This window comes from Agrococcus sp. SGAir0287 (genome assembly GCF_005484985.1).
GTDB lineage: Bacteria > Actinomycetota > Actinomycetes > Actinomycetales > Microbacteriaceae > Agrococcus.
This window is the reverse complement of sequence record NZ_CP027942.1, coordinates 1232714-1286136: the sequence shown is the minus strand read 5'-3', so window position 1 is coordinate 1286136 and position 53423 is coordinate 1232714. Positions and strand designations below refer to the sequence as shown.

Annotated in this window: 59 protein-coding genes, 4 tRNA genes and 1 riboswitch (2 of these 64 running past the window's edge); of the genes, 27 read left to right on the top strand and 36 right to left on the bottom strand. The window is 73.3% G+C overall.

The window, feature by feature from the left end; translation table 11 throughout:
* Positions 1 to 861, bottom strand: partial view of an ATP-dependent Clp protease ATP-binding subunit ClpX gene (gene clpX, locus C1N71_RS06115; RefSeq protein ID WP_137755590.1) — the 5' portion only. Its footprint begins 417 nt before the window's first position; 861 of the gene's 1278 nt are visible here — the first part of the coding sequence; the start codon lies at positions 859 to 861; its stop codon lies off the left edge, out of view.
* A gap of 115 nt (positions 862 to 976) precedes the next feature.
* Here clpX and C1N71_RS06110 point away from each other — a divergent pair, with 115 nt between their 5' ends.
* Positions 977 to 1672: a copper resistance CopC family protein gene (locus tag C1N71_RS06110; RefSeq protein ID WP_137755589.1), complete on the top strand. Its 696-nt coding sequence runs from the start codon at positions 977 to 979 to the stop codon at positions 1670 to 1672.
* Between the two features lie 69 nt (positions 1673 to 1741).
* Here the strand turns inward: C1N71_RS06110 and C1N71_RS06105 are convergent, their stop codons facing one another.
* The 4 genes from C1N71_RS06105 to C1N71_RS06090 form a co-directional block, all read right to left on the bottom strand.
* The gene (locus C1N71_RS06105; protein WP_137755588.1) at positions 1742 to 2404 is read right to left on the bottom strand and encodes an ATP-dependent Clp protease proteolytic subunit; all 663 of its coding nucleotides are present in this window, start codon (positions 2402 to 2404) and stop codon (positions 1742 to 1744) included.
* Positions 2401 to 2997 (bottom strand): ATP-dependent Clp protease proteolytic subunit, encoded by a 597-nt coding sequence (locus C1N71_RS06100; protein ID WP_137755587.1) that lies wholly within the window; start codon positions 2995 to 2997, stop codon positions 2401 to 2403. The genes C1N71_RS06105 and C1N71_RS06100 overlap by 4 nt, the downstream gene beginning before the upstream one ends.
* Before the next feature lie 123 nt (positions 2998 to 3120).
* Positions 3121 to 4473 (bottom strand): trigger factor, encoded by a 1353-nt coding sequence (gene tig, locus C1N71_RS06095; RefSeq protein WP_175414124.1) that lies wholly within the window; start codon positions 4471 to 4473, stop codon positions 3121 to 3123.
* A gap of 46 nt (positions 4474 to 4519) precedes the next feature.
* Positions 4520 to 4594: transfer RNA gene (locus tag C1N71_RS06090), tRNA-Pro, on the bottom strand.
* Positions 4595 to 4768: 174 nt separating this feature from the next.
* Between C1N71_RS06090 and sigK the strand changes: the two genes are divergently transcribed.
* From sigK to C1N71_RS06070, 4 genes are all read left to right on the top strand, one after another.
* Positions 4769 to 5356 (top strand): ECF RNA polymerase sigma factor SigK, encoded by a 588-nt coding sequence (gene sigK / locus C1N71_RS06085; protein ID WP_175414123.1) that lies wholly within the window; start codon positions 4769 to 4771, stop codon positions 5354 to 5356.
* On the top strand, positions 5356 to 6165 hold the full coding sequence (locus tag C1N71_RS06080; protein WP_137755585.1) for an anti-sigma factor: 810 nt from the start codon (positions 5356 to 5358) through the stop codon (positions 6163 to 6165). Before sigK ends, C1N71_RS06080 begins: the two co-directional genes overlap by 1 nt.
* Positions 6166 to 6252: 87 nt before the next feature.
* Positions 6253 to 6897 carry a DUF6226 family protein gene (locus tag C1N71_RS06075; RefSeq protein ID WP_137755584.1) on the top strand — a complete coding sequence of 215 codons (645 nt, stop codon included), beginning with the start codon at positions 6253 to 6255 and terminating at the stop codon, positions 6895 to 6897.
* A gap of 203 nt (positions 6898 to 7100) precedes the next feature.
* Complete coding sequence (locus C1N71_RS06070; RefSeq protein WP_137755583.1) at positions 7101 to 7778, top strand: fasciclin domain-containing protein; 678 nt, start codon at positions 7101 to 7103, stop codon at positions 7776 to 7778.
* An 86-nt stretch (positions 7779 to 7864) separates the two neighbouring features.
* Here the strand turns inward: C1N71_RS06070 and moaA are convergent, their stop codons facing one another.
* From moaA to C1N71_RS06045, 5 genes are all read right to left on the bottom strand, one after another.
* Positions 7865 to 8947: a GTP 3',8-cyclase MoaA gene (gene moaA / locus C1N71_RS06065; protein ID WP_137755582.1), complete on the bottom strand. Its 1083-nt coding sequence runs from the start codon at positions 8945 to 8947 to the stop codon at positions 7865 to 7867.
* A gap of 138 nt (positions 8948 to 9085) precedes the next feature.
* Positions 9086 to 10207 carry an ABC transporter ATP-binding protein gene (locus C1N71_RS06060; protein ID WP_254678120.1) on the bottom strand — a complete coding sequence of 374 codons (1122 nt, stop codon included), beginning with the start codon at positions 10205 to 10207 and terminating at the stop codon, positions 9086 to 9088.
* Positions 10183 to 11001, bottom strand: coding sequence for an ABC transporter permease (locus tag C1N71_RS06055; protein ID WP_175414122.1), 819 nt, complete (start codon positions 10999 to 11001; stop codon positions 10183 to 10185). Before C1N71_RS06055 ends, C1N71_RS06060 begins: the two co-directional genes overlap by 25 nt.
* Positions 10998 to 11804, bottom strand: coding sequence for a molybdate ABC transporter substrate-binding protein (gene modA, locus C1N71_RS06050; RefSeq protein ID WP_137755581.1), 807 nt, complete (start codon positions 11802 to 11804; stop codon positions 10998 to 11000). The genes C1N71_RS06055 and modA overlap by 4 nt, the downstream gene beginning before the upstream one ends.
* Positions 11801 to 12193, bottom strand: a complete 393-nt coding sequence (locus C1N71_RS06045) for a TOBE domain-containing protein (RefSeq protein WP_137755580.1) — start codon at positions 12191 to 12193, stop codon at positions 11801 to 11803. Before C1N71_RS06045 ends, modA begins: the two co-directional genes overlap by 4 nt.
* 108 nt (positions 12194 to 12301) lie before the next feature.
* Between C1N71_RS06045 and C1N71_RS06040 the strand changes: the two genes are divergently transcribed.
* The 4 genes from C1N71_RS06040 to C1N71_RS06025 are packed head-to-tail and all read left to right on the top strand — an operon-like array spanning position 12302 to position 15340.
* On the top strand, positions 12302 to 13402 hold the full coding sequence (locus C1N71_RS06040) for a ThiF family adenylyltransferase (RefSeq protein ID WP_137755579.1): 1101 nt from the start codon (positions 12302 to 12304) through the stop codon (positions 13400 to 13402).
* The gene (locus C1N71_RS06035) at positions 13399 to 14631 is read left to right on the top strand and encodes a molybdopterin molybdotransferase MoeA (protein WP_137755578.1); all 1233 of its coding nucleotides are present in this window, start codon (positions 13399 to 13401) and stop codon (positions 14629 to 14631) included. Before C1N71_RS06040 ends, C1N71_RS06035 begins: the two co-directional genes overlap by 4 nt.
* The gene (gene moaC / locus C1N71_RS06030; protein WP_137755577.1) at positions 14628 to 15110 is read left to right on the top strand and encodes a cyclic pyranopterin monophosphate synthase MoaC; all 483 of its coding nucleotides are present in this window, start codon (positions 14628 to 14630) and stop codon (positions 15108 to 15110) included. Before C1N71_RS06035 ends, moaC begins: the two co-directional genes overlap by 4 nt.
* Positions 15107 to 15340, top strand: a complete 234-nt coding sequence (locus C1N71_RS06025) for a MoaD/ThiS family protein (protein WP_137755576.1) — start codon at positions 15107 to 15109, stop codon at positions 15338 to 15340. The genes moaC and C1N71_RS06025 overlap by 4 nt, the downstream gene beginning before the upstream one ends.
* A 23-nt stretch (positions 15341 to 15363) precedes the next feature.
* Here the strand turns inward: C1N71_RS06025 and C1N71_RS06020 are convergent, their stop codons facing one another.
* From C1N71_RS06020 to C1N71_RS06010, 3 genes are read right to left on the bottom strand one after another with little or no spacing between them, the layout of a single operon-like run.
* Complete coding sequence (locus C1N71_RS06020; RefSeq protein ID WP_137755575.1) at positions 15364 to 15789, bottom strand: molybdenum cofactor biosynthesis protein MoaE; 426 nt, start codon at positions 15787 to 15789, stop codon at positions 15364 to 15366.
* Positions 15786 to 16265 carry a MogA/MoaB family molybdenum cofactor biosynthesis protein gene (locus tag C1N71_RS06015; protein ID WP_137755574.1) on the bottom strand — a complete coding sequence of 160 codons (480 nt, stop codon included), beginning with the start codon at positions 16263 to 16265 and terminating at the stop codon, positions 15786 to 15788. The genes C1N71_RS06020 and C1N71_RS06015 overlap by 4 nt, the downstream gene beginning before the upstream one ends.
* 41 nt (positions 16266 to 16306) lie before the next feature.
* Positions 16307 to 17890 (bottom strand): molybdopterin-dependent oxidoreductase, encoded by a 1584-nt coding sequence (locus tag C1N71_RS06010; RefSeq protein ID WP_137757221.1) that lies wholly within the window; start codon positions 17888 to 17890, stop codon positions 16307 to 16309.
* Between the two features lie 128 nt (positions 17891 to 18018).
* Here C1N71_RS06010 and C1N71_RS06005 point away from each other — a divergent pair.
* A tRNA-Gly gene (locus C1N71_RS06005) sits at positions 18019 to 18092 on the top strand.
* Positions 18093 to 18112: 20 nt separating this feature from the next.
* Here C1N71_RS06005 and C1N71_RS06000 read toward each other — a convergent pair.
* The 3 genes from C1N71_RS06000 to C1N71_RS05990 form a co-directional block, all read right to left on the bottom strand.
* Complete coding sequence (locus C1N71_RS06000) at positions 18113 to 18781, bottom strand: Pr6Pr family membrane protein (RefSeq protein WP_137755573.1); 669 nt, start codon at positions 18779 to 18781, stop codon at positions 18113 to 18115.
* Positions 18778 to 19467 (bottom strand): Pr6Pr family membrane protein, encoded by a 690-nt coding sequence (locus C1N71_RS05995; protein ID WP_175414121.1) that lies wholly within the window; start codon positions 19465 to 19467, stop codon positions 18778 to 18780. The genes C1N71_RS06000 and C1N71_RS05995 overlap by 4 nt, the downstream gene beginning before the upstream one ends.
* A gap of 74 nt (positions 19468 to 19541) precedes the next feature.
* On the bottom strand, positions 19542 to 20939 hold the full coding sequence (locus C1N71_RS05990) for a GH1 family beta-glucosidase (RefSeq protein ID WP_137755572.1): 1398 nt from the start codon (positions 20937 to 20939) through the stop codon (positions 19542 to 19544).
* 81 nt (positions 20940 to 21020) lie between these two features.
* Between C1N71_RS05990 and C1N71_RS05985 the strand changes: the two genes are divergently transcribed.
* Positions 21021 to 21641: a hypothetical protein gene (locus tag C1N71_RS05985; RefSeq protein ID WP_137755571.1), complete on the top strand. Its 621-nt coding sequence runs from the start codon at positions 21021 to 21023 to the stop codon at positions 21639 to 21641.
* Between the two features lie 19 nt (positions 21642 to 21660).
* Here the strand turns inward: C1N71_RS05985 and C1N71_RS05980 are convergent, their stop codons facing one another.
* From C1N71_RS05980 to C1N71_RS05970, 3 genes are read right to left on the bottom strand one after another with little or no spacing between them, the layout of a single operon-like run.
* Positions 21661 to 22635, bottom strand: coding sequence for an Fpg/Nei family DNA glycosylase (locus tag C1N71_RS05980; protein WP_137755570.1), 975 nt, complete (start codon positions 22633 to 22635; stop codon positions 21661 to 21663).
* A gap of 18 nt (positions 22636 to 22653) precedes the next feature.
* The gene (locus C1N71_RS05975; RefSeq protein WP_137755569.1) at positions 22654 to 23136 is read right to left on the bottom strand and encodes a ribose-5-phosphate isomerase; all 483 of its coding nucleotides are present in this window, start codon (positions 23134 to 23136) and stop codon (positions 22654 to 22656) included.
* Positions 23133 to 23723 carry a mycothiol-dependent nitroreductase Rv2466c family protein gene (locus tag C1N71_RS05970; RefSeq protein ID WP_137757220.1) on the bottom strand — a complete coding sequence of 197 codons (591 nt, stop codon included), beginning with the start codon at positions 23721 to 23723 and terminating at the stop codon, positions 23133 to 23135. The genes C1N71_RS05975 and C1N71_RS05970 overlap by 4 nt, the downstream gene beginning before the upstream one ends.
* 80 nt (positions 23724 to 23803) lie before the next feature.
* Between C1N71_RS05970 and pepN the strand changes: the two genes are divergently transcribed.
* Genes pepN through C1N71_RS05950 form a run of 4 tightly spaced genes read left to right on the top strand, consistent with a single transcriptional unit; the run spans position 23804 to position 29368 of the window.
* The gene (pepN, locus tag C1N71_RS05965) at positions 23804 to 26350 is read left to right on the top strand and encodes an aminopeptidase N (protein ID WP_137755568.1); all 2547 of its coding nucleotides are present in this window, start codon (positions 23804 to 23806) and stop codon (positions 26348 to 26350) included.
* Positions 26350 to 27315 carry a mechanosensitive ion channel family protein gene (locus C1N71_RS05960; protein ID WP_137755567.1) on the top strand — a complete coding sequence of 322 codons (966 nt, stop codon included), beginning with the start codon at positions 26350 to 26352 and terminating at the stop codon, positions 27313 to 27315. The genes pepN and C1N71_RS05960 overlap by 1 nt, the downstream gene beginning before the upstream one ends.
* A 1-nt stretch (position 27316) precedes the next feature.
* The gene (locus C1N71_RS05955; protein WP_217496041.1) at positions 27317 to 27718 is read left to right on the top strand and encodes a globin; all 402 of its coding nucleotides are present in this window, start codon (positions 27317 to 27319) and stop codon (positions 27716 to 27718) included.
* A 9-nt stretch (positions 27719 to 27727) separates the two neighbouring features.
* Positions 27728 to 29368 carry an FAD-binding dehydrogenase gene (locus C1N71_RS05950; protein ID WP_137755565.1) on the top strand — a complete coding sequence of 547 codons (1641 nt, stop codon included), beginning with the start codon at positions 27728 to 27730 and terminating at the stop codon, positions 29366 to 29368.
* 16 nt (positions 29369 to 29384) lie between these two features.
* On the opposite strand, the gene C1N71_RS05945 is transcribed toward C1N71_RS05950, so the two are convergent.
* Positions 29385 to 29999: a hypothetical protein gene (locus C1N71_RS05945; RefSeq protein ID WP_137755564.1), complete on the bottom strand. Its 615-nt coding sequence runs from the start codon at positions 29997 to 29999 to the stop codon at positions 29385 to 29387.
* Between the two features lie 105 nt (positions 30000 to 30104).
* On the opposite strand from C1N71_RS05945, the gene C1N71_RS05940 reads away from it, so the two are divergent.
* On the top strand, positions 30105 to 30968 hold the full coding sequence (locus C1N71_RS05940) for an acyl-CoA thioesterase (protein WP_137757219.1): 864 nt from the start codon (positions 30105 to 30107) through the stop codon (positions 30966 to 30968).
* 2 nt (positions 30969 to 30970) lie between these two features.
* Entirely contained in the window at positions 30971 to 31546 is a 576-nt protein-coding gene (locus C1N71_RS05935) for a GNAT family N-acetyltransferase (protein ID WP_217496040.1), read from the top strand.
* 27 nt (positions 31547 to 31573) lie between these two features.
* On the opposite strand, the gene C1N71_RS05930 is transcribed toward C1N71_RS05935, so the two are convergent.
* The 5 genes from C1N71_RS05930 to C1N71_RS05910 form a co-directional block, all read right to left on the bottom strand.
* Complete coding sequence (locus C1N71_RS05930; RefSeq protein ID WP_137755563.1) at positions 31574 to 33100, bottom strand: CoA-acylating methylmalonate-semialdehyde dehydrogenase; 1527 nt, start codon at positions 33098 to 33100, stop codon at positions 31574 to 31576.
* A gap of 60 nt (positions 33101 to 33160) precedes the next feature.
* Positions 33161 to 33631 (bottom strand): acyl-CoA thioesterase, encoded by a 471-nt coding sequence (locus tag C1N71_RS05925; RefSeq protein WP_137755562.1) that lies wholly within the window; start codon positions 33629 to 33631, stop codon positions 33161 to 33163.
* A 1-nt stretch (position 33632) separates the two neighbouring features.
* The gene (ettA, locus tag C1N71_RS05920; RefSeq protein WP_137755561.1) at positions 33633 to 35315 is read right to left on the bottom strand and encodes an energy-dependent translational throttle protein EttA; all 1683 of its coding nucleotides are present in this window, start codon (positions 35313 to 35315) and stop codon (positions 33633 to 33635) included.
* 45 nt (positions 35316 to 35360) lie between these two features.
* Positions 35361 to 35807 (bottom strand): DUF6993 domain-containing protein, encoded by a 447-nt coding sequence (locus C1N71_RS05915; RefSeq protein WP_137755560.1) that lies wholly within the window; start codon positions 35805 to 35807, stop codon positions 35361 to 35363.
* Positions 35808 to 35939: 132 nt separating this feature from the next.
* Positions 35940 to 36455, bottom strand: coding sequence for a single-stranded DNA-binding protein (locus tag C1N71_RS05910; protein WP_137755559.1), 516 nt, complete (start codon positions 36453 to 36455; stop codon positions 35940 to 35942).
* Positions 36456 to 36677: 222 nt separating this feature from the next.
* Here C1N71_RS05910 and C1N71_RS05905 point away from each other — a divergent pair, with 222 nt between their 5' ends.
* On the top strand, positions 36678 to 36920 hold the full coding sequence (locus C1N71_RS05905; RefSeq protein WP_137755558.1) for a hypothetical protein: 243 nt from the start codon (positions 36678 to 36680) through the stop codon (positions 36918 to 36920).
* A 3-nt stretch (positions 36921 to 36923) separates the two neighbouring features.
* On the opposite strand, the gene C1N71_RS05900 is transcribed toward C1N71_RS05905, so the two are convergent.
* The gene (locus C1N71_RS05900; RefSeq protein ID WP_175414120.1) at positions 36924 to 37481 is read right to left on the bottom strand and encodes a YceI family protein; all 558 of its coding nucleotides are present in this window, start codon (positions 37479 to 37481) and stop codon (positions 36924 to 36926) included.
* Positions 37482 to 37625: 144 nt separating this feature from the next.
* Positions 37626 to 38321 carry a DedA family protein gene (locus C1N71_RS05895; RefSeq protein ID WP_254678119.1) on the bottom strand — a complete coding sequence of 232 codons (696 nt, stop codon included), beginning with the start codon at positions 38319 to 38321 and terminating at the stop codon, positions 37626 to 37628.
* Between the two features lie 77 nt (positions 38322 to 38398).
* Here C1N71_RS05895 and C1N71_RS05890 point away from each other — a divergent pair.
* The 4 genes from C1N71_RS05890 to C1N71_RS05875 all read left to right on the top strand — a co-directional run bounded on the left by C1N71_RS05890 (position 38399) and on the right by C1N71_RS05875 (position 40129).
* A tRNA-Arg gene (locus C1N71_RS05890) sits at positions 38399 to 38474 on the top strand.
* 360 nt (positions 38475 to 38834) lie between these two features.
* Entirely contained in the window at positions 38835 to 39374 is a 540-nt protein-coding gene (locus tag C1N71_RS05885) for a pyridoxamine 5'-phosphate oxidase family protein (RefSeq protein WP_137755556.1), read from the top strand.
* A gap of 49 nt (positions 39375 to 39423) precedes the next feature.
* A complete protein-coding gene (gene orn / locus C1N71_RS05880) occupies positions 39424 to 40023 on the top strand; it encodes an oligoribonuclease (protein ID WP_254678151.1) in 600 nt (199 codons plus the stop codon).
* Positions 40024 to 40056: 33 nt separating this feature from the next.
* A tRNA-His gene (locus C1N71_RS05875) sits at positions 40057 to 40129 on the top strand.
* Here C1N71_RS05875 and C1N71_RS05870 read toward each other — a convergent pair.
* Entirely contained in the window at positions 40111 to 41448 is a 1338-nt protein-coding gene (locus C1N71_RS05870; RefSeq protein WP_137755554.1) for a hypothetical protein, read from the bottom strand. The genes C1N71_RS05875 and C1N71_RS05870 overlap by 19 nt on opposite strands.
* A gap of 262 nt (positions 41449 to 41710) precedes the next feature.
* Between C1N71_RS05870 and C1N71_RS05865 the strand changes: the two genes are divergently transcribed.
* Complete coding sequence (locus C1N71_RS05865; protein WP_137755553.1) at positions 41711 to 42805, top strand: fatty acid desaturase family protein; 1095 nt, start codon at positions 41711 to 41713, stop codon at positions 42803 to 42805.
* A 36-nt stretch (positions 42806 to 42841) separates the two neighbouring features.
* Complete coding sequence (locus C1N71_RS05860; protein WP_441297169.1) at positions 42842 to 43195, top strand: metallopeptidase family protein; 354 nt, start codon at positions 42842 to 42844, stop codon at positions 43193 to 43195.
* Between the two features lie 12 nt (positions 43196 to 43207).
* Here C1N71_RS05860 and C1N71_RS05855 read toward each other — a convergent pair whose 3' ends face one another.
* Genes C1N71_RS05855 through C1N71_RS15295 form a run of 5 tightly spaced genes read right to left on the bottom strand, consistent with a single transcriptional unit; the run spans position 43208 to position 47583 of the window.
* Positions 43208 to 44233: a Gfo/Idh/MocA family protein gene (locus C1N71_RS05855; protein ID WP_137755552.1), complete on the bottom strand. Its 1026-nt coding sequence runs from the start codon at positions 44231 to 44233 to the stop codon at positions 43208 to 43210.
* Positions 44234 to 44268: 35 nt separating this feature from the next.
* Positions 44269 to 44745: a hypothetical protein gene (locus C1N71_RS05850; protein ID WP_137755551.1), complete on the bottom strand. Its 477-nt coding sequence runs from the start codon at positions 44743 to 44745 to the stop codon at positions 44269 to 44271.
* On the bottom strand, positions 44742 to 45518 hold the full coding sequence (locus tag C1N71_RS05845; protein WP_137755550.1) for an energy-coupling factor transporter transmembrane component T family protein: 777 nt from the start codon (positions 45516 to 45518) through the stop codon (positions 44742 to 44744). Before C1N71_RS05845 ends, C1N71_RS05850 begins: the two co-directional genes overlap by 4 nt.
* A complete protein-coding gene (locus C1N71_RS05840; protein ID WP_254678118.1) occupies positions 45515 to 46963 on the bottom strand; it encodes an ABC transporter ATP-binding protein in 1449 nt (482 codons plus the stop codon). The genes C1N71_RS05845 and C1N71_RS05840 overlap by 4 nt, the downstream gene beginning before the upstream one ends.
* Entirely contained in the window at positions 46960 to 47583 is a 624-nt protein-coding gene (locus C1N71_RS15295) for an ECF transporter S component (RefSeq protein WP_137755549.1), read from the bottom strand. Before C1N71_RS15295 ends, C1N71_RS05840 begins: the two co-directional genes overlap by 4 nt.
* Positions 47584 to 47603: 20 nt before the next feature.
* Positions 47604 to 47712: riboswitch (TPP riboswitch) on the bottom strand.
* Between the two features lie 28 nt (positions 47713 to 47740).
* Between C1N71_RS15295 and C1N71_RS05830 the strand changes: the two genes are divergently transcribed.
* Positions 47741 to 48502, top strand: coding sequence for an SGNH/GDSL hydrolase family protein (locus C1N71_RS05830; RefSeq protein ID WP_137755548.1), 762 nt, complete (start codon positions 47741 to 47743; stop codon positions 48500 to 48502).
* Positions 48503 to 48568: 66 nt separating this feature from the next.
* On the top strand, positions 48569 to 49480 hold the full coding sequence (locus C1N71_RS05825) for a cation diffusion facilitator family transporter (RefSeq protein WP_137755547.1): 912 nt from the start codon (positions 48569 to 48571) through the stop codon (positions 49478 to 49480).
* Here the strand turns inward: C1N71_RS05825 and C1N71_RS05820 are convergent.
* From C1N71_RS05820 to C1N71_RS05810, 3 genes are read right to left on the bottom strand one after another with little or no spacing between them, the layout of a single operon-like run.
* A complete protein-coding gene (locus tag C1N71_RS05820; RefSeq protein ID WP_137755546.1) occupies positions 49477 to 50754 on the bottom strand; it encodes an MFS transporter in 1278 nt (425 codons plus the stop codon). The genes C1N71_RS05825 and C1N71_RS05820 overlap by 4 nt on opposite strands.
* Before the next feature lie 45 nt (positions 50755 to 50799).
* Entirely contained in the window at positions 50800 to 51645 is an 846-nt protein-coding gene (locus C1N71_RS05815) for a DUF3097 domain-containing protein (protein ID WP_137755545.1), read from the bottom strand.
* Between the two features lie 2 nt (positions 51646 to 51647).
* Positions 51648 to 52682 carry an LLM class F420-dependent oxidoreductase gene (locus C1N71_RS05810; protein ID WP_137755544.1) on the bottom strand — a complete coding sequence of 345 codons (1035 nt, stop codon included), beginning with the start codon at positions 52680 to 52682 and terminating at the stop codon, positions 51648 to 51650.
* Between the two features lie 67 nt (positions 52683 to 52749).
* Here C1N71_RS05810 and C1N71_RS05805 point away from each other — a divergent pair, with 67 nt between their 5' ends.
* Positions 52750 to 53423, top strand: the 5' portion of a protein-coding gene (locus tag C1N71_RS05805) for an LLM class F420-dependent oxidoreductase (protein WP_137755543.1). It continues 232 nt past the right edge of the window; 674 of the gene's 906 nt are visible here — the first part of the coding sequence; its start codon is at positions 52750 to 52752; its stop codon lies beyond the right edge, outside the window.

Genomic DNA, 53423 nt, shown 5'->3' with positions numbered 1-53423 from the left:
GAGGTCCGCCTTCGCCGACGAGATCTCGGCGCCGAAGCCGATGCCGCGCTTGCCCGCGCGCCCCGCGATGATGTCCTCGAGGCCCGCGAAGGCGCCGGCGACGATGAACAGCACGTTCGACGTGTCGATCTGGATGAACTCGGAGTTCGGGTGCTTGCGACCGCCCTGCGGCGGCACCGACGCGACGGTGCCCTCGAGGATCTTGAGCAGCGCCTGCTGCACGCCCTCGCCGGAGACGTCGCGGGTGATCGACGGGTTCTCGGCCTTGCGCGCGACCTTGTCGATCTCGTCGATGAAGATGATGCCGGTCTCGGCGCGCTTGACGTCGAAGTCGGCGGCCTGGATGAGCTTCAGCAGGATGTTCTCGACGTCCTCGCCGACGTAGCCCGCCTCCGTGAGCGCCGTCGCGTCGGCGACGGCGAACGGCACGTCGAGGCGCCTCGCGAGCGTCGAGGCGAGGTAGGACTTGCCGCAGCCGGTCGGCCCCACCATGAGGATGTTGGACTTCTGCAGCTCGACCTGCTCGCGCGCCGCCTCGGCGCTCGAGAGGGACTGCATCGCCTGCACGCGCTTGTAGTGGTTGTAGACGGCGACCGACAGCGAGCGCTTCGCGGGACGCTGCCCGACGACGTACTCCTCGAGGAAGTCGAAGATCTCCTTCGGCTTCGGCAGCGGCACGTCGGCGTCCGGCGTCGTCTCGCCCGCCTCCGCGAGCCGCTCCTCGATGATCTCGTTGCAGAGCTCGACGCACTCGTCGCAGATGTAGACCGCGGGGCCGGCGATGAGCTGCTGCACCTGCTTCTGGCTCTTGCCGCAGAAGGAGCACTTCAGCAGGTCGCCGCTCTCTCCGAGTCGTGCCATGGCACCGCTCCTTCCCCGTCGGTGAGTGAGAGCCTAGCGCCGCGCGCCGACAGGATCGTGCAGCATGACGCGTGGCGTCGGTTCGCGCCGGCACGCGCGCGGCTAGCGTGGATGCGTGATCCCGACCCTCGCCCTCGCCGCCGCCGCGGCGCTCGTCCTGCCCCTGCCTGCCCACGCGACGATCGTCGACACGAACCCGCAGGACGGCGCGACGATCACGTCGGTCCCCGCGGCCTTCACCGTGACGGCGAGCGAGGACGTGCTCGCGATCGACGGCTCCACGTCGAACGTCATCCTCATCACCGACCAGGCCGGCCTGTACTACGGCGACGGCTGCACGAGCGCGCAGGGCCCCACGCTCTCGACGACCGCGGCGCTCGGCGAGGCCGGCCTCTACACGATGCGCTACGGGCTCGTCTCGGCCGACGGCCACCCGATCGAGGGCGTCGTGACGTTCGCGTGGCAGCCCGGACCCGACGCCGTCGAGGTGCCCGGCACCGCCGGCGCGCCCGTCTGCGGTGCCGCCGCGCCGACGCCGAGCGCGTCGCCCAGCGCGGAGCCGAGCGCGTCGCCCGAGCCCTCCGCATCCGCCTCGGCCGAGCCGTCGACGACGAGCGAGCCGCCGTCGTCGAGCACGGCGCCGTCGACGCCGCCCACCGGCGGCGACGACGAGGGCGGCCTCTCCCCCTTCGCGTGGATCGGCATCGGCCTCGCGCTCGTCGCGGGCGTCGTCGGCGTGCTCGTCGCGACCCTCCGGGGCCGCCGCGGCAGGGATGCGGGCTCCGACGACGGCGGGACCGACGCACCCTGACGACGTCCGCACCGGCGCACGACGAAGGCCCCCGCGTCGCGGGGGCCTTCGTGCGTGGTCGGGAGGGTCTCAGCCCAGCAGCGCCGGCTGGGTCTTCCGCGACGTGAGCACCTGGTCGATGATGCCGTACTCGCGCGCCTCCTCCGCAGAGAGGAAGGTGTCGCGCTCGATGTCCTTCGACACCTTCGCGACCTCCTGCTTGGTGTGCGACGCGAGCGTCTCCTCGAGCCACTCGCGCATCCGCAGCACCTCGCGCGCCTGGATCTCGATGTCCGAGGCCTGGCCGCGCGACGCGTCGGACGTCGCGGGCTGGTGGATGAGGATGCGGGCGTTCGGCAGCGCCAGGCGCTTGCCGGGCTCGCCGGCGGCGAGCAGCACCGCCGCGGCCGACGCGGCCTGGCCGAGGCACACCGTCTGCACCTGCGGACGGATGTACTGCATCGTGTCGTAGATCGCCGTCATGGCGGTGAACGAGCCGCCGGGCGAGTTGATGTACATGACGATGTCGCGCTCGGGGTCCTGCGACTCGAGGACGAGCAGCTGGGCCATGATGTCGTCGGCCGACGCGTCGTCGACCTGCACGCCGAGGAAGATGATGCGGTCCTCGAAGAGCTTGTTGTACGGGTCCTGGCGCTTGAAGCCGTAGGGCGTGCGCTCCTCGAACTGCGGCAGGATGTAGCGCGACTGCGGCAGGGCGAGCGACTGGCCGCCGGCCTGGAACGTGGGGGTCATCGGTTCTCCTCCTGGTCGGTGCCGCCACCGCCGGACACGTCGGACGCCGACGCGCGGAGGTGGTCGACGAAGCCGTACTCGAGCGCCTCCTGCGCCGTGAACCAGCGGTCGCGGTCGCCGTCGGCGTTGACCTGCTCGACGGTCTTGCCCGTGCGCTCGGCCGTGATCTCGGCGAGGCGGCGCTTCATGTCGAGGATGAGCTGCGCCTGGGTCTGGATGTCGCTCGACGTGCCGCCGAAGCCGCCGTGCGGCTGGTGCAGGAGCACGCGGGCGTTGGGCGTGATGTAGCGCTTGCCGATCGTGCCGGACGTGAGGAGCAGCTGCCCCATGGACGCCGCCATGCCGATGCCGACCGTGACGATGTCGTTCGGCACGAACTGCATGGTGTCGTAGATCGCCATGCCCGCCGTGACCGAGCCGCCGGGCGAGTTGATGTAGAGGTAGATGTCCTTGTTGGGATCCTCGGCCGCGAGCAGCAGGATCTTCGCGCAGATCTCGTTCGCGTTGTCGTCGCGCACGTCCTCGCCGAGCCAGATGATGCGGTCTCGCAGCAGCCTGTCGAAGACGGTGGGCGGGAAGGCGGTTTCAGCCACGTCATGCTCCTTCGTTCGGTGCAACCCTATGGGGGTGGAACGCGCCGCCCGGGCGCTGTTCGCCGCAGGCGTGCGGGGACGACGAAGGGGCCCGACCGCGAGCGGTCGGGCCCCTTCGGCCGGTCAGTCCTGCGCGTCGGCGGCGATGCGCGCCTCGGCCTGGCGGATGGCCGCCTCGACGTCGCTCTCGGTCGTCTCGGGCTCCGTCTGCGTGAACTCCGACAGGTCGATCGTCTCGCCGTTCGCGTCCTTGACCTCGACCTGGCCGAGCGCCCACGTGAGCGCCTTGCCGCGGAGCAGGTCCGCGAGGATCGTGGGCAGCTGGCCGTTCTGCTGGAGGATCTCGACGAGCTCCTGCGGCGGCATCTGGTACTGGGCCGCCATCTGCATGACGTACTGCGACAGCTCGGTCTGCGAGACCTGCAGGTCCTGCTCCTCGGCGATGCGATCGAAGAGGATGCCGGAGCGGATCTGCTTCTGCGTCTCCTCCTGCACCTCGGCGCGATGGACGTCGTCCTCGAGGCGGTTCTCGCTCTCGAGGTGACGGTGCACCTCGTCCTCGACGGCCTGCGTCGGCACGGGGATGTCGGCGTCGGCGACGAGCGCCTCCTGCAGCGCCTGGCGGGCGTCCTGCGCCTGGCGCAGCGTCTCGCGGCGCGCCACGGTCGACGCGAGGTCCTCGCGGAGCTCGGCGATCGTGTCGAACTGGCTCGCCATCTGCGCGAAGTCGTCGTCCGCCTCCGGCAGCTCGCGCTCCTTCACGGCGGTGACCGTGACGGCCACCTCGGCGTCCGCCCCGGCGTGCTCGCCGCCGACGAGCGTCGACGTGAAGGTGGTCTCCTCGCCGGCCGTCAGCGTCTCGACCGCGTCGTCGATGCCGTCGAGCAGCTCGCCCGAGCCGACCTCGTAGGAGACGCCCGAGGCGCGATCGACCTCGGCGCCGTCGATCGTGGCGACGAGGTCGAGGGTCACGAAGTCGCCCTTGGCGGCCGGGCGGTCGACGGTGACGAGCGTGCCGAAGCGCGAGCGCAGCGTGTCGAGCTCGGCGTCGACGGCCTCGTCGCCGATGGCGACGGGGGCGACCTCGATGACGCGACCCTCGAGGGTCGGCATCTCGAAGTCGGGGCGGACGTCGACCTCGATCTCGAGCACGAGGTCGCCGGAGTAGTCCTTCACCTCGGGCCACGTGGCGATGTCGGCGCTCGGGCGTCCGAGGGGCTTGATGCCGGACTCGGCCACGCCGGCGCGGTAGTGCTCGTCGATCGACTCCGACACGGCCTGGCTCAGCACCTGGTCGCGCCCGATGCGCTGGTCGATGATGGCGGCAGGGACCTTGCCCTTGCGGAAGCCGGGGATCTGGATCTGCTCCGCGATCTCCTTGTAGGCAGCGTCGATGGCGGGACGCAGCTCCTCGGGCGTCACCGCGATGGTGAGCTTCGCGCGCGTCGGCTCGAGCTGCTCGACCGTGGTCTTCACGTGGGTCGTCTCCTGATGATCGGATTCGGGTGGTCGTCGTGCGGGGTCGGGGCGGCGGGATTCGAACCCGCGGCCTCCCGCTCCCAAAGCGGGTGCTCTAGCCAGGCTGAGCTACGCCCCGTGGGCGCCTGGCTCCAGGCAGGAGCCGCACCGAGCGATCCTATCCCACCGCCCGCCGGCGTCGGTCGACCCTGGCAATCCGCCATGCGAGCCGCTCCGAACACGCTGCGTGACGACGATCCCGGCCTCCTGGCAATCCCAGGGCGCTGGAGGACGGCGTGGGATGCTGGTGCGCGTGCAGTCCGTGCCCGAGCCCAGCCCCGTGACGTCGTCGCGGCGGGCGACCGACGTCGACGAGGCGCTCGTGCGCGTCGCCGGCGGCGATCGCGAGGCGTTCGCGGTCGTCTACGACGCGCTGTCGGCCCGGGTCTTCGGACTCGTGCTGCGCGTGCTCGTCGATCGCTCGCAGGCGGAGGAGGTGACCCAGGAGGTGTTCGTGGACATGTGGCGCAAGGCGCGGTCCTTCGACCCCTCCCGCGGCTCCGCCGTCGGCTGGTCGCTCGCGCTCGCGCACTCGAAGGCCGTCGATCGCGTGCGGTCGTCGCAGGCGCAGCGCGATCGCGACGAGCGCATCGGCATCCGCGACTCCGCGGCGCCGTTCGACGTCGTGAGCGAGACCGTCGACGTGAAGGTCGAGGGCGACCGCGTCCGCGCGGCCCTCGCGACGCTCACGGACGCGCACCGCGAGGCCATCGTGCTCGCCTACTTCGGCGGGCTGACGCAGACGGAGATCGCCGAGCGGCTGGACGCGCCGCTCGGCACGGTGAAGACGAGGCTGCGGGACGGCATGATCCGTCTGCGCGCCGCATTGGGGGTGTCGTGATGACCGATCGCGACGACGACATCGCGGCCCGGGCGCTCGACGCGCTCGGCCCGCAGGAGCGGCGGCGCTTCGACGCCGCCGCGGACGACCAGGCGCTCGCCGAGCTCGCGAGCATGCAGGAGGCGGCCGCCGCGCTCTCGGAGCCCATCGCCGCGGAGCCGCCCGCCGCGCTGCGTGCGAGCATCCTCGCGCAGATCGCGTCGACCGAGCAGCTCTCGCCCGAGCAGATCGCCGCCGAGGAGGCGCCGAACGTCACGCGCATGGAGCGTCGGCGCTCGCAGGAGGCGGCGGAGGACGGCGACCGCGAGCCCGAGCTGGTCGGCGGCGGCTCGACGATCGAGGGTCCGCGCTCGCTCGAGGCGCGCCGCCGCTGGTTCCGGCGGCCGGCGTCGCTGCTCGCGGCTGCCGCTGCCGCCGTCGTGCTGCTCGTGGGCGGCATCGGCATCGGGCAGGCCATCCGCACGCCCGATCCCGTGTCGACGCTCGTGCACGCAGCCGACGTCCGCACCCAGACCGCATCGCTGCCGGACGGTGCGCGCGCGACGCTGCTCTGGTCGCTCGAGCAGGGCGATGCCGCGCTCGTCGTCGAGGGCCTGGCGGCGCTCGACGCCGACGAGACCTACCAGGCGTGGTTCATGCCCGCCGAGGGCGACCCGATCCCCGCGGGCACCTTCGCGGGCGGCGACGGCAGCGTCGTGCACGCCCTCGACGGCGAGATGCACGAGGGCGAGGGCGTCGCGGTGACCGTCGAGCCCGAGGGCGGCTCCGAGCAGCCCACGTCGCAGCCGATCCTCGTCATGACCACGTAGGTCCCAGGCCCGCACGACGACGCCCCCGGCTCGATGGAGCCGGGGGCGTTCGTCGTGCGCGCGGCAGACCGGTGGGAGGATGCGGCCGTGCCGCCGTATGCCCGCCCCGCGATCGCCGCGCCGCCGGTCCTCGACCACGACGGCGCGCCGATCCCATACGGCGAGCGGTGGGGGTGGGACGGACCTCCGGAGGAGGCGTACTCGGTCGACGCCCATCCCGAGCGCTTCGCACCGCTCCATGCCGTCGCTGACGCACTCGTCGCCCACCTCCTCTCGACGTACGACGTGTTCGCCGAGTCCGTCGACGGCGCCACGCTCCTGCCGGGCTCGGCGCGGGTGGTGCTGCGAGCCGTGCGGCTGCGTCCCGCCTGCGACGACGCGGCAGGGCTCACGATCGGTTGGACCGTCTACCCGAGCGTGATCGTGCGCGCCGGCGCCGACGCCCGCGCGGTGGCACCCGTCTGCGGATGCGAGGCGTGCGACGAGACGTGGGATCGGGCGGCCGACGAGCTCGAGCGATTCGTGCTCGCGGTGGCTGACGGCCGACTCCAGGAGTCGCTCGACGACGATCGCGTCGGCGTCGCCGTCGAGGCACCGGAGGGCTCGTCGAGCGGGTGGACGATCGAGCACGACGCAGCACGACGCGCCGAGATCGGCGCGATCCTGGACGCCCGCCAAGGTGTCCGATGGCGGTCGTGGCCGCTGCGGGGCGAGGAGCGCTCCGGGGGGTGAGGCACGGCGGAGGTGCGAGGACAGGAGGCACCTCCGCCGTGCGTGCGTGCTTCGGAGCCGACCTCCCTCGCGGATGGAGGGGCTCCTCATCCGATGCCATCCGACCGACTTCCAATCCATCCCGACCGGTGCTCCGAAGCAATGACATGCCCGGCGTTCGCCGGGAACCCGTTCCAGCGATGGACAGTGGAAGGAGAGCTGTGATGCTCACCCGGAAGAACCCGCTCACCGCGGGACTCGTCATGGCAGGCGTCGCGACGTTCGCCCTCGTCGGCTGCTCGACCGGCTCGGACTCGGGCTCCGGCTCGGGCGAGTCCGAGGCCCCGGAGTCGTCGGCCTCGTCGTCGCCGATGGAGTCCGACTCGTCGATGGACCCGGCTGCGAACCTCGTCGGCTCGGGTTGCGCCGCCTACGCGGAGCAGGTGCCCGACGGCGCCGGCTCGGTCGAGGGCATGTCGCAGGACCCCGTCGCCACGGCGGCCTCGAACAACCCGCTCCTCACGCAGCTCACGGCTGCCGTGTCGGGCCAGCTGAACCCCGACGTCGACCTCGTCGACACGCTGAACAGCGGCGAGTACACGGTCTTCGCGCCGGTCGACGACGCGTTCGCCGCCCTGCCGGCCGACACCGTCGCCACGCTGCAGACGCCCGAGGGTGCTGCCACGCTGACCTCGGTGCTGACGTACCACGTCATCGAGGGCCAGATCGCTCCCGACGACATCGACGGCGAGCACACCACGCTCAACGGCGCCACGCTGACCGTCACGGGCTCGGGCGACGACATCATGGTCAACGACACCGCGACCGTCATCTGCGGTGGCGTCCAGACGGCGAACGCGACCGTCTACCTCATCGACCAGGTGCTGATGCCCCCGATGTGATGATGCGCTCGCGCATCCTCTGATCGACACGGGATGGGACGGGGTCGGCCTTCGGGCCGGCCCCGTCTCGCGTGCGCGGTGAGGACTCAGCCGCCGATGGCGTTCATCCCGCGCGACGGCTGCAGGAAGCCAGGATCGTCGATGGCATGGCCGGGCAGCTTGCCGCGGATGCACGCGCGCAGCACGGCGTCGATCGCCGCGTCGCTCGGGTCGGCGCCGCGCAGCACGGGCAGCAGGTCGTACTCGCTCGTCGAGAACAGGCAGTTGCGCAGCTGCCCGTCGGCGGTGAGCCGCAGACGGTCGCAGTCGCCGCAGAAGGGTGCGGTCACCGAGGCGATGACGCCCACGGTGTACGGGCGGCCATCGCCGTCCGCCGTGCCGGCGAGCGTCCAGCGCTCGGCCGGCGCGCCGCCCCGTCCGGGCACGGGGACGAGCTCCCACCGTGCCGAGAGCGCCGTCAGGATCTCCTCGCGCGTGACCATCGACGCGCGATCCCACGTGTGGCCGGCATCCAGCGGCATCTGCTCGATGAAGCGCAGCTGCGCGTCGTGCGCGATCGCGAACGCCACGAGGTCGACGAGCTCGTCGTCGTTGACGCCGCGCATCGCGACGGCGTTGAGCTTCAGCGGCCGCAGGCGCGACGCGCGCGCCGCCTCGATGCCCTCGAGCACGTCGGCGAGGCGGTCGCGGCGGGTGAGCGCGGCGAAGCGCTCGCGGTCGATCGTGTCGATCGAGACGTTGAGGCGTGACAGTCCCGCATCCACGAGCGCGGGCAGCAGCGCCGCGAGCCGGATGCCGTTCGTCGTCATCGCGACGTGCAGCCGCTCGCCGTCGACGCCGACGATGCGCGAGAGCCGGGCGACGACCTCGACGATGTCGGGACGCAGCAGCGGCTCGCCACCGGTGAGCCGGAGGGTCGTGATGCCGGACGCCGCGGCGACGCGCGCGACGCGCTCGATCTCGTCGAGCGTGAGGATGCTCGACCGGGCGAGCCACTCCATCCCCTGCTCGGGCATGCAGTACGTGCAGCGCAGCGAGCACCGGTCGGTGAGCGAGATGCGCAGGTCGCGGTGCACGCGGCCGAAGCCGTCGACGAGCGGGCCCGAGCCGGTCTCGGCCGACTCGACGTCCGGCCGGCGACGACCGATCGAGACGGGCGTCGCGGTCATGCGCGCGCCTCGCCCCGCGTCGTGCGCGCCGGCTCCATGCCCCGACGCTACCGGCATCGACGGGCGCGCGGGGTTCGACGATCCCGCGTCCGCCCGTGGCGCAACGACCCATCCGGTGGGCCGTCCGCTCCGTACCGGTCAGCGCTGCACGAGGCGCACGGCATCGCGCGGCACGTGCAGCTCGACCTCGTCGCCGGGCGCGACCGCGAGCGCGGCGGCCTGCGCGATCGGCACCTCCGCCGCGACCGTCTGGCCGCCGGCACGCGTCGCGGTCACGATCCGCACGCCGCCGAGCGTCGCCTCGATGCGCACGATGCGCGCGCGCCACGCGTCGACCGATCCGTGGTCGGCCGCACCGACGGCGTCGCCGGGTGCGCGCACGGCCACGGCGGACGGCGGGAACACGGCGGCCGACGCACGTGGCGTCGCCCCGCGTGCGTCGCGCTGGGACGCCGGACGCAGCACGACATCGCCGTCGTCCGACGTCCACACGCCGCCGTCCTGCGTGCCCGTGAGCCGCACGAGCCCCGCGATCGCCGCGGCGAAGCGGCTCGCCGGCGCCTCGAGCACGCGGCGGACGGCGTCGTGCTGCACGATGCGGCCCTGCTCGAGGATCGCGAGGTCGTCGGCCACGGCGACGGCGTCGATGACGTCGTGGGTCACGAGCACCGTCGTCGTGCGCGTCGCGGCGACCTGCTCGGCGAGCACCGCCCGCACGTCGGCCGCCGTCTCGGCGTCGAGCGACGTCAGGGGCTCGTCGAGCAGCAGGAGGCGGGGGGCGGCTGCGAGGGCGCGCGCGAGCGCGACGCGCTGCTGCTGCCCGCCCGAGAGCGCCGCCGGTCGCCGCTCGGCGAGCGCACCGAGGCCGACGCGATCGAGCCACGCGCGTGCCTGGATGCGCGCCTCCCTGCCGCCCACGCCGTGCGATCGCAGGCCGAAGGCGACGTTCTGCGACGCCGACAGGTGCGGGAACAGCCGGGCGTCCTGGCCGAGCAGCACGGCGCCGCGGTGCATGGGCGCGACGCTGATGCGCGCATCGTCGACGACGCGATCGCCGATGCGGACGCTGCCGCGCGTCGGGCGGAGGAGGCCGGCCAGCGTGCGCAGCAGCGTCGACTTGCCGGCGCCGCTCGGCCCCATGACGGCGAGCACGCCGCCCGCGTCGACCTCGATCGCCGCGTCGAGCACGAGGTCGCCGCGCTCGACGACGAGCTCGGCGTCGAGCCCCGCCGTCGTCACCGCGGCGCTCCAGGACGCCACGCGCGGACGACGAGCAGGACGGCGACGGACGTGACGAGCAGCAGCAGCGACAGCGCGATGGCCGTGTCCTGGCTCACGCCCGCGCCGTTGAAGGCCGTGTAGATCGCGAGCGGCATCGTCTGCGTGACGCCCGGGGCGTTGCCTGCGAACAGCGCCGTCGCGCCGAACTCGCCGATCGCGCGGGCGAAGCAGAGGATGACGCCGGCGACGAGCCCCGGTGCGGCCAGCGGCAGGGTGACCCGCAGCAGGATGCGCCAGCGTCCCGCGCCGAGCGCCGCGGCCGTCTCCTCGTAGCCGACGCCGACCGAGCGCACGGCGCCCTCCACGGCGAGCACGAGGAAGGGCAGCGCGACGAAGGTCTGCGCGAGCACGACGGCCGGCGTCGTGAAGGGCACGCGGAAGCCCCAGTCGGCGAGGATCGGGCCGAGCCACCCGGTGCGGCCGAAGAGGAAGAGCAGCGCGACGCCGCCGACCATGGGCGGCAGCACGAGCGGCACGGTCACGATGGCGCGCAGCAGCGCTGCGAGCCGATCCCCAGCGCGCGCGATGCAGAGCGCGATGGGCACCCCCAGGACGACGCAGAGCGCCGTGGCCGCGAGCCCGGTCTGCAGCGAGAGCCCGAGCGCCGACAGCGCCGCGGGCGCCGTGACGTCGTCGACGATCGTCGACCAGTCGGCACGTCCGACGAGCGCGACGAGCGGCACCACGAGCAGCGCGATGCCGAGCACGACGGGCACGAGCAGCGATCGAGGCACGAAGCCGCGGCCGCTCGCCGCATCCGTCACGGCGCTCACGGCGCGCCGAAGCCGAGGCCGGCGAGCACCGCGCGCCCCTCCTCGCTCGTCACGAACGCGACGAAGGCCGCGGCGACGTCCGGATCGGCCGCGTCGTCGAGGGCGACGATCGGATACGTGTTCACGACCTGCTCGGCCCCCGCGACCTCGATGGACTCGACGTCGGCGCTGGCCGCCGCGTCGGTGACGTACACGAGTCCGGCGTCGGCCTCGCCCGCGGCGACCTTCGCCAGGACGGCGGTGACGGACTGCTCGGCGCTGTCGATCGACGGCACGACCCCGGCGTCCTCGAGCAGCGCCTGCGACGCGGCGCCGCACGGCACCTCGGGCGCGCACAGCACGACGGTGCGATCCGGATCGGCGAGGCCGTCCAGGCCCTCGACGTCGCCGGGGTCGCCGATCGGCACGACGAGCACGAGCGTGTTCGTCGCGAACGCCACGGGATCGGTCGCGAGGCCGGCCTCGACGACGCGGGCCATCGTCGCCTCGTCGGCGGAGGCGAAGACGTCGGCCGGCGCGCCCTCGACGATCTGGGTCGCGAGCGTCGACGAGCCGTCGTAGGCGATGGGGCGCACGTCGACGCCCGGATGCTGCGCCTCGAACTCGGCGGCGAGCTCGTCGAACGCCGTCGTGAGCGAGGCGGCGGCGAAGATCGTGAGCTCGCCGTCGAGGGCGGTCCCCTCGGTGGCTTGGGACGAGGCGGTCGGTGCGTCCTGCGCGCTCGCGCAGCCCGCGAGGGCGAGGGTCAGGGCGGCGACTGCTGCGGCGATCGGTGCGCGCGACGGCCGGGCTGCGGCGCTCATCGGCTCGGCGCCTCGACGATGACCGTCGTCGCCTTGACGACGGCGACGGCGAGCGAGCCCGGCTCGAGGGCGAGGTCGTCGACCGCCTCGGCGGACATGAGCGACACGACGCGATGCGGCCCCGCCTGCAGGTCGACCTGCGCCATCACGCCGTCGCGCTGCACGCGCGTCACGAGCCCGACGAAGCGGTTGCGTGCGCTCGAGAGCACGTCGGTGGGATCGGCCGCGGCGCTCGCGAGCGCGGCGGCGTGGGCCGCGAGCGGCGCGCCGGGGATGCGCACGGGGCTCTCGCCCGTCGTCGGCAGCGCGCCCTGCTCGACCCAGCGACGCACCGTGTCGTCGCTGACGCCGAGCAGTCGGGCCGCCTCGGCCACACGATAGGAGGTCATGGCCCGAACGTAGTCGCATCTGCGTCGCATGGAGAGGGTTCGGAGCCGCAGATGCGGCGGATCGCGGCACGACGTCCGATCCATGGGCGCACGGCCTAGCCTTGCGGCATGCCGCTGCCGCCGCTGGTCGAGCCCGTCGAGTCCCTGAGCGACGCCGAGCGCGCGCGCACCGCGAGGCATGCCGTGCTCGCGGGCTTCGGCGAGGTCGGCCAGCGTCGCCTCGCCGCCGCCCACGTCGCGGTCGTCGGCGCCGGTGGCCTCGGCTCCCCCGTCGTCCTCGCACTCGCCGCCGCCGGCGTCGGCACGCTGACGGTGATCGACGACGACGTCGTCGATTCCTCGAACCTGCAGCGGCAGGTGCTGCACCGGCTCGCCGACGTCGGCGCACGGAAGACGGCCTCCGCAGCGCGCGTCGCCGCCGACCTCTCGCCCGAGACGCACGTGCGCGAGATCCACGACCGGCTGGACGCGACGAACGCGCAGACCCTGCTCGCCGGCGCCCACGTCGTCGTCGACGGGTCCGACGCGTTCGCGACGCGCGCCGACGTCGCGGCCGCCTGCGAGCGCCTGGGCGTGCCGCTCGTGTGGGGCGTGGTGCAGGAGTTCCACGCGCAGGTGACCGTGCTGTGGTCGCGGCCGCCCGCGGGTGCCGATCCGGTGCTCCTGACGGACCTCTACCCGCCCGAGACGGTCGGCGACGTGCCGACGTGCGCGCAGGTGGGCGTGCTCGGTGCGCTGTGCCTGCAGGTCGGCGGCCTCATGGCCCTCGAGGTCGTGAAGCTCGTCGCCGGCATCGGCGAGCCGCTGCTCGGCCGCGTCGTCGTCGTCGACGCGCTGCAGGGCCGGCAGAGCGAGGTGCCGCTGCGGTCGTCGCGCGTCAGCCGGACCCCGGCCGCGGCGCCGACGCGACCCACCATCCCGCACGTCGCCCTGGCCGACGCCCTCGCGGCGCAGGCGGCAGGGGCCACGATCCTCGACGTCCGCGAGCCCGCCGAGACGGCGACGGGGGTCATCCCCGGATCCGTGCTCCTGCCGCTCGCCGACCTGCTCGCGAGGCCCGACGCGGTCGGCCCCGGCCCCGTCGTCGTCGTGTGCCAGCGCGGACCGCGCGCCGTCCGTGCCGCGGCTGCGCTGCGCGAGATGGGCGTCGAGGCATCCGTCCTGGCCGGCGGCATCGAAGCCCTCGGACAGGAAGGGCGGCCGGCATGAGCGGGATGCGCACCGTCGAGGAGCACCTCGGCGCCGTGCTCGCGCTCGTGCGCCCGCTGGGCACGCGCGTCGTGCCGGTGCAGGTGGCGCACGGCGCCGTCCTGCGCGTACCGGTGCTCGCCGCCAACGACATCCCGGCGTTCGACAACTCGGCGATGGACGGCTTCGCCGTGCGCCACGCCGACGTCGCCGCTGCGAGCGCCGACGCGCCCGTGCGACTCGCCGTCGTCGCCGACGTGCCCGCCGGCAGCGGCGCGGATCCTCGTCTCGAGGCCGGACAGGCGGCACGCATCATGACGGGCGCCGCGTTGCCGAGCGACGCCGACGCGATCGTGCCCTTCGAGGACACCCTCGGCGGCCTCGCCGACTCGCTCGACACGGCGGCCGTCGTCGCCGCTCCGCGCGCCGCGGGCGTCTTCGTGCGGCGCGCGGGGCAGGACGTGCGCCGCGGCGACGTGGTGCTCGAGGCGGGCGTGCGGATGGGCCCCCTGCAGTGCTCGGCGGCGGCGGCAGCGGGCGTCGGCGAGCTCGTCGTCTCCGAGCGCCCGCGGGTCGCGGTGGTGTCGACCGGCTCGGAGCTCGTGGAGCCCGGCGCGGCCCTGACGCGCGGCCGCATCCCCGACTCCAACGGGGTGCTGCTCGCGTCGCTCGCCCGCGACGCCGGCGCGGACGTCGTGCTGCAGGCGACGATCGACGACGAGGGCGCCGGCCTGCGGCGCCTCGTCGACGAGCTGGCGCGCACCGACCTCGTGATCCTCTCCGGCGGCGTGAGCGCCGGTGCCTACGAGGTCGTCCGCACCGAGCTCGCCGACGCGATGGACTTCGTGCGCGTCGCGATGCAGCCGGGCAAGCCGCAGGGCCTCGGACGGCTGCCGAGCGGCACGGTGCTCGTCGGCCTGCCCGGCAATCCGGTGAGCGCCGCCGTCTCGTTCGAGACCTTCGTGCGCCCCGCGCTGCTGGCGATGCAGGGCCGCGTCGGCGGCGAGCGACCGCGCCTGCGCCTGCCCGCGACCCAGGGATGGACGACGCCGCCTCGGCGACGCCAGCACCTGCCTGCCGTCGTCGATCGCAGCGATCCCGCTCGTTGGACCGTCGCGCCCGCCTCCGCGGGCGGCTCCGGCTCGCACCTCGCCGGCGGGCTCGGGCGCGCCGAGGCCTACGTCGTCGTGCCCGCCGAGGTCGAGGCCGTGGCGGTCGGCGACCTCGTCGATGTCATGCTGATCGCATGAGCCTCACGCACCTCGACGATGCCGGCCACGCGCGCATGGTGGATGTGACGGCGAAGCAGCCCACCGTGCGCTCGGCGAGCGCACGCGGGTTCGTGCGCTGCTCGCCCGAGGTCGTCCAGATCCTCCGCGACGGCTCCGCGCCGAAGGGCGACGTGCTCGCCGTCGCGCGCATCGCCGGCATCCAGGCCGCGAAGCGCACCCCGGACCTGCTGCCGCTCGCGCACGTCATCGGCGTGCACGGGGCCGTCGTGGACCTCGAGGTCGTCGACGGGGGCGTCGAGGTGGCCGCGACCGTGCGCACGGCCGACCGCACCGGCGTCGAGATGGAGGCGCTCACGGCGGTCTCCGTCGCGGCCCTCGCCATCGTCGACATGGTGAAGGGCATGGATCGCGCGACGTCGATCGAGCACGTCCGCATCACGGCGAAGGAGGGCGGCCGATCGGGCGCCTGGACCCGCGACGAGACGGGCGAGCGATGACGCGCGTGCGCTACTTCGCGGCCGCCGAGGAGCTCGCGGGCGTCGCGAGCGAGCAGCGCCATGAGCCTACGCTCGGCGCGCTCCGCGAGGCGCTCACGCGCGAGCGCCCCGGCCTCGGCGGCATCCTCCCCCGCTGCGCCGTCCTCGTCGACGGCGCACGCGTCGACGACGACGCACCGCTGGGCGACGACGTGCTCGTCGACGTCCTGCCCCCGTTCGCGGGCGGCTGACGACCGGGCACGACGAGCGCGGCTCAGCCGCCGAGTCCCTTCCAGGCGGTCGTGCCGTCGGCCTCCACCTGGCGCTTCCACATCGGCAGGTCCGTCTTGATGGTCTCGATGACGGCGCGGCAGACGTCGAACGCCTCCGCGCGGTGGGGCGAGGAGACCGCCACGACGACGGCGAGGTCGCCGACGGCGAGCCTCCCGACGCGGTGGCTCACGGCGACGCTCGCCCCCGTCCCGGCGACGGCGCGCTCGGCGATCGCGTGCAGCGTCGCTGCGGCGTCGGGATGCGCGGAGTACTCGAGCGCGACGACGGCGCCCGAGGCATCGGGATCGTGGTCGCGCACGCGCCCCACGAACGACGTCGTCGCGCCCGCCGCGGCGTCGTCGACGGCGTCGAGGTGCTCGGCGACGTCGAGCGGCGCGTCCCCGATGCGCGCGAGGCGCACGCTCACGGGTGGTCGGCGCCGTCGAGCTGATGGACGACGTGGGCCGCGACCGACAGCACCACCGGCATCCCCGTCGTCACCGCGTTCGGCGATCCCGGCAGGTTGACGACGAGCGCGCCCTGCGCGATGCCGGCGAGGCCGCGCGAGAGCATGCCCTGCGGGAGCTCGGCGGTGCCGAGCCTGCGCAGCTCCTCGGCGATGCCGGGCACGTGCACGTCGAGCACCTGCGCCGTGCCCTCCGGCGTCACGTCGCGCGGCGCGAGGCCCGTGCCGCCCGTCGTCACGACCACGCGGGCGCCCCCGGCGATCGCGGCGCGCAGCGCCTCGGCCACGCTGTCCACGCCGTCGGGCACGATCGTCGCGTCCGGGCAGTCGAAGCCCGCGGCGCGCAACGCGTCGACGGCGATGGGGCCGCCCGCGTCGCGGCGTGCGCCGCTCGCGGATCGGTCGGAGACGGTGATGACGGCGGAGAGGTGCGGCATGCGCTCACCCTACGCGCGACGGCGTTCGCGAGCGGCGCATCTCAGCCCCGCACGGTGACGAGCGGCCGCTGCCAGCCGGTCGAGCCGTCCGGCGCGATCGGGGCGCGCTCCTCGACCTGCAGCATCCCCGCCTTGTCCGTGGCGCGCACGGCGATGTAGTGGGTGCCCGGCGTCGCGTCCCACTCGAGGTACCACTGCACCCATGTGTCGTCGTTCACGGCCGTCGAGAGGGTCGCCTGCTGCCAGTCGCCGTTGTCGATCTGCACCTCGACCTTCTCGATGCCGACCGTCTGCGCCCACGCCATGCCCGCGATGGCGACGGTGCCGGCGTCGATCGGGGTGTCCGAGCGCGGCGTGTCGACGCGGGAGGAGAGCTTGATGGGCGCCTGGGCGCTGTAGCCGCGCGGCGTCCAGTAGGCCTCGTCCTGCGCGAAGGTCGTCACCTTGAGCCGCGTGACCCACTTCGTCGCCGAGACGTAGCCGTACAGGCCCGGCACGACCATGCGCACGGGGAAGCCGTGCTCGAGCGGCAGCGGCTCGCCGTTCATGCCGATCGCGAGGATGGCGTCGAGCGAGTCGTCCGTGAGCGATGCGAGCGGCGTGCTCGCGGTGTAGCCGTCGACGCTCTCGGACAGGACCATGTCCGCCCCGCTCTGCACGCCCGCCATCGCGAGGACGTCGCGGATGGGCACGCCGAGCCACGTCGCATTGCCGACGAGCCCGCCGCCGACCTGGTTCGAGACGCACGTGAGGGTGATGACGTACTCGTCGACCCCCATGTCGACGAGGTCCTGGAAGGAGAGCTCGACGCGCTGGTCGACCATGCCGTCGATGACGAGCCGCCAGGAGGAGGGATCCACCGCGGGCACCGTGAGCGCGGTGTCGACGCGGTAGAAGTCGGCGTTCGGCGTGAACAGCGGCGAGAGCCCCGGGATGTCGAGCTCGGCGCCGTCCGGGATCGTGACCGTCGAGCCGGGGGTCGGCAGTCGCAGCGCGTCGCGGATGGCCTCGATCGAGGAGGTGGCGGCCGAGGCGAGGCGTGCGCCGACGCCGGCGGCGACCGCGACGACGCTCGAGACGGCCGTGATGACGAGGAACTGCCGGCGATCGACCGCAGCGGTGCGCGACGCGCGCTCGGCGCCGGCGCCCGTGCGTGCGCCGTCGCGCCAGCCGCGCAGCCGTCGCCCGAGCACCAGGAGCAGCGCGGCGCCGGCCAGGGCGCCGAGGACCGTCGGCAGGAACGCGAGCGCAGCGCCGCCGGTGCGCGTCACGGCGGCTGCGGTCGCGAGGGCGCCCGCGAGCAGCACGACGGCGACGCCGAGCGGCGGCCGGACGAGCTGCAGGACGCCGCCGAGCGCGGACGCGATGGCCACGGCGAGGCCGAGGCCGGCGAGCAGCGCGACCTTGTCGGCGTCGCCGAACGTCGAGATCGCGAGCTCCTTGATCGGCTGCGGCACGACGTCGATGACGAAGGAGCCGACCGCGAGGATCGGGCTCGCGGTCGGCGAGACGAAGAACGCGACGGCCTCGGCGACGCCGAGGAACACGAGCCCGCTCGCGATGCCCGAGAGCGCGCCCCAGAGCAGGAACCGCCGTCCGCCGCGCCTGCTGTCGTGCCGTGCCATCATCGCCCGCCCTCCGTCGTCGACCGCGTGTGATCGTCGGCCTCGTGATGTGGTTCGGAGCGGTGCGACGGATGGATCCCGACGAGCGTGTAGCGTGGAGAGGTCGCGCGGCCCGGCCGCGCAGCGCCGGGGGTGTAGCTCAATGGTAGAGCTCCAGTCTTCCAAACTGGTGGCGCGGGTTCGATTCCCGTCACCCCCTCCAACCGACCTCCTCCGCGCGTCTCAGCCGGCCGCGGCCGGCTCGGCCTCCCGATGCCAGCGCCGCGCACCCAGGGCGTTGCCGACCGCGCGCACGCCGAGTGCGAGCAGCGCGAAGCCGACGATCATGACGCCGACGAGCGCTACGACGACGCCGTAGCCGCCGACGGCGTCGTCGGAGAAGAACGGGTAGGCGTACCAGCCGGTGAGCGCCTCGCGCACGAGCGACGCCGCGGCGTAGACGGCCGGCCACACCATCCACCAGCCGACGACGCGCAGCGGGATGCGCCGCCGCGGCGGCCAGAGGATCCAGTCCACGATGCCCGCTGCCGGCAGGACGAAGTGCACGACGGTGTTGACCCACGGGGTGATGCTCGAGATGTCCACGTCGGTGAGCAGCGTGTTGAACACGAGGCCGACGAAGGCGATGTAGACGACGGCCGCGCCGCGCAGCGCGACGTCGGTCGACGACGGATCGGTCCGGCCGCGGATGAGCCGCACGGCGCTCACGACGAACACGATCGAGATCATGATGTTCGAGAGGTTCGTGAAGTACCAGAAGTAGTCGGGCACGCTGTAGCCGCGTGGGATGTGGACCGCGACGAGCTGGTACGTCATCGCCGTGATCGACAGCGCGGCGGCGCCGAGCCGCAGCGCGATCGCGACGACGCGCGACGTGTGCGCGCCGCTCACGCGCGCCCGACCGCGTCCGGCTCGGCGGCGCCGGCGCCGCCTTCCTCCGCCTCGTCCTCCCAGCGACGCCCGTGCAGCCAGTTCCCGAGGCCCCACACGACGAGCGACAGCACGAGGAATCCGACGACCATCGCGAGGCAGAGCAGCAGCACGCCGCCGTAGCCGCCCGATCGCGCCGGGTCGAAGAAGGGATACGGGTAGAACCCGTCGACGAACCCGCCGCGGACGACGGCGGCGATCGCGTACACGGCGGGCCAGATCATCCACCAGCCGATCACGGACAACGGCAGCCGACGCCTCGGCGGCCAGAGGATCCAGTCGACGAGTCCCAGCACGGGCACGACGAAGTGCACGATGCCGTTGACCCACGGCCGCAGGGTGCCGAGGTCGACGTCGGTGAGCAGCGTGTTGAACACGAGGCCGACGAAGAGGATGTAGACGACCACGCCGCCGCGCACCGCGACGTCCGTCGCGCTCGGGTCGAGGCGCCCGCGGATGAGCCGGATCGCGCTCACGAGGAACACGATCGAGAGCATGATGTTCGACAGGTTCGTGAAGTACGAGAAGAAGTTCAGCACGCTGTAGCCGAGCGGGATGTGCACGGCGAGCAGCTGGTAGCCGACGGCGAACAGCGACAGCGTGGCGCCGGCCAGGCGCAGCACGATCGCCGCGGTGCGGGAGTCCATGGGGGAACCATAGCCGCGGTGCCGTGCCTCCCGATGGAGGGCGCGCGCGGTCTCGGCCGGGAGGTCGAACGCCGTCAGAGCGCGCGGTCGCGCGCGATGCGCTGGAAGGCGAGCGCGGAGTCCTTGGGCGTGCGCTCCTGCGTGTCGTAGTCGACGCGAACGAGTCCGAAGCGCTTGTGGTACCCCCACGCCCACTCGTAGTTGTCGAGCAGCGACCAGGCGAAGTAGCCCTCGACGGGCACGCCGGCGTCGATCGCGTCGAGGACGGCACCGAGGTGCGCCTCGAGGAACGCGACGCGCTCGGCGTCGTGCACGGCGCCGTCGGCAGCCACGACGTCGTCGTACGCCGCGCCGTTCTCGGTGACCCACAGGTCGACGAGGGCCGGACCGGCGTACTCCTCGTGCACGCGCTGCAGCAGGCGCGTGAGCCCCTCGGGCTGCACCTCCCACCCCATCGACGTCACCGGCAGCCCTCGCGGATGCGCGTGCACGCCGTCGGCGGCGGGATACGGCGAGCGCAGCTCACGGCTCGTCGGCGCATCCTGCTGCAGCGGCACCGCCGGCGCCTCGAACGAGACGGCGTCGCCGTGGTAGTAGTTCACGCCCAGCACGTCGATCGGCGCCGAGATCGAGCCGAGGTCGTTCGGCTGGATCGCATCCGCGAGGCCGAGGTGCCCGACGTCCGCCATGAGGTCCTCCGGGTACGCGCCGCGGAAGATGGGGTCGAGGAAGAACCGGTTGAACTGCCCGTCGATGCGGCGCGCCGCGTCGCGGTCGCCTTCGCTGTCGGGGTCGACGGGGTCGGCGACCGTGAGGTTCAGCGTGATGCCGACCCACGCGTCGGGCGCCGTGGCGCGGATGACGTCGACGCCCAGCCCGTGCGCGAGCAGGAGGTGGTGACCGGCGACGAGGCCGTCGCGCACGCTGCGCCGCCCGGGCGCATGCGCGCCCGCGGTGTACGAGAGGAACGACGAGCACCACGGCTCGTTGAGCGTCGTGATCGTCGGCACGCGGTCGCCGAGCGCCTCGACGACCGTCGCGGCGTACTCGGTGAAGCGGTCGACCGTCTCGCGCGACGTCCATCCGCCGCGCTCTTCGAGCGCCTGCGGCATGTCCCAGTGGTAGAGCGTCAGCCACGGGGCGATGCCCGCGTCGAGCAGCTCGTCGACGAGCCGCCGATAGAAGTCGAGCCCCTCCTCGTTCACCTCGCCGCCGTCCGGACGCACGCGCGACCAGCTGGTCGAGAAGCGGTACGACTGCACGCCCATGTCAGCCATGAGGCGCACGTCGTCGCGGTAGCGGTGGTAGTGGTCGCACGCGACCTCGCCGTCGTGGCCGTCGACGACGGCGCCGGGCACGCGTGCGAACGCATCCCAGATGGAGTCGGTGCGCCCGCCCTCGTGGGCGGCGCCCTCGATCTGGTAGGCCGCCGTGGCGGCGCCGAGCGTGAAGTCTTGGGGCAGCTGACGCACGCGCTCAGGCTACCCACCTATCGTGGTCTCGACAGCGCGTCGCCGACGGCGACCGCGAGAGCAGACGGGAGCACGTCGCACGTGAGCATCCGCCCGAGCGCAGGCAGCCGGCTCGCCGGACTCGGCCTCGTCGCCGTCGCCGTGGGCCTCATCGTCGCCTGCGTGCCGGCGCCCGTCGTGGCGCCCAGCGACCCCGACATCCCGAACGCATCGTCGACGCCCGCCTTCCCGAACCTCACGGATCCGCCGTCGACCGCGGGGCCGAGCGTGCCGCCCGTGCCGACGACGGCCCCCGGCGACTTCGCCTACGGCGACACGATCACGATCCACACCGACCAGGGCACGACGTGGGAGATCACGCCGCTGCGCTCGATCGACCCTGCCGACTCGATCGTGCAGCAGAACGGCTACCAGCCGACGCAGGGCCTGCGCGCCGTCATCCTCGAGCTCACGATCCGCAACGTCGGCGTCGTCACGACGCACCCGTACTACGACATGGCCTTCGCCTACCAGCCGGACAACGCGCCGCGGTACGACCAGAACTCGGGCGCGCTCATCGCAGCGCCGGACGACCTCGGCTACTACCCCGAGATCCAGATCGGCGAGTCGGTGACCGCGGAGATCGTGGTGCAGGTGCCCGAGAACGCGCCGGAGGGCTCGTGGGTCATCGGCGACGGCACGAGCGAGTACCGGTTCCGCTAGCGGCCCGGCTCCGGCAGCGTCAGAGCTGGCACCCGGGGCACCAGTACAGCTTGCGCTGCTGCATGACCTCGAGCGCGACCGTCGTGCCGCACCGCAGGCACGGCAGCCCCTCGCGCTTGTAGACCCAGTGCCGGTCGGCTCGGCTCGCCATCGCGCGCTCGAGGCGCGCTCCGCGGAGCCCGTCGATCGTGAGCATCTGCCCGGTCTCGACGCCGATGCGCAGCAGCCGCACCCAGTCGCGCCAGAGGCCGCGGAGCTCGTCCTGCGACAGCGAGCGCCCCGTGCGGTGCGGGGAGATCCGGGCGCGGAAGAGCAGCTCGGCGCGGTAGACGTTGCCGATGCCGGCGACGACCGTCTGATCCATGAGCAGCTGGCCGATCGGCTGCCGCGACCGCCCGGCGCGCAGGGCGAAGCGTCGCTCGGCGGCGGCCTTCGACTCGAAGAGCGCCTCCGGGTCGGGGCCGAGCCGCTCGGCGACGGCCTCCACCTCGTCGGCCTCGAGCACCTCGCAGACCGTCGGGCCGCGCAGGTCGGCGACCGCCGTCGGCGTGAGGATGCGCACGCGCACCTGCCCGACGGGCGGCGGCGGGAAGTCGGTCGCCTCGAGCGCCGACTCGGCCTCGCCCATCCGCAGCCGCGCGAGCCTCGGCGCGCCGATCGAGGCGAGCGAGTGCTCGAAGGCGCCGTCGGCGACCGTGCCGCGCATGCCCGTCTGCCCGGCGCGTCCGCCCGCGGAGCGCAGCGTGGCGTCCTCGGCGATCGCGCCGGCGAAGTCCCACGCGCCGTAGATGCCGAGGTGCACGTGCAGCCAGCGACCATCGAAGTCGAGCAGCAGGTGCTTGCCGATCGCGCGCGACGCCGTCATCGTGCGCCCGTCGAGCGATGCCGCGCCCTCGGCGAAGCGGCCCTGCGGTGAGGACAGCGCGCACGCATCGCCGACGAAGTTCGCGGCGAACTGCCGCGCGATGCGGTGGACGGAGTGGCCCTCGGGCATGCCTGCGGTGCCGCGCCGTCAGTCGAGCAGGCCCGCGATGCGGCCCGTCGTCTCGTACTCGGCGAGCTGCGCGATGCGGCGCGCATGGCGCTCGACGCCCGAGAACGGCGTCGCGAGGAAGCGATCGATGAGCGCGAGCATCTCGGCCTCGTCGTGCTGCCTCGCGCCGATCGCGATGACGTTCGCGTCGTTGTGCTCGCGCGCGAGCTCTGCCGTCGCGACGCTCCACACGAGCGCGGCCCGCACGCCCTCGACCTTGTTCGCGGCGATCTGCTCGCCGTTGCCCGAGCCGCCGAAGACGACCCCGAGGGCCTCGACGCCCGCGCGCTGGTCGACGACGACGGCACGGGCGGCCGCGATGCAGAAGGCGGGGTAGTCGTCCTCGGCGTCGAAGGCCGTCGGGCCGTGGTCGACGACCTCGTGGCCCGCGGCCTCGAGGTGCGCGACGAGCGTCTTCGAGTACTCGAAGCCGGCGTGGTCGGTCGCGACGTGGATCCTCACTGCGCGCCCTCGTGGAGCAGCGGCCCCACGGTGCGCGAGCGCTTGAGCTCGAAGAAGCCGGGCACGCTCGCCGCGGCGACGACGCCGTCGAAGAGGCGCAGCGCCTCGTCGCCCGTCGGCGCGGGGCTCACGACGGGGCCGAAGAAGGCGACGTCGTCGACCGCGACGACGGGCGTGCCGACGTCGTCGCCGACGAGGTCGATGGCCTCCTGGTGGCTCGCCCGCAGCTGCGCGTCGTACGCGTCGGTCTCGTCCGCGAGCGCGGCGTCGAGGCCGACCTCGGCGAGCGCCTCGGCGACGATGGCGTCGAAGTCGCGTCGCTCGCCGGGGTGGATGCGCGAGCCGAGCGCGTCGTAGAGCGGCTTCACGGCCTGCTCCCCCGCCGTCTCGCGGGCGGCGATGACGAGCCGGGTGAGGCGCAGCGAGCGTGGCATGCGCTTCGCGTACTCCTCCGGCAGGTCGCGGCCCTCGTTGAGGATCGCGAGGGACATGACGCGCCAGTCGACGTCGAATCCGCGCGTGCCGGCCACCTCGCCGAGCCACCGCGACGCCATCCACGCCCACGGGCACGTGGGGTCGAACCACATGCGTACCTGAGTCACGATGCCAGCGTAGCCGCGCGACTACGCTGGAGCGCACGCCCACGAAGCATCGCGAAGGAGCCAGCGTGCCCGCAGAGAACCTCACCCGCCAGGAGGCCCAGGAGCGCGCCGCGCTCATCGACGTCCAGTCGTACGACGTGGCGCTCGACCTCACGACAGGCGACGAGGTGTTCCGCTCGACGACGACCGTGCGCTTCTCCGCGCACCAGGCCGGTGCGTCGACCTTCATCGACCACATCGCGCGCGAGGTGCACGCCGTGACGCTCAACGGCGTCGCGCTCGACGTCGCCGAGGTCGTCGACGGGCCGCGCATCGCTCTGCCCGGCCTGCAGGTCGAGAACGAGCTCACCGTCGTCTCCGACGCGCTGTACGTCAACACCGGCGAGGGCCTCCACCGCTTCGTCGACCCCGTCGACGGCGAGGTCTACCTCTACTCGCAGTTCGAGGTGCCCGACTCGCGGCGCGTGTTCGCCGTGTTCGAGCAGCCCGACCTCAAGGCGACGTTCGCCTTCACGATCACGGCGCCCGCGCGCTGGCAGGTCGTCTCGAACCAGCCCACGCCCGAGCCGACCGTCGAGGGCGAGGTCGGCACGTGGCGCTTCGGCGCGACGCCGCGCATCTCGTCGTACATCACCGCGATCGTCGCCGGCCCCTACTGGGTGACGCGCGACGCGCTGACGAGCGCCTCCGGCGAGGAGATCCCGCTGGGCATCTTCTGCCGCGCCTCGCTCGCGGAGCACATGGACGCCGACGCGATCTTCGCGACGACGAAGGCGGGCTTCGCGTTCTACGAGGAGCACTTCCAGACGCCCTACCCGTTCGACAAGTACGACCAGCTCTTCGTGCCCGAGTTCAACGCCGGCGCGATGGAGAACGCGGGATGCGTGACGTTCACCGAGGCGTACGTCTTCCGCTCGAAGGTGACCGACGCCATCCGCGAGCGCCGCGTCGTGACGATCCTGCACGAGCTCGCGCACATGTGGTTCGGCGACCTCGTCACGATGCGCTGGTGGAACGACCTGTGGCTCAACGAGTCGTTCGCCGAGTGGGCGTCGACGCTCGCGACGGCCGAGGCCACCGAGTGGCGCCACGCGTGGACGACGTTCCAGGCGATGGAGAAGACCTGGGCGTACCGGCAGGACCAGCTGCCCTCGACGCATCCCATCGTCGCCGAGATCCGCGACCTCGAGGACGTGCAGGTCAACTTCGACGGCATCACGTACGCCAAGGGCGGCTCGGTGCTGAAGCAGCTCGTCGCCTGGGTGGGCCTCGAGGCCTTCATGCGCGGCCTCGCCGAGTACTTCCGGAAGCACGCCTACGGCAACACGGAGCTCTCCGACCTGCTCGTCGAGCTCGAGGCCGCGAGCGGGCGCGAGCTCGCCGGGTGGGCGTCGCAGTGGCTCGAGACCGCCGGCGTGAACACCCTGCGTCCCGAGCTCGCCACGACGCAGGACGGCATCATCACCGCGTTCTCGATCGAGCAGACGGCCACGGCCGAGCACCCGACGCTGCGCCCGCACCGCATCGCCGTCGGCTTCTACGCCGAGCGCAAGGGCCGCCTGCAGCGCATCCACCGCGTCGAGCTCGACATCGACGGGGCCTCGACGCCGGTGCCGCAGCTCGTCGGCCACCAGCGCCCCGACCTCGTGCTCCTCAACGACGACGACCTCGCGTACGCGAAGATCCGCCTCGACGAGCGGTCGACCTCGGTCGCGCTCGCAGGGCTGTCGCGCATCGAGGACCCGCTCGCCCGCGCGCTCGTGTGGGGAGCGGCGTGGGATGCGACGCGCGACGGCGAGACGCCCGCGAGCGACTACGTCGAGCTCGTGCTCGCGAACGTCGGCGCCGAGACCGAGTCGACGACCGTGCGCCTCGCGCTCGCGCAGCTCGCGCAGACCGTGCGCACCTTCGTCGCGCCCGAGCGTCGTGCCGGGCTGATCGAGACGACCGGCGACCGGCTGTGGGAGCTCGCGAGGCACGCGAAGGCAGGCTCCGACCTGCAGCTGCAGCTCGTGCAGGCCTTCGCGGGCCTCGCCTCCTCGGCGAGCCACGTCGCGACGCTGCAGGGTCTGCTCGACGGCTCCGAGACGCTCAAGGGCCTCGAGGTCGATGCCGACCTGCGCTGGCAGATCCTCGACGGCGTCGTGCTGAACGGCGCCGCAGGCGACGCGGAGATCGACGCGCTGCTCGCGACGGACGACACGGCGACCGGCCGCCAGTTCGCCGCGCGCGCTCGGGCGACGATCCCGACGGCCGAGGCGAAGGAGCGCGCGTTCGCGTCGGTCGCCGACGCCGCGGGCGCCTCGAACCTCATCGTGCGCTACACGGGCATGGGCCTGCAGCACGTGAACGACCCCGCCGACCTCGCCACCCTGATCGACCGCTACCACGCGGCGCTCGTGCCGATCTGGGAGTCGCGCACGTACCAGATCGCCGAGGGCCTCATCGTGGGCCTCTACCCGGCCGTCGTCGCGAGCGAGGAGCTCGCGGCTGCGACGCGCCGCTGGCTCGACGAGCACCCGGAGGTGCCGGCGCTGCGCCGCCTGGTGCAGGAGCAGCTCGCGGGCGTGGAGCGCGCGCTGCGCGTGCAGGAGCGAGACCGGCAGCGCTGATGCCGGACACCAGCGGGACGCTCCTCGGAGCCCTCAACGCGGCGTTGCCGTTCTGGGGGCCGATCATCGCGATCGCAGCCGTGCTGCTGCTCGCGCCGATCGTGTGGTGGATCGTGCGCACGATCATCGACCGCGTCGTGCAGAACATCGTCTCGGGTGCCAAGCGCAAGGCGTCGGTCGCCGACACCGAGGCTCTGCAGCGCTCGCCGCTCTACCACGTGCGCATCGTGCAGCGCACGAAGGCGATGGGCGGCGTGCTGCGCACCGTCGCGGCCTGGCTCATCGTCATCGTGACGCTCATCACCGTGCTCTCGCTCGTGGGCATCTCCGGATCCGCGCTCATCACCGCGGCGGGCCTCTTCGCCGCCGCGCTCGGCATCGGTGCGCAGAACGTGGTGAAGGACGTGCTGACGGGGCTGCTCATGGTGCTCGAGGACCAGCTGGGCATCGGCGACATCGTCGACCTCGGCATGGCGACGGGCGTCGTCGAGCAGGTGGGCATCCGCGTGACGCAGGTGCGCGACGTCAACGGCACGCTCTGGTACGTGCGCAACGGCGAGGTGAACCGCGTCGGCAACATGTCGCAGGGCTGGGCGCGCGTCGTCGTCGACCTCGGGATCCCGTACGAGGCGGACGTCGACGGCGCGCAGGAGCGCATCCTCGCGACGGCGCGCGCGCTCGCCGCGGAGCCGAAGTGGGCGACGCGCGTCATCGGCGAGCCCGAGCTGTGGGGCATCGAGTCGGTGTCGGACGACGTCATCGTCGTGCGCGTCACGATGAAGGTGCGCACGCAGTCGCGCGACGACGTCGCCCGCGAGCTGCGCGCGAGGCTCGCGCGCGACCTGCGCGCCGCCGGCATCCCCCTCCCCTCCCTCGCGCAGGTCGTGCTCGAGGGCATGGAGGGTGCCGCGAGCGTCTCGGGCGCACGCCCGCCGCGCACGGCCGAGGTGCCGAGGCAGGACTGACGTGACGTTCTACGAGCAGGTCGGCGGCCGAGCGTTCTTCGAGCGCCTCGTCGACGCGTTCTATGCCGGCGTCTGGACGGACGACGTGCTGCGACCCATGTATCCGCAGGACGACTACGCCGGCGCGAAGGAACGGCTCACGGGCTTCCTCGAGCAGTACTGGGGCGGCCCCGGCACCTACTCCGAGCAGCGCGGGCATCCGCGGCTGCGCATGCGGCACGCGCCGTTCCCGATCGACCCGGAGGCGCGCGATCGGTGGCTGCACCACATGCGCGCCGCCGTCGACGTCGCCGATCCACCGCCGCTGCTGCGCGAGGAGCTGCTCGACTACCTCGACCGCGCCGCGCACGCGATGGTGAATCGCAATCCCGCGTTCCGCACCGACCCGCCGACGACCCTCTAGGAGGCCGACGTGCCCACCACGCACAGCGACGTGCTCGTCATCGGGGCCGGCCTCGCCGGCCTCGTCGCCGCACGGGAGGCGGTGCGCGCCGGGCGCACCGTGACGATCGTCGACCAGGAGCCCGCAGCCTCGTTCGGCGGACAGGCGTGGTGGTCGTTCGGCGGCGTCTTCCTCGTCGACTCGCCCGAGCAGCGCCGTCTCGGCATCCGCGACTCGCTCGAGCTCGCTCGCGACGACTGGTTCCGCACGGCGGGCTTCGACGACGCGGGCGACGAGTGGGGCAGGCAGTGGGCGGACGCGTTCGTCGAGTTCGCGGCGGGCGAGGCGCGCGGATGGCTGCACGACCTGGGCGTTCGGTTCTTCCCCGTCGTCGGCCACGCGGAGCGCGGCGACGGCACGCGTGGCAACTCGGTGCCGCGCTTCCACATCGTGTGGGGCTCCGGCCCCGGCGTCGTCGCCCCGTTCACGCGCGCCGCGCGCGACGGCGTCGCAGCGGGGCTCGTGACGATCCGCATGCGCCACCGCGTGGACGCGCTCGTCGTCGAGGACGGGCGCGTGACGGGCGCGCGCGGCGCGGTGCTCGCGTCCGACGTGGCCGTACGCGGCGAGTCGTCGAATCGCGACGTCGTCGGCGACTTCGTGCTCACGGCCGACCACGTCGTCGTCGCCACCGGCGGCACGGGCGGTGCGCTCGAGGCCGTCGCGCGCGACTGGCCCGAGCGGCTCGGCGCCATGCCGACCGCCCCGCTCGTCGGCGTGCCCGCGCACGTCGACGGTCGCGGCCTCGACGTCGCCGAGGCCGCGGGCGCGCACGTCGTGCACCGCGATCGCATGTGGCACTACACCGAGGGCCTGCAGAACTGGGATCCCGTGTGGCCGCACCACGGCATCCGCATCCTCCCCGGCCCCTCGAGCCTGTGGGTCGACAGCGTCGGCGACCGGCTGCCAGCGCCCCTCTACCCCGGCTTCGACACGCTCGGGACGCTCGAGCACCTGCGTCGCGGCGGCCACGAGCACTCGTGGTTCGTGCTCACCTCGACGATCCTGCGGAAGGAGATCGCGCTGTCGGGCTCAGAGCAGAACCCCGACTTCACCGACCGCAGCCTCCGGCTCGTGCTCGACCGCATCCGGCACGGCTCGGTCGGCGTGCAGGGGTTCCTGCACCACGGCGAGGACGTCGTCGTCGCCCCGACGCTCGACGCGCTGCTCGATGGCATGCGCGCGCTCGAGCCGGGCCTGGATGCGACACGCGTGCGCCGCGCGGTCGAGCAGCGCGACCGCGGCATCGACGCACCGGGCACCGATCCGCAGATCGCCGCGATTAACGCGGCACGCGAGCTCGTCGGCGAGCGCCTCGTGCGCACCGCTCCCCCGCACCGCATCACGGATGCCGCGCACGCGCCGCTCGTTGCGTTCCGCCTGCGCACCCTCACGCGGAAGTCGCTCGGCGGCATCCTCACCGACCTCGACGCGCGCGTGCTCGGCACGCGTCCGGACGGCACGACCGGCCCGATCCCGGGCCTCTACGCCGTCGGCGAGGCGGCCGGCTTCGGCGGCGGCGGCGTGCACGGCTACCGCTCGCTCGAGGGCACGTTCCTCGGGGGCTGCCTGCACTCGGGGCTGCGCGCGGGCCGCGCGATCGTGCGCTGACGGCTCGTCGGCGCCGTCAGCGCACGAGCACGTCGCCGAGGCGCGTCGACGCGCGCGTCCAGGCACCCACGCCCGTCACGGACACGGGGTCGGCACCGAGGAAGCCGAGGCCCTCGAGCGCGGCGCAATGGCCGAGCGTGAGCGGATGCCCCTCGAGCCCCTGGCTCCACAAGGCCCGGCGCACACGGCGCACGACCGCGTCGCCCGGACTCGCGGGCAGCTCGCGCTCGACGCGCGCGGCCGCGGCGCTCGACCCGAGCCGCACGTCGTCGGCCGAGACCTCGCCGAGCGGCTGCCAGCCCGTGCGCGGTGCGGACACCGACGCCCAGGCGGGCAGCGTCTCGGCCGCGGGGACGTCGAGGTCGGCGCCCTCGCCGAGCGCGTCCATGACGGCGTCGGCGGGCACGACCGCGTCGAAGTCGGCTGCGGCCCGCATGCGCACGGCACGCATCCCGAGGATCGTCGGGCCGGCGTCGAGCAGGCCGCTCGAGACCGTGAGCGGCACCGTCACGAGCACGACGTCGCCGTGCGCCGTGAGCCGCACGCTCGACTCGCCGAACCGTCCGGCGCGCCCGAGCAGCGTGCGCACGTCGGCGCGGGCGCGATCGTCGACCGCGAGCAGGGAGGGCATGCCTCCAGCGTACGGCGCGAGCGTCCGACGACCACGCCGGCGCTGGCTAGGCTGGCAGCCGTGACCGCCGCGCCCGACCTGCCCCCGCCGCCGCCGTCCGACCCCATGGCGCTGCTGCGCGACACCCTCGACCTCGTCGACACCGGCGCGCGCACGAGCGAGGACATCTTCACGGGGCCGAGCCACTGGATGCCCCTCGGCCGCGTCTACGGCGGGCAGGTCATGGCGCAGGCGGTCGTCGCCGCGCAGCGCACCGTCGACGACGATCGCCGCATCCACTCGGTGCACGGGTACTTCCTGCGCCCCGGCGACGTCTCGCAGCGCATCACGTTCTCGGTCGACCGCATCCACGACGGCCGCTCGTTCGCGACGCGTCGCACGCAGGCGTACCAGGGCGGCGTGCCGATCCTGTCGATGATCGCGTCGTTCCAGCACGACGACGGTGGCGCGGAGTCGTCCACGCCGATGCCCGAGGGCATGCCCGACCCCGAGTCGCTGCCGTCGGCGGCCGAGCTGCTCGGCGGCATCGACCACCCCGTCGCGCAGCACTGGTCGCGCGGTCGGCCGTTCGACCTGCGGCACGTCGAAGGGCCCGTGTACCTGCACGACCGCGATAGGCCGCGCACGGGCGTGCAGCACGTGTGGATCAAGGCGATCGGCCCCGTCGGCGACGACGACGCCAGCCATCGCGCCGCCCTCGCCTACCTCTCCGACTACGCGATCCTCGAGCCCGTGCTGCGCCTGCACGGCTACGCATGGGCGTCGCGCGACATCAAGGTCGCGAGCCTCGACCACGCCGTGTGGTGGCACCGACCGGCGCGCGTCGACGACTGGCTGCTCATGACCTTCGAGGTCTCGTCGACCGGCGGCGGTCGCGGCCTCACGCTCGCACGCATCCACGATCGCGACGGCCGGCACGTCGCGACGGTCGCGCAGGAGGGCATGGTGCGCCTGCCCAGCGAGGGCTGAGCGTGCCCGTCGCGCCCATCGACCCCGCCGCCGCGACCGCGATCCTCGACGCCGCGCTGCCGCTGCGCACCGACCGGCTCGTGCTGCGCGCGTTCGCGCCGCACGACCTCGACGCGTTCCGCGCCTACCAGTCGGATCCGGCCACCGTGCGCTACCTGTGGCGTCCGCCGCTCACCGAGCAGCAGCTGGCGGCGCGCGTGTCCGAGGCGCCCGTGCTCGCGAAGGACGGCGACGCATACGGCATCGCCATCGAGCACGCCGGCGCGCTCGTCGGCGAGACCGTCGTGAAGCTGACGGATGCCGCCGCCCGCCAGGCGGAGATCGGCTGGATCCTCGCACCCGAGCACCGCGGACGCGGCTACGCCCTCGAGGCCGGGCGGGCCGCGCTCGACCTCGCTCTCGCGATCGGCGCGCACCGCGTGACCGCCGTGCTCGACCACGAGAACCAGGCCTCGGCGCGCATCGCCGAGCGGCTGGGGATGCGCCGCGAGGCCGTGCTGCTCGAGGACGGCGTCAACGGCGCGACCGGAGAGCTCGGCTCGACGGAGATCTGGGCGATCCTCGCCCGCGAGCGCTGACGCGGCGCGCGCGGGCGAGGGCCGGCGTCAGTTCTGCGGGAAGCCGAGGTTGAGGCCGCCGTGGCTCGGGTCGAGCCAGCGGCTCGTCACGACCTTCTCGCGCGTGAAGAACTGGTAGCCGTGGGGGCCATAGGCCTTGCCCTGGCCGAAGATCGACGACTTCCAGCCGCCGAACGAGAAGTAGCCGACGGGCACGGGGATCGGCACGTTGACGCCGACCATGCCGACCTCGACCTCGTGCTGGAAGCGGCGCGCGGCGCCGCCGTCGTTCGTGAAGATCGCGGTGCCGTTGCCATACGGGTTCGCCGCGATGAGCGCCATGCCCTCCTCGTAGCTGGCGACGCGGACCACGGAGAGCACGGGCCCGAAGATCTCGTCGCGGTACACGGCCGACGACGGGTCGACGTGGTCGACGAGCGTCGGACCGAGCCAGAACCCGTCCGGCTCGCCGTCGAACTCCGCATCGCGCCCGTCGACGACGAGCGTCGCGCCGTCCGCCGTCGCGACGTCGAGGTAGCCGGCGACCTTGTCGCGATGCACCTGCGTGATGAGCGGACCCATGTCGCACGACCGGCGGCCGTCGCCCGTGCGGATGCCTGCCATCTTCGCCGCGATGCGCTCCACGAGCTCGTCGGCGATCGACTCGACCGCGACGACGACGGAGATCGCCATGCAGCGCTCGCCCGCCGAGCCGAAGCCGGCGTTCACCGCGGCGTCGGCCGTGAGGTCGAGGTCGGCGTCGGGCAGCACGAGCATGTGGTTCTTCGCGCCGCCGAGCGCCTGGACGCGCTTGCCCTCGCGCGATGCCGTCTCGTAGACGTACTGGGCGATCGGCGTCGACCCGACGAACGAGATGGCGGCGACGTCGGGATGCGTGAGCAGCGCGTCGACGGCCTCCTTGTCGCCGTGGACGACGTTGAAGACGCCGTCGGGCAGGCCCGCCTCGCGGTAGAGCTCGGCGATGAGGATGGACGCCGACGGATCCTTCTCGCTCGGCTTGAGCACGACGGCGTTGCCCGCCGCGATCGCGATCGGCGCGAACCACAGCGGCACCATCGCGGGGAAGTTGAAGGGCGAGATGATGCCGACGACGCCGAGCGGCTGGCGCAGCGAGTACACGTCGACGCCGGTCGACACGTTCTCGGTGAACTCGCCCTTCGTCAGCAGCGGGAACGCCGTGGCGAGCTCGACGACCTCGAGGCCGCGCGCGACCTCGCCGAGCGCATCCGAGATCACCTTGCCGTGCTCGCTCGTGATGACCTCGGCGAGCTCCTGCCTGCGCGCCGCGACGAGCTCGCGGAACGCGAACATGACCTGCTGCCGCTTCGCGACGGACGTGTCGCGCCAGCCCGCAGCGGCGGCCTTCGCGATCGCGACCGCCTCGCCGAGCTCCTCGGCGGTGGCGAGCGGGACCTCGCGGATCTGCCGGCCGAGCGCGGGGTCGAAGACGGGGGCCGTGCGGCCTCCCGTCGCCGTGCGGCGCTCGCCGCCGATCCAATGCGGGATCGGCTCGATCGTCGTCGCCTGCGCCGTGTGCTCGGCAGTGGAGGTCATCGCTGGTCCTTCCGTCGGTGCTCGTCAGCGTAGCGACCGGCGGCCGGGCCCCGCTCGCGGTCAGCGCCGGAACGTCAGCGGCTCGCCGACGAAGGGCTCCCACGCGGCGCGCTCGTCGTCGGTGAGCCTGCGCGGCCTGCCCGAGTCGACGTCGACCATGACGAACGTCGATGCGGCACGCACCGCGACGCGCCCGCCGGGCTCGTCGCTCACCTCGTAGCAGAGCTCGACGCTCGAGCCGCCGATGCGCGAGAACCACATGTCGACCTCGAGCGGTGCCCGCCGGTACGGCACGGGCGCGAGGTACTCGACGTGGTGGCTCGCGATGAGTGTCAGCGTGCCGGCGTCGAGCCCCGGGTCGAGGATGGCGGTCGCTGGCGCATCCTCGTCGCCCGTGCGGAAGAACGCGCGCACGCGCGCCTCCTCGAGGATCGTGAGCATCGTCGAGTTGTTGACGTGCTGGAACGCGTCCTGGTCGCGCCAGCGCATCGGCACGGCGACGCGCATGCGCGCACCCGCGGGCTCGACCATGTCAGTCGCGCGTGAGCTTGCGGTACGTCGAGCGATGCGGCTTCGCGGCGTCGGGACCGAGGCGCTCGATCTTGTTCTCCTCGTACGCCTCGTAGTTGCCCTCGAACCAGTACCAGTTCGACGGATCCTCGTCGGTGCCCTCGTACGCCAGGATGTGCGTCGCGGTGCGGTCGAGGAACCACCGGTCGTGGGTGACGACGACGGCGCAGCCGGGGAACTCGAGCAGCGCGTTCTCGAGGCTGCCGAGCGTCTCGACGTCGAGGTCGTTCGTCGGCTCGTCGAGCAGCAGCAGGTTGCCGCCCTGCTTGAGGGTCAACGCGAGGTTCAGGCGGTTGCGCTCGCCGCCGGAGAGCACGCCGGCCTTCTTCTGCTGGTCCGGTCCCTTGAAGCCGAAGCGCGACACGTAGGCGCGGCTGGGGATCTCGGTCGCGCCGACCTGGATGTAGTCCAGGCCGTCCGACACGACCTCCCAGAGCGTCTTCTCGGGGTCGAGGTTCGTGCGGCCCTGGTCGACGTACGAGATCTTCACCGTCTCGCCGATCTTCAGGTCGCCGCCGTCGAGCGGCTCGAGGCCGACGATCGTCTTGAAGAGCGTCGACTTGCCGACGCCGTTCGGGCCGATGACGCCGACGATGCCGTTGCGCGGCAGCGTGAACGAGAGGCCGTCGATGAGCACGCGGTCCTCGAAGCCCTTCTGCAGGTCCTTCGCCTCGAGCACGACCGAGCCCAGGCGCGGTCCCGCGGGGATCTGGATCTCCTCGAAGTCGAGCTTGCGCGTGCGCTCGGCCTCCGCCGCCATCTCCTCGTAGCGGGCGAGGCGGGCCTTCGACTTCACCTGACGACCCTTGGCGTTCGAGCGCACCCACTCGAGCTCCTCCGACAGGCGCTTCTGCAGCTTGGCGTCCTTCTTGCCCTGCACCTGGAGGCGCTCGCGCTTCTTCTCGAGGTACGTCGAGTAGTTGCCCTCGTAGGGGTAGAGGCGGCCGCGGTCGACCTCGCAGATCCACGTCGCGACGTGGTCGAGGAAGTACCGGTCGTGCGTGACGGCCATGACGGCGCCCGGGTACTTGGCCAGGTGCTGCTCGAGCCACTGCACGCTCTCGGCGTCGAGGTGGTTCGTCGGCTCGTCGAGCAGCAGCAGGTCGGGCTTCTCGAGCAGCAGCTTGCACAGCGCGACGCGACGGCGCTCGCCGCCCGAGAGGTTCTCGATCGACCAGTCGCCCGGCGGGCAGCGCAGCGCGTCCATCGCCTGCTCGAGCTGCGAGTCGAGATCCCACGCGTCGGCCGCGTCGATCTCCTCCTGCAGCGTGCCCATCTCGGCCATGAGCGCGTCGAAGTCGGCGTCGGGGTTCGCCATCTCGGCGGAGATCTCGTTGAACCGGTCGATCTTGCCGCGCATGGTGCCGAACGCCTCCTGGACGTTCTCGAGCACGGTCTTCGACTCGTCGAGCTCCGGCTCCTGCATGAGGATGCCGACGGAGTAGCCCGGCGAGAGCCGCGCCTCGCCGTTCGACGGCTGGTCCAGCCCGGCGATGATCTTGAGGATCGTCGACTTGCCGGCGCCGTTGGGACCCACGACGCCGATCTTCGCGCCCGGCAGGATCGCCGTGGTCACGTCGTCGAGGATCACCTTGTCGCCCACCGTCTTGCGGGCGCGCACCATCGAATACACGTACTCGGCCATGCCCACGAGTCTACGGGCCCGCGGCGGCCTCGGATGCCGCGCGCGTCAGGCTCGGTACGGCGCCACGAGACACGTGCCGGTGCCGAGCACGGGCACGATCGTGACCGTCGGCGATCCCTGGCCGACCTGGCCGAGCAAGCACTCGCCGTCGACGCGCACCGCCACGGCCATGAGGAAGACCGGCTGGCCCTGCACGTCGACGTCCTCGCCTCGCTCGATGGCGGCCGGGTCGAAGCCGGCGGCCTCGAGAGCGCCGACCACCGCCTCGCCGTCGGGCTGCCCGGCGACGTCGTTGGCGGCGAGCACGTCGGCGAACTGCTGCTCGAGCGCAGCGGCGCCCGTCGGCGGCGTGGAGGGGTCGGCCTCGCTCGGTGCCGGCGCGGTGGATGCGGGCGTCGAGGGCGCGGGCGCGCCGTCGCCCGAGCAGCCCGCGAGCGTGAGCGTGAGCGTCGCGACGATCCCTGCTGCGAGCAGCGCTGCCTGACGACGCATCGCACTCCCTTCGCGGTCGGATCCCCGGTCGCACGGGCGCGACCCAGTGCAGCCTACCGAGCGGGGCAGCCTCACGAGCGCGCCCGACCGGGCCCGCACGCCGACGCGCCTGCCACGTCGGCGCGCGGGAGCTCAGAAGGGCGTCTCCACGTCGGCGCCGACGAGGGCGGGCTGCGGCGCGCTCGACTGGTGGGCGTCGCTCGTGCCGCCCGGCGTCGCCCATCCCTGCTCGTCGACGGCGGGCTGGCCGCCGGCAGCGGGCTGCGCCGCGGACGCGGCGTCCGCGGCGGCGCGGGACACGCGCTGGAACGACGTGGTGCCGAAGCGCAGCGAGTGGCCGATGGCCTCCGCGTCGATCTCGACCGTCGTCGACGGGCGATCGGCGTCGCCCCACGCGACGATCCGCTGCCTCCCGACGACGAGCACGGGGTCGCCCTGGCGGATGGAGTCGACGACGTGCGCCGCGAGGTCGCCCCACACGGCGACGGAGTACCAGTTGGTGCCGGCGTCGGACCACTGGCCCGTCGCCGGATCCTGCTTGCGCAGGGTGGATGCGACGCGCAGGTTCGCGACCTGGCGCCCGGACGGGATGGTGCGCAGCTGCGGGGTCGTGCCCGCCGTGCCCTCGATGGTGATGCGATCGGTCATGCGAGCACCTTCGCCTGCGCCGCCGACGGGTCCCGGCAGGGGCCGTCGAGATGTGGACGGCGACGTGCTGTGGAGCCGCAGTCCGCCCGCGCCGACGCGGGAGGCGCGGTGCGGCTCCGGAGCGCTGCGACCGTCCGCGCCGTCGCCGGCCTCGATGTCGGTGGTCGCACGTACGTTCGAAGGCGTCCCGGGGCCGGCCGGCGATCGACGAAGGAGGCAGGGATGTCCACCACCAGCACCGCGTATCTGCCCGCGCGCTTCGGCATCGCCATGGCGCAGGTCAACGAGTCGATGTGGCGCGTGTCGCGCGCGAGCGGCGACGTCGTCGGCCACATCGAACGGCTCCCCGGCGCAGACGGCGATCGCTTCCGCGCGCGCCGGCTGCTGCCGAGGAGCCACCGATACCTCTCCCTGGGGGAGTTCTGGTCGATCGACGACGCGATCGACTGCTTCCGCCAGGGGTAGGCGCTACTGCTGGATCGCCGAGATCTCGACCTCGACCTTGACCTCGTCGCCGAGCATGAGGCCGCCCGTCTCGAGGGTCTGGTTGAACGAGATGCCGTACTCGTCGCGGCTGATGACGAACGACGCGGTCGCGCCCACGCGGCGGTTGCCGAAGGGGTCGGTGCCGAAGCCGCCGACCTCGAGCGCGAGCGAGATCTCGCGCTCGACGCCGCGGATCTGGATCACGCCGTCGACGACGTACTCGCCGCCGACCAGGCGCGCGCCGGTGGAGCGGAAGGTCCACTGCGGGTGCTCGTCGGTGGCGAAGAAGTCACCCGAGCGCAGGTGCGCGTCGCGGTCGGCGTTGCGGGTGTTGATCGTGGCGGGGTCGACCGTCGCCTCGACCGTCGATGCGGCCGGGTCGTCGGCGAGCACGATGGTGCCCTCGATGTGCTCGATGACGCCGCGGACCTTGGCGACGACGTGGCGCACCGAGAAGCTCACGGTCGAGTGGCTCGTGTCGATGGCGTACGTGCCGGGGGCGTAGCCGGGGATCTGCGCGGCGGTGATCGTGTCGGTCATGGTGACTCCTCGTCCGGGGTTCGAGATGCAGCGGCGCGCGACGCGGACTGCGTTGCCGCCTGCTTCGAATTCGAACAACTCAGGTGCGCGAGCATCCATTCCCGATCCGCACCCACGACGCGGATGCGCGCGAGCCCGGGCGTGTCAGACCGGCTCGCCGCTCTCGGGATCGAGACCCGCGAGGCGGCGTCGGCGGTCGTCGGCGATCCTGCGGACGACCCAGACCACGAGCACGACCACGACAGCCGCGACGACGACCCACTGCAGCACGTCGGCATACGGCTCGACCGCGTGCCAGTTGCGCCCGAGCACGAAGCCAGCCATGACGAAGATGGTGTTCCAGACCCCGGACCCGATGGTGGTGAGCGCGAGGAACTTCCAGATCGGCATGCGCTCGATGCCGGCGGGGATCGAGATGAGGCTGCGGAAGATCGGCAGCACGCGACCGAGGAGCACCGCCTTGCCGCCGTGCCTGCGGAACCACGCGGTGGTCTTGTGCACGTCGTCGGCGCGCACGAGGGGCATGCGCTCGGCGATCCACACCACGCGGTCGTGGCCGAGCAGCCGCCCGACGAGGTAGAGGGCGAGCGCCCCGACGACCGACCCGACCGTCGTCCAGATGAGCGCCTCCGCGAGCGTGAACCCGCCCTGCGCCGCCGTGAAGCCCGCGAGCGGCAGGATGACCTCGCTCGGGATGGGCGGGAACAGGTTCTCCGCGGCGATCGCGACCGCGGCCCCTGGCGCGCCGATGGTCTCCATGAGGCCGACGGCCCAGGCGGCGACGCCGGTCAGCTCGTCGGACGAGGTCGAGGCGGCGGCGGCGAGCGTCGTGATGTGCACCGCCTCACCCTAGGCGACCGGCCTGTGGTCGACCGAGGGGCCGGCGGGATGCGCGGCGCTCGTAGGATCGAGGCACTGCCCCCGTAGCTCAATGGATAGAGCATCGGCCTTCTAATCCGACGGTTGCGCGTTCGAGTCGCGCCGGGGGCGCCACGGAGAAGCACGCACGTCGCCGAGCATCGGCCTTCTCATCCGACGGTTGCGCGTTCGAGTCGCGCCGGGGGCGCCACGGAGAAGCACGCACGTCGCCGAGCATCGGCCTTCTCATCCGATGGTTGCGCGTTCGAGTCGCGCCGGGGGCGCCACGGAGAAGCACGCACGTCGCCGAGCATCGGCCTTCTCATCCGACGGTTGCGCGTTCGAGTCGCGCCGGGGGCGCCACGGAGAAGCACGCACGTCGCCGAGCATCGGCCTTCTCATCCGACGGTTGCGCGTTCGAGTCGCGCCGGGGGCGCCACGGAGATGCTGCTGCGCCTGCAGACCCGTGTCGGTGGTCACGACCACGATGCGAGGATGCGCAGCGCACCAGGACCGACCGTCGACCGCCCGACGATGCCCGAGGGCTACGGCCTGCCGGAGACGACCGATGGCGTGCTGCCGTGGCAGGTCGTCGAGCGGCGGCTCGTGGTGGCGCGCCACTACTGGCTCGCGAGCGTGCGGCCGGACGGCACGCCGCACGTCGTGCCTCGCTGGGGCGTGTGGGTCGACGGCGCGTTCTGGTACGACGGCGCGGCCACGACGCGCCATGCGCGCAACGCCGAGGCGAACCCGGCGGTGACGCTCACGCTGGAGTCGGGCACCGAGGTCGTCATCGTCGAGGGCCGGTCGACCGCGACGCGGGCGGACGCCGACGGGCTCGGCGCACGCCTCGCGGCCGCGTTCGCGAAGTACCACGACGACGGCTACGCACCCGCGGCCGACGCCTGGGCTGACGAGGACGGCGGCGGCCTGCGGGTGCTGCGACCGCACCGCGCCCTCGCGTGGTTCGACTTCCCCACCGACTGCACGCGCTTCCGCATGCGCGACGACCAGCCCCGCGGGGGCGACGGCTAGGCTCGACGACGTGCCTGCCGCTGACCGCATCGTCTGGATCGACTGCGAGATGACGGGCCTCGACCCCTCGATCGACGAGCTCGTCGAGGTCGCGGTCCTCGTCACCGACTTCGAGCTGCAGGTGATCGACCCCGGCATCGAGCTCGTCATCAGGGCGTCGGATGCTGCGCTCGAGCACATGGACGACTTCGTGCGCACCATGCACGCCACGAGCGGCCTCGATCGCCTCATCCCGGGCGGCCTGCCGCTGGAGGAGGCCGAGACGCAGGTGCTCGAGTACATCCGGCGCTTCGTGCCGCTCGAGCGCTCCGCGCCGCTCGGTGGCAACACCATCGGCACCGACCGCATGTTCCTCGCGCGCTACATGCCGCGCGTCGACCAGCATCTCCACTACCGCTCGATCGACGTGTCGAGCATCAAGGAGCTCTCGCGCCGCTGGTACCCGCGCGCCTACTTCCAGGCGCCCGAGAAGGCCGGCGGTCACCGCGCGCTCGCCGACATCCTCGAGTCCGTGCGCGAGCTCCAGTACTACCGCAAGGCCGTCTTCACGCAGGAGGACGTGACGAGCGACGCCGCCAGGCGGGCCTCGGAGGAGGTCGTCGCATCCTTCGCCGACGCGCTGTCGTCGCAGGGCCGGGATGTGTCGTAGACTGTCCGAGTTGTGCCGCGAGGCACACGTGCGGTGGGTATAGCTCAGCTGGTAGAGCGCCTGGTTGTGGTCTAGGAGGTCGCGGGTTCAAGCCCCGTTACTCACCCGCTTCGCGAAGGCCGTCCTCGTCACGAGGGCGGCCTTCGTCGTCTCCGCGGGCGCCTCCTGCCGATGCGCGCGCACGAGCACGAGCAGCGCTGCGAGCACCCAGACGATCGTCGCCACGCGATTCGCCGTGAGCGGCGAGAAGCCGAGGCAGCCGCCGAGCACGACGATGCCGAGCAGCAGGGCGAAGCGTCCCTCCTCGCCGCCTGTCCGCGCGAGCGACAGGATGCCGAGCATCGTGGCCGCGTAGAGCGCGAGCCCGAGCACGCCGGCGACGACGAGCGCCTCCGCCACGGCCCCGTCGTAGGCCACCGCCCAGCCTCCAGGACCGACGCCGACGAGCGGACTGTGCGCGAGCGCGGCGTCCACGACCTCCGAGAAGGTCGACCGCTCGGCGAAGCGACCCGCGCTGTAGAAGTCGAGCAGACCGCCGGAGGGGTCGAGCAGGCGGGTGAGGTAGTCGAAGCCCGCCCACCGCTCGACGAGTCCCGACTGCAGCACCGCGAGCAGCGCGAGGAGCCCGACGAGCAGCGCGACGACCCGGCGGTGACCGCGCTGCGACCACAGCCAGGCGAGCAGCACGAACGGCATGGCGCCGAGGATGAACGCCTTCGAGACGCTGAGGAGCCCTCCGATCGTGATGATCGCGACGAGGGTCGCGAGCAGCACCGGCCGTTCACGCCAGACGTACACGGCGCACAGCCCGCCGATGCCGTAGACGATCCCCGCCTCGACGGGCTGGTTGAAGACGCCGCCGAGCCTGCCGAGCTCGGCGGCCAGCACCGCGACGGAGTCGCTGCCGTCGCCGGTCCAGAACGGACGCAGCAGCGGCGAGAGGTCGACGACGACGCCGATCATCGCGAGCACGGCGTTCGCGGCCGCGCCGACCGCGACGGCGGCCGCGAACGCTCGCAGCGCGACGAGCGCGCGCTCGGCTGGCACGAGCGTCCACACGAGCAGCAGGATCGCGAGCGGCAGGAGCACGTTGTCGTAGCCGGCCAGCAGCGACCCGGCCGGGTACGGCGCGATCGACGATGGCCCTGGCAGGAGGCTCAGCGATGCGACGAGCGCGTAGAGCGCCCACGGCACGAGCAGTCGGAGTCCGCCGCGGGTCTGCAGCCGCGGGAGCGCGAACGGCAGCGTGAGGACGAGGAGACCGTAGACGACGAGCTGCTCGGTGCGGATGCTGCCGACGACGTAGGGCCCGAAGGTCGCGACCGCGATGACGACCATGAGCACGCGCTGGCCGCGACCGGGCGCGATCGCGCTCGGCTCGACGCGCACGTCGAGGCCGGCTGGCGGTACCTGCCGCAGGAGCATGCGTCATGGTAGGCGCGGGCGCGGCGCCCTTCGCCCAGCCTCGTGCGAAGCGTCCCCCGGACGGCGGGCCGCCCGCTCGCGGACGTCCCCCGGCGACGGCGCGCCCGTCCCCCGCCCGGGCGCATGGAGGTCCGCCATGCATCGCCCCTGCATCCTCGATGGATGCTCGATGCGCTCTGCATATGGCATACGCAGTTCGCTAGCGTGGGGACATCGGCTCGGCGGGGATCGGATCGGTGCACGATCCATGGGAGCCCACACGATGACGATCACGCTCGACGGCCTGGGGCCGATCCGCACGACGAAGGCGACCGGCGCGGCGCGCGGCCCGTCGACGTTCTCGGCGCTGCGCTCCGCGGTGCAGGAGCGCGGCCTCCTCAGCCGCACGCGCGCGTTCTACGTCCTTCTCTGCGCGGGCCTCGCCCTCGCGCTCGTCGGCCTCGGCGTCGCGTTCGTGCTGCTGGGCGACTCGTGGTGGCAGCTCGCGGTCGCCGGCGCCCTCGGCGTCCTGCTGACGCAGTTCGCGTTCCTCGGCCACGAGGCCTCGCATCGCCAGATCCTGGCGTCCGGCCCTGCGAACGATCGTCTGGGCCGCATCCTCGCCGTCGGCGTCGTCGGCATCAGCTACGCCTGGTGGATGACGAAGCACACGCGCCACCACGCGAACCCCAACCGCCGCGGCCACGATCCCGACGTCGAGTGGGACACCGTCTCGTTCCTGCCCGAGGATGCCGCGCGGCAGACCGGCCTCCTCGCCGCGCTCACACGGCGCCAGGGCGCGCTCTTCTTCCCGCTGCTGACCCTCGAGGGCGTGAACCTCCACCTGCGCGGACTGCAGCTGCTCGTGTCGCGGCAGCCGGTCGCGGGACGCTGGATCGAGCTCGGCATGATGGCCGCTCGATGGGCCCTGTACCTCGGCGCGCTGTTCGCGCTGCTGCCGATCGGCATGGCCTTCGCGTTCCTGGGCGTGCAGCTCGCGGTCTTCGGCGTGTACATGGGCGCGTCGTTCGCGCCGAACCACAAGGGCATGCCGCTCGTCGGCGCGGACGAGCGACTCGACTTCCTCACGAAGCAGGTGCGCACCTCCCGCGACATCCGCGGCGGCTGGTGGGCGACGGCCCTCTACGGCGGCCTGAACCACCAGGTCGTGCACCACCTCTTCCCGAGCATGCCGCGCCCGCACCTCGCGAAGGCGCGCGACCTCGTCCGCGCGCACTGCGCGACCCACGGCATCCCGTATACCGAGGCGACCCTGGTCCAGTCGTACGCCATCGTCATCCGCTACCTGAACGACGTGGGGCTGCAGGCGCGCGACCCCTTCGACTGCCCGCTCGTGCAGCGCCTCCGGCGGCGCTGAGCGCGGCCGACGGGCGCGACGGGTAGCGTGACGGGGATGCCGATGCCGTTCCCCGTGAGCCCCGAGGAGTTCGAGGCGATCGTCACCGACGAGCTCGACGCCCTGCCCGACGACATGGTCGACGGGCTCGACAACGTCGTCTTCCTCGTCGAGGACCGCCACGAGAGCGAGGACCTGCTCGGCATCTACGAGGGCGTCGCGATCACCGACCGCGGCCACTACGGGTTCGGCGAGCTGCCCGACCGCATCGTCGTGTTCCGGGAGGCGCACCTCGAGCGCTGCTCGTCGATGGAGGAGCTGCACGACGAGGTGCACACGACGCTCGTGCACGAGATCGCGCACTTCTACGGGATCGACGACGACGAGCTGCATCGCCTCGGCTGGGCCTGACGCCCGCGCGGCTCACTCCCCCGGCAGCACGACCCCGAGCTGGGCGCGCACGTCGTCCATGATGCGCATGACGCGGATCGTCTCGCTCCAGGGGACCTCCGGCGTCTCCCGCTCCCCTGCCGCGACGGCGCGCGCGAGCGCGACGGCCTCGTAGCGCAGCCCGTGCTCGCGCTCGTCGGGCTCGAAGGCGTCGAGCACCTCGCCGTCCGGCGCGACGAGCCGGATGGTCGTCGGGCGGTAGAAGTCGCCGGCGAGCTCGAGTCGCGCCGCGGTGCCGGCGACGACCGCCGTCGTCGGGCTCTTCGCCGACATCGACGCCTGGCATGTCGCGAGCACGCCGCCCGGACCGGCGAGCGTCACGACCTCCTGCTCGTCGACGCCGAGCTCCGTGCGGGCACCGACGGCGTGCACGCGCTCGACCTTGGGCATGAGCATCGCCGCGAGATGGATGGGGTAGACCCCGAGGTCGAGGAGCGCGCCGCCGGCGAGCGCGGGCTCGGCGAGCCGCGCGGGTCCATCCGGCCACAGCAGCTGCCCGTGGTCGGCGGTCACGGACCTGAGCTCGCCGAGGACGCCCTCCTCGACGGCGCGGCGCACGACGTCGTAGCCGGGCAGGTAGCGCGACCACATCGCCTCGGCGACGGCGACGCCCGCGTGGCGGGCGGCATCGAGCACCTCGACGGCCTCGCCCGCGTTGCGCGTGAAGGCCTTCTCGACGAGCACCGCACGACCGGCGTCGATCGCGGCGAGCGCCTGCGCGTGGTGCGCGGAGTGCGGCGAGGCGACGTAGATCGCGTCGACGTCCTGCGCGAGCAGCCAGTCCTGGTCGCCGGACGCGCCGATGCCGTGCCGCTGCGCGAACGCCGCGGCGCGCTCGGCCGAGCGGCCGCCGACGGCGACGACCTGCTGGCCCGTGCCCTGCTGCAGCGCCTCGACCATCGCCGAGGCGATGCCGCCGGGGCCGAGGATGCCCCACCGCAGCGAGGGCGCGTCACGCGGATCGATCGTGCGGGGAGCCGGCAGTCGTCGTCGAGCCATGCCGACATCGTGGCATGCGATGCCGAGGTCGGCGCTCACGGACAGCCGCGCACCTCCGTCGCGAGCCCCCGGGAGCCCTCGCGCGCGTAGAACGCGTCCTCCTGCGCCCGCCACCGCTCCCACCAGTCGTCGACGCCGTCGCGCGCGAGCGCCCGCGCTCGACGCGTCGGCTCGTCGCAGTCGAGCCAGAGCGCCCGCTCGGCGAGCGGTGCCGACGCGCGCGACAGCGCCCCGCATCCCTCGAGCACGAGCGCGCTGCCCGCTGGCAGCCGATGCTCCTCGGCCCGCGCGTGCGCGGCCCAGTCCCAGCGTCGCCACACGGCGTCCTCGCCGCGTGCGAGCGGCGCGAGGATCCGCTCGAGGGCGTACCGCGATCCCGCGTCGAGCCCGTCCCAGCCCGGGTACAGGTCGTCCATGTGCACGACGACGCCGCCGAGCTCCGCGGCGAGCGCGTCGGCCAGCACGGTCTTGCCCGACCCCGAGCGGCCGTCGAGCAGCCAGAGGCGGCTCACGTGCCCACCAGGCGGAACGAGCCCGTCGCGACCGCGGCACCGAGGGCCGCGACGACGATGCCGACGGCGGCACCCAGCAGCACCGCGTCGGGCGCACCGAGCCGCGACGGGCGCGCCCAGGTGCGCTCGCCGTGCCCGAACCCGCGCGCCTCCATGGCCGTCGCGAGCCGGCCGCCGCGGCGCACGGCGATGACGAGCACCGTGAAGGCCATGCCCGCCCAGCGCCGGACGCGGCCGCCATCGCCGAGGCCCCGCGCGCGGCGGGCGGCGGCGAGCGCATCCCAGTCCTCGCGCAGGACCCCGAAGAGGCGGATGCCCGCGAGCGCCGCGAGCACGAAGCGCGCAGGCAGCCGCAGCACCTGGGCGAGGCCGTCGCCGAGCCTCGTCGCGTCGAGCCCTGCGAGGATCGCGAGGGTCGGCACGCCGATGGCGAGCACGCGCACGACGATCGCGGTCGCGAGCGCGATCGAGTCGTCGCTCACGACGGCGAGCCACACGCGCAGGTGGATGCGACCGGCCGGCTCGGCGTAGAGCAGCATGCTGATGCCCGACAGCGGCGCGGCGACGAGCACGGGCCACGTGCGGCGCACGATCGTGCCCGGGCGAAGGCCAGCGGCGAGCAGTCCGGCGACGCCGAGCACGAGCGCCACGGCGGCGCTCACGACGTCGATCGTGACGAGCAGCGGCAGCGACAGCACGACGGCGGCGAGGAAGGGCGTCACGGGGTTCACGCGGTCGAGGCGCGTGGGCGGTGCGGTGCGGCCTGCGGTCATGCGGCGTCCAGGTGCACGACGCGGTCGGAGGGGGTGCCCGCGCCGAGGACGCGCACGACGTCCGCATCGTGCGACACCGACAGCAGCGCGACGCCGTCGGCGACGAGCTCGGCCATGAGGCCGACGAGCTCGCGCCACGTGCGGCGGTCCTGACCGAAGGTCGGCTCGTCGAGCACGACGACGCGCGGGCCCGTCGCGAGTACCGTCGCGACGGAGAGCCTGCGCTGCTCGCCGCCCGACAGGGTGAAGGGATGCGCATCCGCGAGCCGGTCGAGCCGCAGGCGCGCGAGCAGCGCGTCGATCCGCGCCGCGTGCCTCGACACGGGCAGGCCGATCGCCCGCAGCCCGACGGCGAGCTCCTCGCGCACCGTGCGGCCCACGAGCTGATGCTCCGGCTCCTGGAAGACCGTGCCGATGCGCGTCGCGAGCGCGCTCGAGCGCCAGCGGGCCGGATCGGGCCCGAGGTCGCCGGCGAGCGCGGGCGCCGCGACGAGGTCACCGCCGAGCCTCGGCAGCAGCGACGCCATCGTGAGCGCCAGGGTCGACTTGCCTGCGCCGTTGGGACCCGTGACGACCGTCGACGTGCCGGCGTGGAGCGCGAGGTCGACGGGTGGTCGCACGGGCGCGTCGCGGCCGACCACGAGCCCGGCGGCGCGCAGCAGCTCGGCGCCTGCGCCGGTCGTCGTCCGCGCGACGTCGACGGGGTGCCCGGGCACCCACACGCCGCGCTCGGCGAGCTCGTCGCCGTGGCGGCCGAGGACCGTCGCCGCGGGGCCGTCGGCGAGCACGCCGCCGCCGGGGTCGAGCACCACGACGCGATCGACGACCGGCAGCCACTGCTCGACGCGATGCTCGACGACCACGAGGGTCGCACCGGTCGACTCGAGCATCCGCACGACGGCGTCGCGCACCTCGACGACGCCGGCCGGATCGAGGTTCGCCGTCGGCTCGTCGAGCAGCACGAGCCCCGGACGCATCGCGAGGACGCCCGCGAGGGCGAGGCGCTGCCGTTGCCCGCCCGAGAGCGCAGCCGTCGAGCGGTCCGGGTCGACCGCGAGCCCCACGGCGTCGAGCGATGCGCGCACGCGCCGCCAGATCTCGTCGCGCGGCACGCGCAGGTTCTCGGGCCCGAAGGCGACGTCGTCGCCGACGCGCGACAGGATCGTGTTCGCCTGCGGATCCTGCAGCACGAGCCCCGCCGAGCCGCGCCGCGACGCGGGATGCGCGCCGTCGACGGTCAGGGCGCCCGACTCCTCGCCGTCCTCGGCATCGCCGAGCACGCCGGCGAGCCCGGCGAGCAGCGTCGACTTGCCCGCGCCGGAGGGACCGAGCAGCAGCACGCGCTCCCCCGGCTCGATCGCGAGGTCGAGCCCCGCGATCGCCGGGCGGGTGCGCGCCGCGTGCCGCCAGCCCCAGCCGGATGCGCGGATGCTCGCGGGACTCACGCGCGCCGCTGCGCCTCGCGACCGGCCGCGAATCGTGACAGCGCCCCCGTCGCGGCGAGGCCGCGGACGAGCAGCCAGCCGACGAGGCCGGCGAGCACCGCGCCGGAGACGACGAGGGTCGTCAGGTAGATGCCGAGGAACTCGGGGCCCTTCGCGAGGTTGCCCGAGAGGAAGAGCTCGAGCGTCCACGCGCCCACCGCCGCACCTGCGCCCGCCGCCATCGCCGCGACGACGCCGAAACGGCGGTACAGCAGCACGGCGAGGACGAGCTCGGCGCCGAGCCCCTGCGCGAGGCCGGAGTACACGGTCTCGATGCCCCACTGGCTGCCCAGCAGCGTCGAGACGTTCGCCGCGACGACCTCGACGAAGAGGGCGGCGCCCGGCTTGCGGATGACGAGGCCGCCGATGACGCCGCCGAGCAGCCACGGGCCCACGGCGATGCCGCCGAAGCCGGGCGTGAACGCGTCGGCGATCGCGAACCAGGCGCCGCCGACGCCGTTCCAGAGCACGAACAGCAGTCCGCACGCGACGGCGAGGACGGCGGCGGTGACGATGTCGACGACGCGCCAGCGCAGTCGCGAGACGGTGGGAGCGCCGACGGGCGCGGTGGTGATGGACATGCTGTGCCTCTCGATGGAAGGGCACGGGTGAGATCGCTCCCTGCGCCGGCATGACCCGGATCAGGTTCGACGGTCGAAGGCTTCGGCCTTCCTCTCAGCCCGGCGCACCGGACTCCCGTGGTGTGAAGCCCATCGTACGCCCGCCTAGCCTGGAGCGATGCATGTCTCGAGGCTCGTGGCGATCGGCGACTCCTTCACGGAGGGCTACGGCGACGTCGTCGCGGGCTCGGATGCCGTGCGCGGCTGGGCGGACCTCGCAGCCGTCGGCCTCGCGACGAGCCAGGGCTCCCCCATCGAGTACGCGAACCTCGCCGTGCGCGGACGCCTCCTCGGCCCCATCCTCGACGAGCAGCTCGATGCGGCCATCGCGCTGCGGCCCAGCCACCTGTCGATCAACGGCGGCGGCAACGACATCCTGCGTCCGCGCGTCACGATCGCGGGCGTGAGCGCGCGACTCGAGGACGCCGTGCACCGCATCCTGGGCGCCGGCATCGTGCCCGTGATGGTCTCGGGCGCCAATCCCTCGCGCGTCATGGCGGGCGGCGGCGTGATGCTGCGGCGCGGCGACGCGCTGCGCGACGCCGTGCGGGGGTGGGCGGATGCGCTCGACGTGCCCTTCGTCGACAACTGGACCGACGTGGGCCTGCAGGACGGGCGCTTCTGGACCGACGACCGCCTGCATCTCAACGCCGCCGGGCACGCGCGCGCCGCGACGACGTTCCTGGCCGCGCTCGGCCACGAGGCACCTGCCGCGTGGCGCGACCTCGTGCCCGTCACGACCGCGGAGGGGCCGCGCGACGCGGCGTACTACCGTCGCCATGTGCTGCCGTGGATCGGCAGGCGGCTCACCGGGCGGTCGTCGGGCGACGGCCGCACGGCGAAGATCGCCGAGCCGATCGTCGTCGAGCCGCTGCGCTGACCGCGCGCGGTGCCGCCGGTACGATCGCCGCATGACGAGCCCCCGGGTGGACGCGATGGCCGCCTGATGGGCGCCGGGCACGACCACGGGCACGCGCACGGCGCGGTCGCGAATCGCAGGCGCCTCGCCATCGCGTTCGGCATCACGGCGACCGTGCTCGTCGTGCAGGCCGTCGGCGCCGTCGTCACCGGCTCGCTCGCGCTGCTCGTCGACACGGGCCACATGCTCACCGACGTCGGCGGGCTCGCCCTCTCGCTCGTCGCGGCGACCCTCGCCATGCGCCCGCCGACGTCGCGGCGCACCTGGGGCTTCGCGCGCGCGGAGGTGCTGAGCGCCGCCGTGCAGGCGGGCATCCTGCTCGCCATCGGCGTCCTCGCGCTCGTCGAGGGCGCCAGACGACTCCTCGATCCGCCCGAGGTGGAGGGCGGGTCGCTGCTCGTCTTCGGCATCCTCGGCCTCGTGGCGAACGTCATCGCCATCGGCGTCCTCGTCTCGGCCCGCGACGCGAACCTCAACCTGCGCGCCGCCTTCCTCGAGGTCGTGAACGACGCGCTCGGCTCGGTCGCCGTCATCGTCTCCGCCATCGTCATCGCGACGACGGGCTTCGTGGCTGCCGACGCGCTCGCCGCGATGCTCGTCGCGTGCCTCATCATCCCGAGGGCCTTCGTGCTGCTGCGCGCGTCCTCGCGCATCCTGCTCGAGGAGACGCCCGAGGCGATCGATCTCGACGCGGTGCGCGACCACATCCTCGGCCTCGACCACGTCGCCGCCGTCCACGACCTGCACGCCTCGCAGATCGCGACGGGCCTGCCCGTGCTCACCGCGCACGTCGTCGTCGACGACGGCTGCTTCCGCGACGGTCACGGCGCCGCGATCCTCGCCGAGGTGCAGTCGTGCATCGCCGACCACTTCGACGTCGAGCACTCGACGATCCAGGTCGAGCCGGCGAGCCATCGCGAGCCCGAGCACCACGCCTAGGCTGCCGCGGGCTGCGCCTCCGCCTCGCCCTCGCCGAGGTCGACCGGGTCGCGCCGATGACGCGTGAGGGCGACGAACGGGATCGCGAGCGCCTGCAGCGCCGACGACGCGACGATGGTGATGCCGTAGCCCTGCAGGTCGGCGGCGCGCCCGAACGCCGGCTGCACGAGGCCGCCGACGCTCGACAGCAGCGAGTCGAACGAGAGCACCGTCGCACGCTGCTGCGAGGGGATGCACGCGTTGAGGTACGCGCGCCGCACCGGCGTGAGCGTCGACAGCGCGAGGCCCCAGGCGGCGAGGGCGGCGACGGCGATCCAGAACGAGGTCGTGAGCCCTGCGACGATGAGCGCCGCCGTCGAGATCGCCAGCGCGGCGAGCATGAGCGTCGTGCGCCTGCGCACCACGCGCCGCAGCGGCGCCGCGAGCATGCCGCCGACGATCTGGGCGGCGGCGACGAGCGCGGCGACGATGCCGGCGAGCGCGAACGCCTCCTCGTCGCCGTAGAGCTCGAGGAGGTACGGCTGCGCGGCGTAGAAGACGTAGCCCATCGAGCCGCCGATGAACGGTCCCGCGAGCATGAGCCAGCGCAGCCTGCCGTCGCGCAGGCCGACGTCGACCGACACGCGCAGCAGCCCGCGCATGGCGGGACCCACGCGCTGGCGCACGGGCGAGAAGCCGAGATCGTGCATCCAGACGGCCGCCGCGACGAGGCTCGCGAGCAGCAGCGCCGAGCGCAGCGCGAACGGCAGCCACAGCCCCACGAGCTGCGCGAGCACGCCGCCGAGCACGCTGCCGGCGAGCATCGCGACGCCCGTCGCCGCCTGCGCCCGCCCGAAGACGCCGTCGAGCTCGCCGCGGTAGCCGGCGGAGCGCAGCGCGTCGACGACCCACGCCTCCATCGCCCCCGAGAAGAACGTATAGCCGAAGCCGAGCAGCACGGATGCCGCGGCCCACGCCCAGAAGGGCGATTCCCACACCCACAGCAGCACGTACAGCGCCGTCGACGCGGCGAGCACGGCGGAGCCGAGCAGGAACGACAGTCGCCGACCTCGCAGGTCGGCGACGACGCCCGTGGGGATCTCGAACAGCAGCATGCCGAGCGTGTAGAACGCGTTCGCCGCGAAGGCCTCGAGGTTCGTCAGTCCCGCGTCGAGCAGGAAGATCGTGTTGATGCCCCAGATCATGCTCGTCGCGAGCGTCGTCGACGCCGTCAAGCCGAGGTAGGTGGCCTGGATCGCGCGAGGGCTGGTCGCTGCGGCGGCGGGCACGCTCATGTGCTCAGCATGCACCCGACCACCACCAGGGCGCGCCTCGTCGGGTCAGGCCGCGGGCGCCGTGACGAAGTCGATGAGCTCCTCGACGCGGCCGAGGAGGGCCGGCTCGAGGTCGTTCCAGTCGCGCACGCGCGAGAGGATGCGCTGCCAGCCGCGCGCGACGTCCGCCTGATCCTCGTGCGGCAGGCCCAGCCTGCGCAGCGTGCCGCGCTTCCAGTCCTCGTCGCGCGGCACGTCGGGCCAGCGCTCGAGGCCGAGCCTGGCGGGCTTCACGGCCTGCCACACGTCGATGAACGGATGGCCGACGATCCGCACGAAGCGGGCGTGCGGGCCGCGCGCGACCTCCGCGGCGATGCGCGACTCCTTCGATCCCGGCACGAGATGGTCGACGAGGATGCCGAGGCGGCGCTCGGCGCTCGGCCGGTGCTCGGCGACGAGCGCGGCGAGGTCGTCGATGCCGCCGAGCGGCTCGACGGCGACGCCCTCGACCCGCAGATCGTGGCCCCACACCTTCTCGACGAGCTCGGCGTCGTGCGTGCCCTCGACGAGGATGCGGCTCGGCAGCGCGACCCGTGCACGATGGTCGGCGACCGCGCGCGATCCGGAGGCGGTGCGCGTCGGCGCCTGCGTCGCGGCCGCGCGCGGCCTCGTCAGCTCGATCGGCTCGCCGTCGACGAGGAATCCGAGTCCGAGGGGGAAGAGGCGGACCCTGCCGCGGCGATCCTCGAGCCGCACGTGGCCGGCCTCGATGCCGACGACGGCGCCGACGAATCCCTCTCCCGTCTCGACGACGAGGTCGCGGTCGGCGGGCACCTGCCGCGGCGCCCTAGGTGCACGGGCCGCCTTCGCCTCGGCCGACAGCACGTCGCCGCCCCAGGCGCCCCAGTCCATCCTCACGAGCGCAGCGCCGCGACGGTCTCGAGCGCGGCGACGTCGCCCTGCACGAGCATGCGAGTCACGACGGTCGACTCCCATCGCTGCAGGTCGTCGCGGAGCTTCGGCAGCGGTCCGACGAGGCCGATCTCCTCGACGAGGCGCGTGGGCACCGCCGCGATGGCACCCGCCTTGTCGCCGGCGAGGTAGCGCTCCTGGATGACGGCGCACTCGGCCTCGTAGCCCAGGCGCGCGACGGCGTCGAGATGGAAGTTCTGCCCCTTCGCGCCCATGCCGCCGACGTAGAGCGCGATCATCGGCCGTACGCGGTCGGCGGCGCGCTCGACGTCGTCGTCGACGACGACGGGCACCGGCAGCGAGACCTCGAACGCCTCCGGCCCCGGCAGCGCCGGGTCGCGCAGCGCGAAGCCCTCCGCGAGGTTCGCCCGCGCCTCGGCGTCGAGCGCGGGCGACAGGAGGAAGGGCAGCCAGCCGTCGGCGATCTCCGCGGCGAGCGCGGTGTTCCTGGGGCCCTCGGCGGCGAGGTGGACGGGGATGCGCTCGCGCGAGGGATGCAGGGTCGACATGAGCGGCTTGCCGAGCCCGGTCGTGCCCTCGCCCGTGAGCGGTAGCGGCAGCTGCGGACCCGGCGCGGTCACGGGCGCCTGCCGCGCCATGACGGCGCGGAGGATCGCGACGTACTCGCGCGTGCGGGCGAGCGGGCGCGGGTAGGGCTGGCCGTACCAGCCCTCGACGACCTGCGGACCCGAGGCGCCGATGCCCAGGATGACGCGGCCGCCGGAGAGGTGGTCGAGCGTCATCGCCTGCATCGCCGTCGCCGCGGGCGTGCGCGCCGACAGCTGCGCGATGCCCGTCGCGAGCCGGATGGTGGACGTGCCCGCACCCCACCACGCGAGCGGGGTGAAGGCATCCGAGCCGTACGCCTCCGCCGTCCACACCGAGTCGAACCCGAGCCGCTCGGCGGCGAGGATCGTCTCGAGGGCCTCGGGCGGCGGTCCCTGACGCCAGTAGCCGATCGAGTAGCCGAACTCCACAGGACCAGCGTACGGCCGCGTGGCCCCCTGACCCGCGAGCCGCACCGATCGACCTAGGCTCGAGCGCATGACGCTGCGCATCTTCACCGAGCCCCAGCAGGGCGCCTCCTACGACGAGCTCCTCGCGATCGCGCTGCGCGCCGAGGCCGCGGGCTTCGACGCCTTCTTCCGCTCCGACCACTACCTGCGCATGGGCGACGGCGATCCGGGCTACGGGCCGACGGATGCGTGGACGAGCCTCGCGGGCCTCGCCCGCGACACGACGACCATCCGGCTGGGCACGCTCGTGTCCTCCGTCACCTACCGGCTGCCGGGCGTCCTCGCGATCCAGGTCGCGAACGTCGACGCGATGTCGGGCGGCCGCGTCGAGCTGGGCCTCGGCACCGGCTGGTTCGAGCAGGAGCACACGGCCTACGGCATCCCCTTCCCCGCGCGACGCTTCGACCTGCTCGAGGAGCAGCTCGCGATCGTGACGGGGCTGTGGGAGACGCCGCGCGGCGAGACGTTCTCGTTCGCCGGCGAGCACTACGCGCTCACCGACTCCCCCGCGCTGCCGAAGCCGGTGCAGTCGCCCGTGCCCGTGCTCGTCGGTGGACATGGCGCCAGGCGGACCCCCGCGATCGCGGCGCGCTACGCGACGGAGTTCAACATCCCGTTCCCTGAGCTCGACGCGATCGAGGCGACGTTCGCGCGGGTGCGGGACGCGGTCGCCGAGGCGGAGCGCACGGCGCCCCTCACGTG

Excerpts from the sequence above, each read along its gene's own strand:
- C1N71_RS05870 (WP_137755554.1), bottom strand. The coding sequence starts at position 41,448 with ATGCTCCTGCGGCAGGTACCGCCAGCCGGCCTCGACGTGCGCGTCGAG.
- C1N71_RS05995 (WP_175414121.1), bottom strand. The coding sequence starts at position 19,467 with ATGGACTCCCGCACCGCGGCGATCGTGCTGCGCCTGGCCGGCGCCACG.
- C1N71_RS05905 (WP_137755558.1), top strand. The coding sequence starts at position 36,678 with ATGTCCACCACCAGCACCGCGTATCTGCCCGCGCGCTTCGGCATCGCC.
- C1N71_RS05915 (WP_137755560.1), bottom strand. The coding sequence starts at position 35,807 with ATGCGTCGTCAGGCAGCGCTGCTCGCAGCAGGGATCGTCGCGACGCTC.
- C1N71_RS06010 (WP_137757221.1), bottom strand. The coding sequence starts at position 17,890 with ATGGCACGGCACGACAGCAGGCGCGGCGGACGGCGGTTCCTGCTCTGG.
- C1N71_RS06070 (WP_137755583.1), top strand. The coding sequence starts at position 7,101 with ATGCTCACCCGGAAGAACCCGCTCACCGCGGGACTCGTCATGGCAGGC.
- C1N71_RS05820 (WP_137755546.1), bottom strand. The coding sequence starts at position 50,754 with ATGAGCGTGCCCGCCGCCGCAGCGACCAGCCCTCGCGCGATCCAGGCC.
- orn (WP_254678151.1), top strand. The coding sequence starts at position 39,424 with ATGACGGGCCTCGACCCCTCGATCGACGAGCTCGTCGAGGTCGCGGTC.
- C1N71_RS05930 (WP_137755563.1), bottom strand. The coding sequence starts at position 33,100 with ATGACCTCCACTGCCGAGCACACGGCGCAGGCGACGACGATCGAGCCG.
- C1N71_RS06015 (WP_137755574.1), bottom strand. The coding sequence starts at position 16,265 with ATGCCGCACCTCTCCGCCGTCATCACCGTCTCCGACCGATCCGCGAGC.
- C1N71_RS05960 (WP_137755567.1), top strand. The coding sequence starts at position 26,350 with ATGCCGGACACCAGCGGGACGCTCCTCGGAGCCCTCAACGCGGCGTTG.
- C1N71_RS05885 (WP_137755556.1), top strand. The coding sequence starts at position 38,835 with ATGCGCAGCGCACCAGGACCGACCGTCGACCGCCCGACGATGCCCGAG.
- C1N71_RS05925 (WP_137755562.1), bottom strand. The coding sequence starts at position 33,631 with ATGGTCGAGCCCGCGGGTGCGCGCATGCGCGTCGCCGTGCCGATGCGC.
- C1N71_RS05860 (WP_441297169.1), top strand. The coding sequence starts at position 42,842 with ATGCCGATGCCGTTCCCCGTGAGCCCCGAGGAGTTCGAGGCGATCGTC.
- C1N71_RS06040 (WP_137755579.1), top strand. The coding sequence starts at position 12,302 with ATGCCGCTGCCGCCGCTGGTCGAGCCCGTCGAGTCCCTGAGCGACGCC.
- modA (WP_137755581.1), bottom strand. The coding sequence starts at position 11,804 with ATGAGCGCCGCAGCCCGGCCGTCGCGCGCACCGATCGCCGCAGCAGTC.
- C1N71_RS15295 (WP_137755549.1), bottom strand. The coding sequence starts at position 47,583 with ATGTCCATCACCACCGCGCCCGTCGGCGCTCCCACCGTCTCGCGACTG.
- C1N71_RS06105 (WP_137755588.1), bottom strand. The coding sequence starts at position 2,404 with ATGACCCCCACGTTCCAGGCCGGCGGCCAGTCGCTCGCCCTGCCGCAG.
- C1N71_RS05865 (WP_137755553.1), top strand. The coding sequence starts at position 41,711 with ATGACGATCACGCTCGACGGCCTGGGGCCGATCCGCACGACGAAGGCG.
- moaC (WP_137755577.1), top strand. The coding sequence starts at position 14,628 with ATGAGCCTCACGCACCTCGACGATGCCGGCCACGCGCGCATGGTGGAT.
- C1N71_RS05830 (WP_137755548.1), top strand. The coding sequence starts at position 47,741 with ATGCATGTCTCGAGGCTCGTGGCGATCGGCGACTCCTTCACGGAGGGC.
- C1N71_RS05940 (WP_137757219.1), top strand. The coding sequence starts at position 30,105 with ATGGCGCTGCTGCGCGACACCCTCGACCTCGTCGACACCGGCGCGCGC.
- C1N71_RS06035 (WP_137755578.1), top strand. The coding sequence starts at position 13,399 with ATGAGCGGGATGCGCACCGTCGAGGAGCACCTCGGCGCCGTGCTCGCG.
- moaA (WP_137755582.1), bottom strand. The coding sequence starts at position 8,947 with ATGACCGCGACGCCCGTCTCGATCGGTCGTCGCCGGCCGGACGTCGAG.
- C1N71_RS05970 (WP_137757220.1), bottom strand. The coding sequence starts at position 23,723 with ATGTGGTTCGACCCCACGTGCCCGTGGGCGTGGATGGCGTCGCGGTGG.
- C1N71_RS05900 (WP_175414120.1), bottom strand. The coding sequence starts at position 37,481 with ATGACCGACACGATCACCGCCGCGCAGATCCCCGGCTACGCCCCCGGC.
- C1N71_RS05815 (WP_137755545.1), bottom strand. The coding sequence starts at position 51,645 with ATGGACTGGGGCGCCTGGGGCGGCGACGTGCTGTCGGCCGAGGCGAAG.
- C1N71_RS06080 (WP_137755585.1), top strand. The coding sequence starts at position 5,356 with ATGACCGATCGCGACGACGACATCGCGGCCCGGGCGCTCGACGCGCTC.
- C1N71_RS05980 (WP_137755570.1), bottom strand. The coding sequence starts at position 22,635 with ATGCCCGAGGGCCACTCCGTCCACCGCATCGCGCGGCAGTTCGCCGCG.
- C1N71_RS05845 (WP_137755550.1), bottom strand. The coding sequence starts at position 45,518 with ATGACCGCAGGCCGCACCGCACCGCCCACGCGCCTCGACCGCGTGAAC.
- ettA (WP_137755561.1), bottom strand. The coding sequence starts at position 35,315 with ATGGCCGAGTACGTGTATTCGATGGTGCGCGCCCGCAAGACGGTGGGC.
- C1N71_RS06045 (WP_137755580.1), bottom strand. The coding sequence starts at position 12,193 with ATGACCTCCTATCGTGTGGCCGAGGCGGCCCGACTGCTCGGCGTCAGC.
- C1N71_RS05910 (WP_137755559.1), bottom strand. The coding sequence starts at position 36,455 with ATGACCGATCGCATCACCATCGAGGGCACGGCGGGCACGACCCCGCAG.
- C1N71_RS05825 (WP_137755547.1), top strand. The coding sequence starts at position 48,569 with ATGGGCGCCGGGCACGACCACGGGCACGCGCACGGCGCGGTCGCGAAT.
- C1N71_RS05945 (WP_137755564.1), bottom strand. The coding sequence starts at position 29,999 with ATGCCCTCCCTGCTCGCGGTCGACGATCGCGCCCGCGCCGACGTGCGC.
- C1N71_RS06025 (WP_137755576.1), top strand. The coding sequence starts at position 15,107 with ATGACGCGCGTGCGCTACTTCGCGGCCGCCGAGGAGCTCGCGGGCGTC.
- C1N71_RS05855 (WP_137755552.1), bottom strand. The coding sequence starts at position 44,233 with ATGGCTCGACGACGACTGCCGGCTCCCCGCACGATCGATCCGCGTGAC.